Here is a 57,671-nt window from a genome sequence, read left to right as displayed (position 1 = left end):
TAGATTGAGTTGCCATATTCTGAGCATTACGAAGGAGAAGTTCATTAGTTTTGTCATCAAGTGCTTTTAAACTTTTAGCTTGTAATTCTTGACGTTTAAGCATAACGGCTTGCGTTAAGCATTGTTTAAAGATTGGAAGTGTAATGATGAAAGCCGAATTGATCTTACGGGTAAGGTTAAAGTTACTGTATTGAATACCTTGGATCATAGGAATAGTTTGAAGGGCGATATTTTCAGCTACACGTAAGTCATAAACACGTTGTTCAAGCATTTCGCCAATACGCCTTAAGCTTTCTACATTGGCAAGATCTAACTGGCTACCACTAGCGAGAGCCTTTTGTTCAAACTCAGGAATAAGCTTTGTATTAATTTCTTCAATACCCATTTCACCAGCAACAATATATTTTTCTAAGTCTTGATAATAAGTAATGTTAGTATCATACATTTTTTTCAAAGTATCGTTAGATTTAGCAATATCAAATTCATATTTTTTTAGAACAGTATAAACCTTATCTACTTCACTACCCATTGTATCGTATCTTTCAAAAAGTGATTCTACAGAGTTTTTAGCTTTATTAAAGATTTTGCCAAAAAAGGAAGGTTCTTTTACATCTTCTAAATCTTTAATGTCAGACTTATCCATAATTTTAGTAAGCTGATTAATCATTTCACTTGCTTCTTCGGCTTTAACAGCTTTCATGGTTGAGAGTAGGTTATCGGATACTTTAGAAATCCCAACAGTAGCATTTTGACCAAACATTAAGACTGTAGTGGGATCATCCACACGAATTTCACCAGTAAGGGCTTCGACTTCAGGAAGCTTACGAAGTTTTTCTTTGTAATTTTGGATAAATGTTGCAACTTCTTCTTGTTTAACAGGTTGTAGGGTAGTAGGAGCAGTAGGTTCTAGTGTGATACCATTTAAAACGGAGCTTTCTAGATCAACAGTGGGTGTAGGTTGTTCTTGAGTTTGGTTTGGATTAAAATGAATTGCCATAATGTATAACTCCTTTATCTAAAAAATTTATTGAAGAACGATTTGGATTTTACAGGTTGAGGTTTTCTAAGTTGTAAGTCATAAGCTAGTTCAGGTAAACGTAAAGTTCTGATATATTGATCAGAAAGTAAGAGCTCGATGTTATTTGCAGCATTAGGACAGAGTAAGATAATATCGAATCCAATGGTATGGAGTAAGGCAAGTAACATACCGACTTCTGTTGTAAACGTTGCACGATTATTAATATAGAGGATCAACTTTGGAATATCTTGAGGGAAGTCGTAGCTATCAATAAGATTTAAAAGCTGATTTTCTAGCGTAAGAATAAGGGCGATAAGGTTGCTACGCTCTTTATCTGTGACTTTGAAATTAAAGATTTCGCCTGCATTAGGTGCTAATAAAGCATCTAATTTGTCTAAAATAAATGTCTGTACCTCTGATCTAAAAGTGAGAAGGTGCTTATAAAGCACATGGGCTTTTAGCGCCTCACGATTAATGGTCTTATCAGGATTTAAACAATAGATCAAAGAGTAAATATCTCTAGAAGAGACTTTATTAAGGCTAGCAAAATGGGTTTGCGTATAGAGAACATAATGTTTGCTATTACATAACTTCTGGACAAAAGTAAAATAGGCTTCTAAATCTAAATGGACGCCAGCAATTTTTGTAAAGAAAACAGGTGGATAAACAACTTGACCACTTGTTTTAAAACCAGGTCGTAATTTAGAAGGTTCATCCCAATAAGTTTCTAAATCCTCTAAAACAGCATCCAATAAGAGGGGCTTGGTTGTCCCTTTTGCAAATTGCCAAGGTTTAAAAAGCCCACTATCTGTATACATAAAAGCTTCTAATTGGTCAGTAGCGTGACGAGCTGAAGTAGTAATATGGTCAATAACGCTTCCTGCATGAGCTAAGTCATCAAAGTCTTCAAAGGGCGCAGGTTCACCTAAAATCAGTGTTTGGCTTAGACCAAGGCTATCAATAAGTCCGAACGTAACATCATGAGTTGGGTTTAGGTAAAAAGTATCAAAGCCTACTAGAGCTAAGAGAAGGATAAAATAACATTCTTGACGTTTGATAGGACCGTAGAAAATAGCTTTAGGGACTTCAGATTTTGAAAAGTCTATAGGCTCAAGATAGGTGTGAATCCAATAAAATAACTTGGCAATAAATAAGTTTTGAAGTTCGTCATTTGGAAAGTGTTCGGTATGAATGGCATGAGGAATAATCATATCTAAAGCTTGAATAATGGCTGTATTAAAGTCATCAAACCGCGTAAATTCTAAATGAGAAGAGGTAAAATTGCCAATAGGAAGTGTCTTGATTTCTTGAATGAGTACATCTATATCATTTGGCTTATTAAGAGCCGTTTTAAAAAGCAATATTTGCTGAGTCGTGTCAGTAGAGAGTTGATTCAAACGTGCTAAAAAATCACGATAATCTTGAATAAATCCAGTTCCCATAATATGACCGAAGTAGTTGCCAGTGCGATCAGCTTTTGGGAGAAGAAAGTCTGTCAATAAAGCTTGAGACGGAATAATCAAAAATAGGTCCTCCTTTTAGTATGATGAGTATCATTATAGCATTTTTTAGATAGGAATTGAATATAATTTCTTTCTATTTAAACGAGTATGGATTTATCCAAAAAATTAACTTAAAAATTAATCATGGAAAAGTAGTTTTCACCATATATTTGATAATAAGCACGAACATACTCTCAAAGGAGTGATATGAATATGGTAGATTTTTCTGAAATGATTAAAGCTGATAGACGGGCGAAGCAAGATTATAAGTTTGAGGGGACTTTCCTTGATTACTTACATATATTACAAGAAAACCCCGAAGCATATAAGTTAGCTCATAAGCGTATTTATGACCTGATTGTAGACCAAGGTATGACATTGGTACACACAGAGGAAAATCCAAGGCTTAGAAGGATCTATGGAAAAGATACATTAAAACAGTATCATTTCTTTAAAGAAAACTTTTTTGGTATTGATAAGACTTTGATGAAGATTGTAAGATACTTACACTCTGCAGCCATGCAAGGTGAAGAAGCCAAACAAGTACTTTATTTAGTTGGTCCTGTTGGTGCTGGTAAATCTTCTTTAATTGATGCGATTAAACGTTTACTTGAAACAAGTGAACCTATTTATGCTCTTGAAGGATGCCCAATGCGTGAAGAACCTCTTCACTTAATTCCAAAACATAGTCGTGCTGCATTTGAGGATGCATTAGGTGTCAAAATAGAAGGTGACTTATGTCCAGTATGTCGTTATCGATTAATCCATGAATTTAAAGGAAAATATGAAGACTTCCCTGTTGTAAAGACGGACTTTTCTGTTCGATCTAGAAAAGGAATTGGTGTCGTACCTCCTGTTGATCCAAACAATCAAGATACTTCTGTACTTGTAGGATCAGTAGATATTTCAAAAATGGACCTTTATCCTGAAGATGATCCACGTGTACTCTCTTTAAATGGTGCTTTCAACGTAGGGAACCGTGGTATTGTAGAATTTATTGAGGTCTTCAAAAATGACGTAGAGTATTTGCATACCATGATCACAGCAACACAAGAAAAGAATGTACCTTCACCAGGAAAAGGTTCTATGATTTACTTTGATGGGGTTATTTTAGCTCACTCAAATGAAGCTGAATGGAATAAATTTAGGTCAGATCATACCAATGAAGCGATTTTAGACCGTATTGTAAAAGTGGAAGTACCTTATTGCCTAGAATTAAATGAAGAAGTTAAAATCTATCAAAAGATGCTAGGTAACTCATACTTTGATGCGCACATTGCACCACATACACTAGAAATTGCTTCTATGTTTGCAATTCTTACAAGGCTTACACCATCTAATAAGGTAGACCCTATGACTAAGCTTAAAATTTATAATGGTGAAGAAATTATAGAAAAAGGGACAACAAAACGTATTGATATTAGTGAACTTAAAGAAGAAGCAGAAAGAGAAGGGATGACTGGTATTTCTACACGTTTTATTTCTAAAGCGTTAGATACAGCCCTTTCAGAATCAGAATCTAATTGTATTAATCCAATTAGTTTGATGGAAGTTTTATTACGTGAAATCAAAGAAATGTCTATTTCTGATGAACTTAAAAAACGTTATTTAGGCTTCTTACAAGATACAATTAAAAAAGAATATCATAAGATTCTTGAAAAAGAAGTTACAAAAGCCTTTATCCATGGTTATAAAGATCAAGCACAAGATTTATTTAATAACTATCTTGACCATGCTGAAGCTTATGTTAATAGAACAAAACTTAAAGATGATAGTACAGGGGAAGAACTTTCACCAGATGAAGTGTTCATGCGTTCTATTGAAGAACAAATTGGTGTGACTCAAAGTGGTGCTAAAGGTTTTAGACAAGATGTTACAGCTTATATGTTCTCAGTTATCCGTAATGGTACAACTGTAGACTATACTTCTTATGAACCACTTAAAGAAGCGATTGAAAAGAAATTAACATCTTCTGTACGCGAACTTTCTCGTATTATTACAAAGAGCAAGGTGCGTGACAAAGATCAAAATGAAAAATATGATGCGATGGTAGAAGAAATGAAACACAATGGTTACTGCGATCACTGCTGTAATGTTATCTTGAAGTACGCTGCTAATAATTTATGGAAAGACTAGGTGATTGCTATGGCAATTTTTAAAGAGTTTGAAGCCAATAGCAGAGATCGTAGTATTGAAGACCGTCGTAGGCATAAAGAGTTAGTAGAAAAAAGTATTAAAGAAAATATTGGCAGCATTATTGCAGAGGAAAGTATAGTAGGTCAGACCAAAAATAAGAAGATTAAGATTCCCATTAAAGGGCTTAAAGAATACTACTTTAGATATGGCAAAAATCAACAAGGTGTTGGTTCGGGGACAGGGAATGAACAAAAGGGTAAACGTGTTCCTAAAGGGGATGGAGATGAGTCTAATGAAGCAGGTAATGGAGAAGGCGAAGATATCTATGAAACAGAAATTACTGTAGATGAGGCTATTCATTATTTATTTGAAGACTTAGACTTACCTTATTTGGAACAGAAAAAGTTCAAAGAAGTAGAATCAGAAGATAGTCAGAAAAAGTGGGGGGTTCAGCAGAAAGGCATCCCTCCACGCCTTTCTAAAAAGCATACGGTTATGTCTAAGATTAAAAGGGAGAAATGCTTAAAACGTGCAGCAGCTGAGTTAAACTTAGATGTAGAGGATATGCGTGTGCCTTTCCATGAAGATGACTTGAAATATTTTAGACGAAAAGTGAAAATGCAAAGAGATTCAAATGCGGTTGTTATTTGTATCATGGATACATCAGGCTCTATGGGCCATACCAAAAAGTATTTAGCAAGAAGTTTCTACTTCTTACTTTATCAATTCTTAAAAGTTAAGTATATCAATGTAGAGATTGTTTTTGTTGCTCATACAACCGTTGCAAAGGAAGTAACTGAGGATGATTTCTTCCATAGAGGTGAAAGTGGTGGTACCTATATTAGTAGTGGTTACGAAAAGGCGCTACAAGTTATAGAAGAGCGTTATCCACCTGATGCGTGGAATATCTATGCATTCCACTGTAGTGATGGTGATAACTGGGGAGAAGATAATGATCGTGCTGTAGAGCTTGCAAATAAATTATGTGATACATGTAATTTATTTGGATACGGCGAAATTAAAATCAGCACCTATACAAGTACAATTATGAATAAGTATGTAGAAGAGGTAAAAAGTCCAAACTTCTCAGCTGTTAAAATCTTTAAAAAAGAAGATGTATGGAAAGCCTTTGTTGATATGTTGAAGATAGAGCAAAGGTCAGGAGGAGGGGAGGATGTATCATGAACTATTCCTTCAAGGAATTAACAGAGTATAATGAACGTATTGAGGAAATTGCTAAAGGTATCGGTTTAGATTATTATGAACAAGAGTTTGAAATTATTAGTTTTGAAGATATGATTTGTTATGAAGCCTATGTAGGTATGCCTTCTCATTACCCTCATTGGAGTTTTGGTAAGAATTATGAACGTATTAAAACGTTGTATAACTACAATTTGACAGGTCTTCCCTATGAAATGGTTATTAACTCGGATCCTTGTATTGCCTACTTGATGAAAGATAATAGCCTAGTTCTTCAAATTCTAACTATTGCTCATGTATACGGTCATAATGATTTCTTTAAAAATAATAGATTATTCAAATCTTATACTAAAGCGGATCTAACCGTAGATATGTTTAAAAATCATGCAGGACGTATAAGAGAATATATCCAAGATCCAAGTATTGGTTATAGCGAAGTAGAATCTATATTAGATGCAGCTCATGCCATTAAGCATCACTGTGGTAGCTTTATGAAAAATGGTGCTCAGTTTGAAGAAAAAATTGAATTTCCTTGTGATAATATCCTTGATTTCTTGTGGCGTGAAGGCGACCTAGCAGAGTGGCAAAAAGACATTTTGTTGATCGTAATGGAAGAAAGCCGTTACTTTATGCCTCAGATTGAGACAAAGATTATGAATGAGGGTTGGGCGAGTTTTTGGCATTATAACATTGTTAATCACTTAAACTTACCACCAGGTATGCAACTAGAATTCCTAAAACATCATAATAATGTGATCTGTACAGTGCCAGGTAGACTGAACCCCTATTTTATTGGATTTAAGATTTGGGAAGATTTATATGAACGCTATGACCATGACTTTAGTGAATTAGCGAGAATAAGAGAAGTTGAAAGAGATGCTTCTTTTATTCGTAACTATTTAACTTATGATATAGCAAATGCTTGTAATCTTTGTGTATTTGAAGAAGAAGAGCGCTATTATGTGGTATCAGAAGTTTCAAATGAAGAGGGTTGGAAAAATGTAAGAAACACCCTTGCTAATAGTGTAGGAATGGGTGGTATTCCAAACATAGAAGTTGAAGAAGTAATTCGTAAAGACAATACATTAGTTTTAAACCATTTATATGATGGTCGTGAACTTCAACTTTCTTATGCAACAGAGACCCTTAAATATATTCAAACCCTTTGGGGTGGGAAAGTGGTTCTTAAGACTTACTTAACAGGTAGTGAGCGTAAGATTATTTGTAATGAAGATAAGAAAGTATTAATTGAAAACATGTAAAGTAAGGGAGCTATTGCACAACTAACCTAATCGGCTAATTGTGCAACAGCTCCCTTTATAGATTCTTAGAACGTTTAATGTCATTTAAGAATTTGTAAGTTTCTTATAAGCTATTTTTGAGTTTCATCATGGCATATTCAAGGGCAGATTCTAAGTTGCTAGCAGACTTACCGCCCCCTTGAGCAGAGAAGTCTGTACCGCCGCCACGGCCATCGAGTAAAGTAATGCTATCTTTAAGAAGTGTATTCATACTTACTTTTTTAATATTAGAAGAACACATAAAGCATAGATGGGATGTTTTGTCACATTTAAGGCCGAGTAATGCAACCACATTTGGTATTTTAACAAGTTTGGCACCAGTAGATTGTAAGACTTTTGGATCTACATCTTCATAAATATGTTGAACAAGATGAAGATCTTTAAAAGTTTCAGCTTGTGTAATCATATCTTGTACTTCATAGTCTAAGATAACATCTTTTAGGTGCCTTGTTTCATTTTGAAGGCGGGTACATTCTTTCTTGAGGGTTTCAAGTTGTTCCATATGAAGTGCATCATTTTGTTGTAAGGTATGGATTGCACGTGTACCTGCTACAAAGGTAAGCCTTAAGCCACCTTTATGTTTCTCGGACTTTAGGAGTTTAAGTAATCCAACTTCTAAAGTAGAACGTGGATGGGTCCCACAACAAGCACTTATATCTAGATCTTCAATCTGAACAAGGCGTAGTGGTCCAGTGATCTTTGGAAGAGGTGTTTTGAATGGAAGCTTTTTAAGTTCTTGTTTAGTTGGGAAGAAAGTAGTAATAGATAGATTTTCGCTAATGACTTGATTGACATGTGCTTCTACTTGGGCAAGTTGGTCTTTAGTCATTACTTGATCAACATCTAATGTACATGTCTCACTTCCTAGATGGAAACTTAAAGTTTTAACTTGGAAATCTTGTAAAAGACAAGCAGATAAAAGGTGTTGGGCCATATGATGTTGCATATGGTCAAAGCGACGTTGCCAATCAATTTGACATTTAGCCTTATGAATTTTGATAGGCTTTTTAGAAGAAACATGATAAATACGATCATTATCTTCATAAACATAGGATACAGGACAATCTTCAATCATTCCTGTATCAGAAGGTTGTCCACCACCTTCAGGGTAAAAAGTAGTTTGATCGAGAACAATATGGTAAGCATTATCTTTTTCAACAATTTCAAGGATTTCGGCTGTAAAGTTCTTTTGATAAGGATTTTCATAATATAGTTTTGACATGGTTAGACTCCTTTAGTTCATTAAGCTTTAGCTTATCAGAAAGGAAGGAGGTTGTAAACGGTTTGACTCTATGTACGAATATAAGGAGATATGATACACTAACAATGGCAAAATAAGGATAGAATATATGAGAGGGATAAAATGAGAATTACTAGAGAAAAACAATTTTATAAGCTTTTACTAATGACAGCACTTCCAATAGGTGTACAAAATTTAATTATCTTTGGGATTAGTATGATGGATACACTGATGTTAGGGTCTCTTGGAGAAGTTGCACTATCTGCTACAGCCCTTGCTAATAACGTATTTTTTGTTTTCACATTATTGATGTTTGGTTTAGCAGGTGGTTCAAATGTAATGATTGCACAATATTGGGGGAAGAACGATGTAAAGTCCATACACAAAATATTAGCTATTATGTATCGTGTATGTCTAGTTTTTACATTTATTTTTGTAATCATATCCGTTGTATTTCCAGAACAAGTCATGAGTATTTTTACAACAGATCAAGCTGTTATTGAAGGTGGTGCACAATATTTACGTATTGTGGCAATTGGATATGGATTCTATGCAGTTACAAACTGTACGATTATGATTTTACGTTCTGTGCAAACTGTAAAAATAGCAATGGTTGTTTATGTGATTTCATTAGTTGTAAATACTTTCTTTAACTGGGTATTTATTTTTGGGAAGCTAGGTGCACCGGCTTTAGGTGTAAGAGGAGCAGCGATTGGTACTGTTATTGCAAGAATAACAGAGTTTGCGGTTATCTTAATATTTATGGCCTATTTTGAGAAGAAGCTTCAAGTTAAATGGAAAGATTTATTAAAGGTAGATAAGCAATTAGTTGGACATTACTTAAGAAACTGTATGCCTGTTGTATTTAATGAATTACTATGGTCTATAGGCGTAAGTATGAGTGGTGTTGTAGTAGGAAGATTAGGTACCAATGTAGTGGCAGCAAATAGTATCACTAATATTATCAACCAACTAGTTATTGTCTTTATACAAGGTGTAAGCAATGCAGGTGCTGCGATTATAGGAAATACAGTTGGACAAGGTGATAAGGATAAGGTTCGTGAATATGCTAATACGATTATTCTATTTAGTATTGTATTAGGACTTATATCAGGTGTTATTACTTACTTAGTAAGTCCATTTATTATTGCAATGTATAATGTCACAGAAGTGACAAAAGCTATAGCTATGGATATTGTTATTGTGACAGCCGTTACTGTATTTTTCAAATCTTTAGCTATGAACACAATGGTAGGTATCTTAAGAGGTGGAGGCGATGCAACATTTGTCTTTATTAATGATCTCATTTTTATGTGGCTTATAGCTATACCGTTTGGCTTTTTAGCAGCCTTTGTATGGGAGCTACCTATTATTATTGTCTTCTTTATATTAAGATGTGATGAGATGCTAAAAGTGATTGCAAGCTTATGGCGCATTCATAGTGGCAAATGGATTAAAGATGTAACAGTTGTACAAACCACTTAATCCTATGTATACGAATAGGGGTATATATGATAAACTAAGGAAAGAAAATTAAAAGACATGAGTGGAGGACTAAAATGGATTTTTGTTTATGTCCCATAGCAAGTGGGAGTAGTGGAAACTGTACATACTTACAAGCCGATGATGAAAGGCTTCTTATAGATATAGGTATTAGTGGTAAAAAAGTAACACAAGGACTAGAAGCAATCAATGTAGATCCAACAACGATTAAAGGGATTCTTATTACCCATGAGCATAGTGATCATATTAAGGGTGTTGGGATCATTAGCCGTAAATATGACTTACCTATTTATGCGACTGCTATAACTTGGGAGCGTATGTTGAGTGAGAATATGCTAGGCAAAGTTGCAGAGCATAACCAAATCATTATGGAAAAAGATGTACCGCTGATGTTTGGAGAACTTGTGGTAATGCCATATAGTATTTATCATGACTCTGTAGATCCAGTAGGTTATGTATTTACTTATAAAGGTAAAAAAATAGTTCTTGCAACTGATATGGGTAAAGTAGATAGACGTGTTGTAGAGCATTTCTATAATGCAGATGGTATTTTACTTGAATTCAATCATGATATTAATATGGTAGAGGTAGGGGGGTATCCGTATTATCTTAAGAAACGTATCTTAGGAGACCACGGACATCTTTGCAATGAGTTAGCAGCAAAGGTTTTGACTCATATTTATCATCCTAACTTACAATGGGCAATACTTGGTCACTTAAGTAATGAAAATAATATACCTGATTTAGCATACCTATGTGCGAAGAATGCCTTAGAGGCTAAAAATATTGAAATTGGCAAAGATATTCAAATCACAGTTGCTAAACGACATGATATGACACCTATTCATAGAGTCTAGCAAAGACTAGGAAAGAGGAGAGCCATTGAAAATAAAAACACATTATGTTATTGCATTAGAAGCTTATGAATTGATTAAACAATACATTCCAGTTACTTTTAATGAACGTGCCTTGAAAATTGGAGCGAGTATGCCTGATTTAGCACCTCATAGAAGATTTAAAGGGCATAATATAAAAATTGCAGCTAGAGAGTGGAAATCCTTTACAGACTTTGTGCATCGCAGACAAGCAACAGAGTTTGTAATGTCCTATGCTGCAGGAATGATGAGTCACTATATTAGTGATACATTTTGTTATGCTCATAACTTTAAGCATCTGACTCTAAGAGAACACAGGAAGTATGAAGTATATATGAATAAAGAAGCTAAAGTATTACGTAATGAAATGGATGTTCGAAACATCTTCAAGAGATGGCAAATACTCAAAGAAAAAGGTGTAGAAGGTTATATTAAACTAGAAAATGAGCTTTATAAGGAAGAAGTAGCAAGATGTAGAAACAGGCATGATCGTGTCCTTTTAGATCTGTATGAGGCAATATCCCATACAGCGGTATGGATGCTAGAAATTGTAAATGTTACTTATCCAAGTTATATAGAGCATCAGACTGTGATACAACATGTGTAGTACAAAAAAGATACCTTAAGAAGGTATCTTTTTTTCATGCTTAAAATAAAACTAGTCCATTATGTGCATACTCATAATCTTATAGGATAAACTAATGTAAAAAAGTTTATAAAAGGAAGTGAGCATATGAGTTCTATCAAGCAAGCAACCTTTGCAGGGGGATGCTTTTGGTGTATGGTAAAACCTTTTGATGAATATCCTGGTGTAATAAAAATAGAAGTAGGCTATACAGGAGGACATGTAGAAGACCCAAGTTATGAAGAAGTATGTGCACATCATACAGGTCATCAAGAAGCTGTACAGATAACTTATGATGAGGCCATTTTACCCTATAGAGAGTTGGTGGAAATTTTCTTTAGGAGTATTGATCCAACAGATCCTGATGGGCAATTTAATGATAGAGGTGAAACGTACCATACGGCTATTTTTTATCATGATGAAGCACAAAAGGCTATAGCAGAGACTTATAAACATGAATTAGAAGTATCAGGTTTATTTGAAAAACCTATTGTGGTGCCTATTGTAGCAGCGATGGCATTTTACAAAGCTGAAGATTATCATCAAGATTATTATAAGAAAAATCGATTTTATTATGATAGGTACTATAAGGGTTCTGGGAGAAAAAACTTTTTAGATACTTATTGGCATCGTAATCCTTATAAAGAACAAGAGCTTAAGGAGAAGCTTACACCTCTTCAATATCAAGTGACTCAAGAAAATGGTACAGAGGCACCTTATGGTAATGCGTTTTATGAACATGATGAAGAGGGAATTTATGTAGATATTGTAAGTGGGAAGCCACTTTTTTCTTCTAAGGATAAATTCCATTCAGGATGTGGATGGCCAGCATTTACGAAACCTATTGCACCCATAAGTGTATATGAAAAAGAAGATTTATCCCATGGTATGCATAGAATAGAAATAAGAAGTAGTTATGCCGACAGCCATCTAGGTCATGTTTTTCAAGATGGTCCAAGAGAAACAGGTGGGCTTAGATACTGTATTAATTCTGCTGCATTAAGATTTATATCACGTGATAAAATGAAAGAAGAGGGATATGGAGCTTATTTAAATTTATTTAATTAATACGATAATAATAGGTGAGTGGTATGTCGAAAGGTGTAATCAGTACCCATGTCTATATGATGCCCTTTGCATGGGAACTCAAAAATAGACATGGGCGTGGAACGTTAAAACAACATAAACAAATGGATCATCCATCACTTAGCGGGTTAGAGTCTTGGAAAATACGTACATTTTATATAGAAGATGAATCGACTTATAATGAATATGTATATTTCTATAAGCCTGCCATTCAGATGCTTTATCAAATAGGTAATCAAAAGTTAGTGCGTATTTATGAGAAGATGGGACTAGATGAGAAAAGTACTTTAACGCTGACTGTAGAGCAAAAGGAATATGTTCTGAAGTTAAAGAATATTGAGCTACGTCTTTATAAAAGTGGAATAGGTATTTTAACTCTACATTGTGAAAATCATGAGGTAAAGGCACCAGAAGGTATTATGGCTATAAATAGTATGAGTAAAAGTGTTTACCCTTATTTGCTTCCTCTTCAAGCGGCTCATAAAGATCTATTTCCGGAAAAAATTGTTGTTAGGTTAAACGATAGAGAAAAAATTATTGAGACCTTTTCAGAAGATTATAAAGAGAAGCCTCTATGTATGACTTCCATGATGCGTCAACTATTTGGAGATAACTTCGTTTTTGAATACAAGTTTTTAAAACAAGATAAGATTTTTGTTGAGCCATTACTTGGAAATCGTATGTTTGTATTATGTGTCTATAATAACGCTGAGTTTCTAAAACAAATTAAAAATCAAGAAATCTCCAAGCGCTTTTTAAATAGCTTTATATTATTTAGTAGACGAGAGAAGTTAAGAGAAGGAGAGAGTTATTTAGATTTACCTAAAGTAGTCTATGGAATGAGTAGATTTTCGCTAGTATGCATTACATCAAGTGCAAAAGAAACAAAGCTTTATAATCATATAGTCTTATTAGCTTTAGCACAAAAGGCTTCCTTGCTTCATTTTGGAAATCAAATAGCACGTATTGCAGAATTACCGAAAGTACAATTAGTGCAAGCGATAGAAGACTTATATGAAGTTTATATACAATTTATTAGTCAGATGCATTTTAATGAAGTGACAGTAGATGTACAAGGTAGCTATATTTATAATGAACTCTTAAGGCAGCTAATGATAGAAAAAGAAATTAAAGAATTAGATTTTGAAATGCAGGAGATGCATGAGTATGCGGCCCTTATTGATCAGGCCCAATCAAAAGGTAAGATGGATTTTTTAACTATTATAGGTACAGCTCTAGTTATTCCTACTTTTGTAACAGGATTCTTTGGAATGAATATTTTAGAAGAGAAGTTTATGGACTGGTGGAGGCATAAAGAAATTATTTTATGGTTTAATAGCTATGCTCTTTTACCGGTTACAGTGGTCTTGCTGGTTTATAGTATGTGGAATAGAAAAAGCAGAAAGTCTAGAGTAATCCAGAACATTCTGCTTGTCATAAGTTTAATTAGTATTTATATCCTCATCAAATGGGGATGTGGACTAGATTAAAGCGTTTTCATTTCTGCAATAAGACCTTCAAACACTTTAAGTGCAGATTCGATTGGTGCTGGAGAACTCATATCTACACCAGCCATTTTTAGTAAATCAATAGGATCTTGGCTAGAACCACCACTTAAGAAGGCTTTGTAGCGTTTAACTGCTTCAGGGCCTTCTTTTAATATACCTTCAGAAAGGGCAATGGCAGCTGAATAGCCAGTAGCGTATTGATATACATAGAATGGTGTATAGAAGTGAGGAATACGTGCCCATTCCATTGCAATAAGGTCATCTACGCAAATAGCATCACCGTGATATTTTTTAACTAAGTTGTAGTAAGTATCACAGAGTACTTGACTAGTAAGGGTTGCACCCTCTGAGTGAAGTGTGTAAACTGATTTTTCGAATTCAGCAAACATAGTTTGACGGAAGAGTGTGCCTCTGAATTGTTCCATAAAGTAGTTTACTAAGTATTTATGGAAGTCAGGATCTGTTGTTGTTTTAAGTAAATATTGCATAAGAAGTGCTTCGTTTACAGTAGAGGCAACTTCTGCTACAAAGATACAGTAGTTAGCATATGGGTAAGGCTGAGTATGTGATGAAAGGTAACTATGCATTGCATGTCCCATTTCATGTGCTAATGTAAAGAGGTTGTCTACATTGTTAGAGTAGTTCATAAGCACATATGGATGTGGTGCTGCGAAACAACCCCATGAGTAAGCCCCACTACGTTTGCCTTCATTTTCATATTTATCTACCCAACGGCTATCAAATGCTTCTTTAACTTGTGCCACATAGTCTTCACCTAAAGGTTTTAAAGCTTCAAGAATAATGCTACATGCTTCATCAAAAGAGATTTCCTTTTTGAAGTCATTTACAAGAGGTACGAAGATATCATACATGTGTAAAGTATCAACACCCATAATATCTTTTCTAAGAGCTACATAATCATGCATAAGGTTAAGATGGTGATCTACTGTAGTAATCAGATTATCATAAACTTCAGTAGGAATATTGTTTGCGTTTAATGCACAGGCAATAGGTGTTCTAAAGTTGCGAATACGTGAAACTAAACTATAACCTGTTACACTTGCAGCAAAGTTTGTAGCAAGGGTATTTTTAAAGTTACTATATGAAGTATACATGCCTGTAAAAGCAGATTCACGTACACTACGGTTATGGCTTTCAAGGAGGCTGATATAGTTACCATGAGTGATACGAACATCTTCTCCGTCTTCATTTTGAATAGTAGGAAGTTTTAAGTCAGCATTGTTAAACATAGCAAAAGTATTGCTTGGTGCAGTTGTTATTTCTCCAAATTGAGAAAGTAAATCTTCTGTTTTAGCATCTAAGATATGTTCTTTTTGACGTAAAACTTCATGGAGTACACGTTTGTAAAGTGTAAGCTCAGGATTTTCTTGAAGGAAAGCTTCTAGCTGTGCTTCGGTTAAAGTACTGATTTCTGGGCTAATAAAAGATGTAGCTGTTTCTAGATCAACCATAAGCTTTTCACTTTGGCTTGCAAGGTCTTGATAGAAACTGTTGCCACCATCTTGGTGAAGACGCATATGACAGTATACATATATTTTTTCTACGATCATAGAAACATCGTCAGATTTTTTAAGAACTTCGAATAAAGTATTTGCATTAGAAGTTACTTGATTTTGATAGGATTTAAAAATGCCTAAGGATTGTTTACTTGAGGCAATGGCAGCTTGTACATCTTGATCAGATTCAAAAATATCTTCTAAGCGCCAAGTATTTTCTACTGCCACTTGGTCACGAGTTGAAATTGTTTTTGTGGACATAATATAACCCTTTCTGTCTGTTTTTTGAATTTTACTTTTTTAGTATACTACTTTTTTAGGAAAAACATAACAGATAATAGAAATAATATACAAGTTTTGGTATACTAGAATAAAATATTAAACTTGTAGGGAGGTTAGCTATGCGTATATTTATAACTGCAGATATTGAAGGGGTAACAGGGATTTCAAATTGGCAACAAGCAGATGACACTGCGCCATATGAAGCAAGAGAGCGTATGACAGGAGAAGTGGTAGCAGCTTGTAAGGGGGCAATGGCAGCAGGGGCAGTAGAGTTTGTTATTAAGGATGCACATGGAAATGGGTATAATCTTATACAAGAGCAATTACCTAAAAATGCAAAGCTTATGACTGGCTGGAGCAACCACCCTTATAATATGGTGGAAGGATTAGACGACACCTTTGACGGTATTATTTTTATAGGCTATCATAGTCATGGATTAGCTAATACATCACCACTTGCTCACACACTTTATCCAAGTAAGGTAAGAGGAATGTATTTAAATGATAAGCCAGCCAGTGAATTTACACTTTATGCTTATGTAGCTTATTTACTTAGTGTACCGATTATTACGGTAACAGGAGATGGGGGACTTGTGCGTAGTGTAGCAGAGTTTGACTCAACTATAAAGAGTGTTGCGGTACAAGAAGGCTTTGGTGGAGGTATGGTGAGTATTCATCCAGAACTTGCAAAAGAGCGTATACAAAAGACTGTTAAGCAAAGTTTATCAGAGCTTAAAACAGTAGGTTGGACAAGCAATTTGTCTATACCAGATGTATTTAATTTAAAAGTTGTTTTTAATAAGCATGAAGATGCTTACAAATATTCTTTCTATCCAAATGCTAGACAGATTGATGAGTTTACTGTTTCATATACGACAGATAACTATATGGAACTTCTAAGCTTTATTCTTTTTATCTAAAGGGGAATAGTTTTTGGTAATAGAAACAAACACTATACGAATAGATTATAAATGACAAAAAGAATGGACGAAGGATATGAAATCAATTATTTTAATTACAGTATGTGCTTTTATTTTGGATCTTCTATTAGGAGATCCTTATCATTTTCCACATCCAGTTCGTGCAATAGGTACACTGATTACAAAAGGTGAAAAATGGATTCGATCATGGATACCACAGACGAAAAAAGGTGAACGCATCGGCGGAACGATACTTGTAATCGCCGTGGTAGGTATCACCTTTTTTGTAAGTTTGACAGTAATTACTCTAGCTTATTGGATACATCCTGTTGTAGGATTTATTTTGCAAGTGATTATGGGTTACCAAGTGCTTGCAACAAAAAGTCTAAAAGATGAAAGCATGAAAGTTTATATAGCACTTAAAAAACATGATTTAGAAGGTGCTAGATATGCAGTAAGCATGATTGTTGGAAGAGATACAGCAAGTTTAGATGAACAAGGTGTAGCAAAAGCAGCCATCGAGACCGTAGCAGAAAATACATCGGATGGTATTATAGGACCACTTTTTTATTTAGTAATAGGTGGGGTACCTCTTGCGTATCTATACAAAGCAATCAATACATTAGACTCGATGATTGGATACAAAAATGATAAATACCAATATTTTGGTACTTTTGGAGCCAAGTTAGATGACGTAGCCAATTATATTCCAGCAAGAATAAGTGCTTACTTAATGATTTTAGCAAGTGGATTATGTGGTATGAGTATAAAGGGGGCCTATAAAATCTATAAGCGCGACCGTTATAATCATAAGAGTCCCAATAGTGCTCATACAGAAGCAGCATGTGCAGGGGCATTAGAAATCCAACTAGCAGGAGATGCTTATTATTTTGGTAAGAAATGTGAAAAACCAACTATAGGCGACTCTATTCGCCCAGTAGAAACAGAAGATATTAAAAGAACAAATCAATTAATGTATGCAACGTGTATACTAGGTTTATTAGTATTTATAGCAATAAGAGCTATAGTCATGAGATAGAAGGAGTAACTATGCATTTAATACACGGTGGCGATGTATTTTCTCTCGCCGAAAAACTTGGATGTGACGACAAAAAAATTATCGACTTTTCAGTAAACATTAATCCTTTGGGATTAGCGCCAAGTGTTCGTACTGCCCTGGCACAGAATCTTGATTTAGCAGTTCAATATCCAGATCCATTATGTAGGAAGTTAACTGAGGCAATAAGCGACCATTATGGTTTGCTAAAGGAAAGTATTCTCTGTGGAAATGGAGCTGCGGATTTAATCTTCCGCTTAGTGTATGTCTGTAAGCCAAAGCGTGCACTTATTTTAGCACCTACCTTTGCAGAATATGCCTTAGCAATGGAACAAGTAGGGTGTGAAGTTGTAGCATACAATTTAAAAGAAAATAATAACTTTAATATACAAGAAGATTTTCTAGAAATGCTTACGCCAGATTTGGATATGATGTGGCTATGTAATCCTAATAATCCTACAGGACAATTAACTTCTAGAACTTTTTTAATTAAGGTATTAGAAAAATGTGAAACGTTTAACATTAAACTCATTGTGGATGAATGCTTTATGGATTTTGTAGAAACACCTGAAAAATATAGTTTACTTGCTGAACTTGGAAACTATAAATGTCTTGTCATTTTAAAGGCTTTTACAAAATTTTATGCCATGGCTGGTCTTAGGTTAGGTTATGGATGCTTCTCAGATTTAGAACTGAAAAAGGCAGTACAACAAGCTGCTCAACCGTGGTCTGTTTCAGGGATTGCCCAACTAGCAGGTATAGTGGCACTAAATGATGATGAATATGCTAAAGAAACAAAAGCACTTATTCGTAGAGAGTATGATTATATACAAGAACATCTCACACGATTAGGTTTTTATTGTTATCCTTCAGCAGCAGATTATATATTATTTAAATCACCTATTAAAGGGTTAAAAGAAATGCTTATGGAAAAAGGTATTTTAATACGTCATTGTGGAAACTATGCAGGACTTACAGACTTACACTATCGCATAGGTATAAAATCACATGAACAAAATCAACTTCTTATTGAGGCGTTAGAGCAACTTAAATATTAGGAGTGGTACAAATGAAAATATATTGGGTTCGTCATGGTAAGACAGAAGAAAATGAAAAGAATAGTTATTATGGAAAAATAGATGTAAGGCTTACACAAGAAGGTGTAAAAGAAGTAAAAGCCATTCAAACAAGTTTTAATGAATGTATCAATGTCTATTCAAGTCCCGCAGCTAGAGCTATTGAAACAGCAGGGTTGCTTTTTGCTAATGTCTATTTTAAAGTAGATGCAAGGCTATTAGAAAGAAATATGGGTATTTTTGAAGGACTTACTTATAGACAGATTGGCAGAAGATATCTGGCTGAGCGGGATGCATGGGACAATGACTGGAAAAACTATGTGATTCCAGAAGGTGAAAGTGCCATGATGCAATATGAAAGGGTTGTAAGTTTTATTAAAGAGCTAGAAGAAGCTGGTGAAGATGCAGTTGTTGTATGTCATGCAGGAACGATTCGTATGGCCCTTTGTTATATGTTTGGTGAAAACTTAGATATGTTTTGGAAGTTTAAGGTACATACAGGAATGGTTGTTACAACAAACTATGAACATGATTTTTGGTACTTAGATTTATCAAGAGATAGTTATTAATACATTTTTGGATATAAAAGAAAGAGTTGAAGCAGATGAAGAAGTTAAAACAATGGGTACTAGCTATGCAATTTTTAACACGTATTCCTATTACCAAAGCAGCAATGCCGGCAGAACCGAGTGATTTTAAAGGAGCCATGTGCTTTTTTACTTTTATAGGGCTCATTGTGGGTATTTTTACTTGGATACTATTTGGAGTAGGAAGTTTAGTAGATCCCTTACTGGGTGCACTTTTAGCTACAATAGGTGGTATTTGGATAACAGGTGGTATTCATTTAGATGGTGTAAGTGATGTATTTGATGGATTTGGAGCCAATCGAGATGCAGCAAGAACGCTAGAAATTATGAAAGATAGTAGAGTGGGTACATTTGGTGTATTAGCACTACTTATTGATTTTATGTATCATCTTATTGGATTTTACCTTTTAAGAGAAGATCCTTATTTAATGATATGGGTACCTGTAAGTGCAAAAATGGCAGTTTGTTTAATCTGTTCTATAGGACGTAATGTCTCAAAGGGAATGGGTTCTTTATGGATTCAAAACATTAGTAAAATAGGACTGGGATTTAATCTTCTAGTTTTTTGTGGTGTAGGCATAAGTCTTGTATCAGGAATGGAAATGATATTAGGTCTTTTAATCGTTGGTGTAACAGTGTTTATTTTAAATCATAAATTTAGTAAGAAGTTAAATGGTTTGAATGGAGACTGTTTAGGTGCAACACATCAACTAGCGGAATGGGTTATATTAACCTATTTGATGATTATAAGTAAGGGGATGATTGGATGAGACAAGAGGAACTTAAACAATTTATAGCAGATATTGAACCTTTAAACCTTGAAGTGGCAAAACAAATGGAAACTTATCTGGATGGGCTGACTAAACCTGTAGGCTCTTTAGGGAAATTAGAGCAGTTAATGATTCAGTTAGCAGGTGTGCAGGGCACAATGGATATAAAAACAAAACCGTGTGCAACAGTGATTATGTGCAGTGATAACGGTGTATGCGACCAAGGCGTAAGTAGTTGTCCCCAAGAAGTGACAGCCACTGTAACCTATAACTTTACAAGAGGTATAACAGGTGTGAATAAGCTTAGCCAGTTTGCAGGTTCAGATATACATATCGTTGATATAGGTGTTAAAGCAGACTTTAAGCATCCTTTGATTCATAATCGTAAAATAGCTTATGGAACTCAAGATATGAGTATTCAGTCTGCAATGACTTATGAACAAGCGATGGAAGCGATTGAAGTAGGTATTGAAGAGACAAATAAATTAATAGAGAATGGCTATGAGATTTTTGGAACAGGTGAAATGGGTATTGGTAATACAACAACATCTGCAGCTATTACAGCCGCTCTTTTAAAGTTAGATGTAGAAGAAGTGACAGGTAAAGGTTCAGGGGCTAAGGATCAAGTATTTAATAGTAAAATCAATGCAATTAAAAAGGCATTTCAAGTGAATCAACCAGATCCTAATGATCCCATTGATGTTTTAGCCAAAGTAGGTGGATATGATCTAGCAGGCCTTGTTGGAGTCTATCTAGCAGCAGCTCATGGAAAGAAAGTAGTGGTAATTGATGGTTTTATTGCAGCAGCGGCAGCATTAGTTGCTTATAAACTATGTCCAACAGTTAAAGATTACATGGTAGCATCTCACCTCTCAAAAGAAGTGGGTATGCAGAAATTATTAATGGAGATTGGACTTGAGCCACATTTAAACTTAGAGATGCGTCTAGGAGAAGGAAGCGGATGTCCAATTTTATTTAATCTTATAGAAATGGCTAAATATACATTATTAGGTATGGGTACTTTTGAAGATGCAGGTGTAGATAAAAGTAATTACATGCATATATGGAAATAAAGTAATAGCTAGAGGGAGACAGCATGAATAGACAAGATGAGCACAATCAAGAAGTGCATTACAAATTAAAAAAGGCTGTAGGTATTGAAGGTGTATTATGTTTAGTAATCACTTTTGGAGGCCTCTTTTTACTAGGTCAAAAAATGGGTGTAGCAAATATGTTCAATACACTCCTCAATACATCTTATGACCTTTTAATGGGAACAGTATTTTATATTATGGCGATTGCAGTTATAGCAGGTGCGTTCTCAGGTGTTTTAACTGAATTTGGTGGGTTGGCAATTATTAATAAGTTACTTTCAAGACTTATGAAACCACTATATGATTTGCCAGGTGCAAGTATTATGAGTGTATTAACCACTTATTTTTCGGATAATCCAGCAATACTCACATTATGTGATGACAAACGTTTTAGACAATATTTTAAAAAGTATCAGCTACCAGCTCTTACGAATTTAGGAACAGCCTTTGGGATGGGACTTATGATTACTGTATTTATGATCGGTGTTAAAGGTGTTGGTGAGCATTTAGGCATAGCTGTTGTGATTGGGAATATAGGTGCAATTATAGGAAGTATTATAAGTACAAAGCTTATGATGTACTATACCAAAAAGCATTATGGTACCGAGAGTTGGTGTGAAGAAGTAATTGATGAAAGTATAGATCTTATTAATTACCGTGAAGTGAGAACAGGAAGCTTAGGTGAACGTTTTATGAATGCACTTTTAGAAGGTGGACATTCAGGAGTAGGGATGGGTATGGCTATTATTCCAGGCGTACTTATTATCTGTACTTTTGTCCTTGTTCTTACTAATGGACCATCATTAGATGGAACTTATACAGGTGCAGCTTATGAGGGGATTGGTCTACTTCCTATACTAGGAGAAAAATTAAACTTTATTTTACAACCTCTATTTGGTTTTTCTTCACCACAGGCCATTGCTGTTCCAATTACTTCATTAGGTGCAGCGGGTGCAGCCATTGGACTTGTGCCAAACTTAGTAAGCGAAGGGCTTGCACATGCCAATGATATTGCTGTATTTACGGCAATGTGTATGTGTTGGAGTGGTTACTTAAGTACACATACAGCTATGATGGATAGCTTAAAGTGTCGTAGCCTTACAGGCAAAGCCATTTTTTCTCATACAATAGGTGGTCTGTGTGCAGGGATTGCAGCTAACTGGATTTTTAAATTAGTATTAATCATATTATAAATACTACATAGATGACAACCTCAGTTTTATCATTAAGGCTGAGGTCTTTTCAAATAGATGGGAGGCAAATAAGATGAATGTTTCAGTATTAGGATGTGGAAGATGGGGAAGCTTTTTAGCATGGTATACCAATCGTGTAGGACATGATGTGATGCTATGGGGAAGACCAGGCTCTAAAAACTTAGAATCTCTAAGATTAGAACGTAAAAATGAGTACTTAGAATTGCCAGAAACTATTAAGTTTACAGATTCTCTAGAAGAAGCGGTAGAAAGCGCTGAGATTATTATAATCTCTATCAGTGCGCAGCAACTTAGATCATTTTTACAAACAGTATCCGCCTTGCCTCATATAGATGAAAAAATCTTTTTACTCTGTATGAAAGGATTAGAAGCAGGAACAGGTAAGCGATTGACTCAGGTGTTTAAAGAAGAGATGGGCGCAGGATGTCATGTTGGTGTATGGTTAGGACCAGGCCATGTACAAGACTTTAGAAAAGGAATTCCAAACTGTATGGTCATAGGTAGTGATGAAATAGAAGTAACAAAGAAAACAGTTGAAGCATTTAATAGTGAGCTTATTCGTTTCTATTATGGACAAGATTTAATAGGAAACGAGATTGGAGCAGCTACAAAGAATGTTATGGGAATTGCAGCAGGAATGTTAGACGGTGCAGGCTATAGCAGCTTAAAAGGTGCTCTCATGGCAAGAGGTACAAGAGAACTTTCACGTATTATCCGTGCTATGGGAGGTAATGACTTAACCATTTATGGATTAAGTCACTTAGGTGATTATGAAGCCACACTGTTCTCGCCACATAGTAATAACCGCCGATTTGGAGAAGACTATGTAAAAGGTATTCCCTTTACAAAACTAGCAGAAGGGGTAGCAACTATTGAAGCCCTACATCATTTATCAGAAGTTTATGACGTAGAACTGCCTATTTGTAGTGCACTTTATGCTATTTTGTTTGAACACAAAGAAACGTCTAAAGTATTGGTGGACTTATTCTTAAGACCTGTTAAATTCGAATTCTAAACAAAAAAGAAGCTGCTGCATAAAAATGCAACAGCTTCTTTTTAAATCATCCTTTGACACCGCCGCCGGTTACACCAGCAATAATCTTCTCGGAGAGGAAGATATAAAGGATGAAAGTTGGTAAGAATACGATAATAACGGCAGCAAACATACCTGCCCAGTCACCTGTATATTTCATAGAGCTAATCATTGAGTAGAGACCTACAGCAACAGGTCTAAGTGAATCTGAATTTGCGAAGATAAGAGAAATAAAGTATTCATTCCAAATATTAATAAAGTTGAAGATTGTTACAGTAATAATACCTGGTTGAGCCATTGGAAGCATGATCTTCCAGAAGGTTTTCATAGGTGAGCATCCATCAATAGCAGCTGCTTCTTCAAAGGAATGTGAAATATTACTAAAGAAGGTGAGTAAGAAAATGGTTGTATAAGGGACGTTAATACCTATATATAAGAAAATGAGAACGGCTCGATTGGCAAGGGGATTATTAAGGATATCCATTCTAGCAATAAGTGTAAAGAGTGGAAGGATAATCATAATAGCAGGTACGCCCATTGCAGATACTAAACTGGTTTGGATAAACTTATTGGCAATAAAATCAAATCTAGAAAGAACATAAGCTGCAGGTGCACAGATAATAACTAGTGCGGTACAAGAAATAAGGGCATATTGAAGTGAGTTCAAGAAGAATACAGAAACGTTAGAAGTGGTCCAAGCTTTTATATAGTTTTCAAAGTGAAGTCCAGTAGGAAACTCAAGTGCCTTGCCGGCGAAAATATCTTTTGTTGTAGAAAAGCTAGCAGCGAGAACCCAGCCTAGAAGAACGAAGGTAAAGATAACCCATATGGTTAAAATCAGGTAACCTGGTGCAAGTCTTAATTCTTTTTTCCAATTTACTTTGTCTTTGTATTGTTTAGCAGTAGCCATAGAATCTCCCCCTTTAGAATTCAAAATCATCTTTTTTAATTAATTTGTTGGTAATCAGGAAGATCGCAACAACACATACGCAAAGGACAACACCAACTGTTGCACCAAGACCAGCGTTACGTTCTGTAACTGTATTACCTGCACCAAACACTTGCATGTACATATAAACCATTGGGGTGATCGTTTGGGTATCGGCTGTAACTGTAGAGAAAAGTTGAGACCATACAAAGAAAGCAACACTTGTTACGGACCACATGGTAATATTGGTTTTAATAACACCACGAAGTAAAGGGAAAGTGATATGGAAGAATTGATTCACTTTATTTGCACCATCAATAGTTGCAGCCTCATAGTAATCTTGCCCAATACGTTCAATACCACTGGTGAAAATAAGCATATGATAGCCTACCATACCAAAACAATAGGCAATAAGAAGGGCTACAAATTTATATTCGCTAGAAGTCCATTGGATAGCAGCTAAACTATCAAGTCCTAGTGAAGTAAAGACTGATTTTAATAAACCAAATTTAGGGCTATAGACATATTGGAGCCACATAGTAGCAAGAGCAACAGCACTTACAACATTAGGAAGGTAAATAACAGCACGGAAGAAGCTTTTAAAGCGAATACCGCTTGTAAGAATAACTGCAAAGAGTAAGGCAATAGACATAACGATAATGCCACCAAAAAGCCAGATACGGAATAGGTTCCACATAGAAGTTCTAAAAAGTCCGGTATTTAGAAGTTCAATATAATTACTTGCGCCTACAAAGTGCCATTCACTCATGGCATCCGTAACACCCTCGATTTTGAAAAAGCTCATAAGGATGGTCCTACAGATTGGGTATAAGTAAATGAGTACAAATAGAATTACAACAGGTGCTAAAAAGGCAATGATCATCGGTTTATTTTTTTTCACATAAAATCCCCCTATACGATAAAATGCATAAGGGGTGAGGTATCTTGGTCATACCTCACCCCTTGTAAGAAATTATTTACTTGCTTTTTCCATATTATCTACAAATTGCTCTGCTGTAATTTGACCACCACATAATTTTAAGAAGTTTTCTTTAATGATAGGCGTCATATTGTTATTAGCTTCTACACCAGCAGCCCATGTATAACGTGTTGTTAAGCTATCAAGAACAGGCTTTACATCAGCAAGTAAGTCTGGCCATTTGGTATTTGTAGTATCAGCAGGGATACCTGTTGAATTGGCAGAAAGCTCAGCGTCAAATTGGCCTTTAGTGATATAAGTAATAAGGTCAAAGGCTTCTTGTGGTACTTTAGAATCTTTATTTACAGCAAATACTTGTGCACCAAAGTTAGCAGCTTCTACACCTGTTACACCATTTGGAACAGCAGGATAGCTAAAGCATCCCCATCTAAAGTCTGGTCCTGTAGTACCAAGAACTTCATTTGGTAACCAAGAACCGTTTAAGTACATAGCAGCTTCACCTAAAGCAAGTTCTGTATTTTGACCAGCTGGCCATACGTTAGAAGCTACATATTCTGAGAAATAGCCTTTAGAAGCGAGTGCTTCATAAGCTTTAGCAGCTTCAAGAACAGCTGGCTCTTCAGCCCAAAGGCCTTCATTAACAATTTGAGTAACACGTTCTTCACCAACAGTACGTGCTAAATGGTAACCAATCATACAAGTAATGTAAGCATCATCACAAGTAATAGGTGTAATACCAGCAACTTTAAGTTTTTCGCAAGTTGCTAAAAATTCATCCCAAGTTTTAGGTACATCTGTGATACCAGCTTGGTCAAATAAATCTTTATTATAGAAGAATGCAAATACGTTAGGTTGATAAGGGATAGATTTTAATGTACCACCGCCTACCTCACGGCAAGCTGACATTAAACCAGAAACGGCAGTAGCATCATAGTCAGATGCAGCTGCATAAGATTCTAAGTCTAATAAATATTTACCCCAAGTAGAGTTTACACGATCGATATCTTCATCGAATAAGTCAATCGTTGTACCAGCATCTAAAGCAGCTTGAAGACCTTCACGAATACCTGTACGTCCTTTGAATTGAACTTCTACGGTATTGCCTGTGTCTTTTTGATATTGGTCAATAGCTGCTTGGATAGATTGGCCTTGAGCTTCAGTAGCTTCCCACATAGACCAATAAACGATTTTTTTACCACCATCAGTAGATTCTTCTTTTTTAGGCTCTTCTTTTGTTGTTGTACTTGTATCAGATGGAGCAGGTGTGTCAGTAGTGTTTGATGTTGATGTAGGTGCACAGCCAGTAAATAGTGAAGCAGCAAGAGACATACACATTAATGAACTAATCCATTTCTTTTTCATCAAAAATCCCCCCGATATAAAGTTTAATATTATAATTGTATATAAAGCTAAAAAAATACTTTATAATAAATTTATTTTAATGCATATCTACTAAAAATACTTGCAGAATATTTACACATTTTTATAAAATATTTACTTAAATTTTTAAAAAGTCAAACTATTACAAGAGGGCTAAAAACTTATTATAAGGAAAGAAGTAAAGGTGGTATAATAGAAAAGGTGAAGACATTTAAGGAGGAGAAAGATGAAGACAGTTAAATTAGTCATTTTTGATTTAGATGGAACACTTGTCAATACATTAGAAGACTTAGGTGTAAGTACTAATTATGCCCTTAAGCAATATGGATACATAGAGCATCCTTTAGAAAATTATAGATATTTTGTAGGAAATGGTGTCTATAAACTTATGGAACGTGTACTTCCAGAAGAAGTGAGAAGTGAAAAAGAAATACAGCGTTTAAAAGAAAGCTTTATTCAGTATTATGATACCCATTTAACGGATTATACAAAACCTTATGATGGTATTATAGAACTTTTACATAACCTTAAAGATAAGGGTATTAAGTTAGCTGTGGCAACGAATAAACCTCATGCACAAGCATTACGTGTAGTAGAAGCTTGTTTTGAACAGGGATTAATTGATAGAGTGGAAGGACAACAAGATGGAAAACCACATAAACCTGATCCAACGGTTATTAATGAGCTGATGGCTGCATATAATGTGAAGAATGAGGAAGTGCTCTATGTAGGAGACTCAGACGTAGATATGCAAACGGCAGTAAATGCCAAGTTACGTGGAATAGGTGTAGCCTGGGGATTTAGAGGAGAAGAGGAACTTTTACAAAGCGGTGCTTATGCAGTCATTCATGAACCGTTCCAATTACTTCAACATATTACGACAAAATAGATTGACACATTTAAGGGGATATGGTAGTATAGGTAACAGTAAATGAACAAAATTAAATAAATAGCCTTTAAGCTTGATCCTGTGAGATCAAAAAGGAGAAGAGAAAATGAAAAAGATTATGATGCAGCTTGGTTTAGGCCAGCTAGATTTAGTATGGAGAAATTCTAAAGAATTTAATAATAGATTAAAAGAAATAGATTAGATATTGCCTTATTTAACGAGATTTTATAAGGTACTATGTAATCTCGTTTCTGCTTCACTTTTTTGCAGCTTAAAGGCAATGAAAAGACTTAGGTCTTTTTATTGCCTTTTTATTTTTTTAAAACCAAAGGAGGATACACCATGTTAAAAAGTAAAGATTTACTGGGGATTCGTGATTTAGAAGTAAGTGAGATCATGAGTATCTTAGAACTTGCACATGAAATGAAGAAAAAAATTACAGACAGTACTTTAAGAGAAGATACATTAAAAGGTCGTAGTATGATTACTTTATTCTACGAAAACAGTACAAGAACAAAAGTATCCTTTAATATGGCTGGACTTTACCAAGGTGCGATGGTAACGGATTTAGGTGTTGCAACAAGTAGTGTACAAAAAGGGGAAACCTTAGTAGATACAGGTATTACACTAGATCAAATGGGCATTGACTTTATGGTTATGCGCCATGGGTTAAGTGGAGCGAGCCACTTACTTGCAAAAAATGTTAAAGCTTCTGTTATTAATGCAGGAGACGGCGCAAATGAACATCCGACACAAGCACTTTTAGATCTCTATACAATGCTTGATAAAAAAGGTAGCTTTAAAGATTTAAATGTAACCATCGTAGGTGATATTGCACATAGTCGTGTAGCAAGATCAAATGTATTCGGTCTTAAAAAGCTGGGTGCAAATGTAACACTTGCAGGATGCGGCACATTAGCATCAGGTACAATGGAAGCACTAGGTGCAACAGTAACTCATGATATTAAAAATGCAATCAAAGGTGCAGATGTAGTCATGGGACTTCGTATCCAGATGGAAAGACAAAAAGGTGGATTATTCCCTAACCTTCGCGAATATAGCCAGCTTTATGGTTTAGATGAAGAAATGTTTAGTTATGCAGATAAAGAAGCAATCTTAATGCATCCAGCACCAGTAAATCGTGGTATTGAACTGATGCCAGAGCTATTAGATAGTAACGTAAGTGTTATTGATGAACAAGTACAAAATGGTGTAGCAGTACGTATGGCAATCCTTGCTTTATTAAACGAAAGGAGAGGAAGATAAGATGAAACTGGTTATTAAAGGTGGGTTAGTTGTTAACCCAAGTACAAAACTAGAAGAAGTAACAGACATCCTTGTAGAAGATGGTGTGATTGTAAGCATAGGTGAAACCCCAAGTGACTTACTTGAGAATGCAGATGTCAAAGTAATTGAAGCAGAAGGTAAGTTAGTAGTACCAGGTCTTATCGACCTACATGTACACTTAAGAGAACCAGGCTTTGAACATAAAGAAACAATTGAAACAGGCTGTCTTGCAGCAGCACGTGGTGGTGTAACAACAATGTGTTGTATGCCAAATACGAACCCAGTTATTGATAATGAATGTGTTGTAGAATACATCAATACAATGGCAAGACGTGCAAATGGTGTAAAAGTTCTTCCAGTAGGTGCCATTACAAAAGGCTTAGAAGGTGAAACACTAGCAAACATTGGAAAGATGAAAGAACATGGAATCTGTGCGATTAGTGAAGATGGTAAGACAGTAGCAGATGCGGGTCTTATGAAAAAAGGAATGAGCTATGCAAAACCATTTAACCTTCCAATCTTCTCACATACAGAAGATCGTGCACTATCAGGTGGAGCAATGAATGCAGGTGTAAATGCACAACTGTTTGGAATCAAAGGCATTGGCCGTGATGCAGAAGAAGTGATCGTAGCACGTGACATTATCTTAGCACGTACAACAGGCGCACAGCTTCATTTATCACATATGAGTACAAAAGGAAGCTTAGATCTTATTGAAATGGGTAAAAAAGTATGGGGCATGACAAATTTAACAGCAGAAACTGCACCTCATTACTTCATCTTAGATGATAGTATCTTAGGAGACTATGATAGTAATAAGAAAATGAGCCCTCCACTACGTACAAGTGAAGATGTAGCAGCTATGAAACAAGCACTTAAATCAGGAATTATCGATGTTATTGCTACAGATCATGCACCACATCATTATGATGAGAAAAATGTTGAGATTGAAAAAGCACCTTTCGGTATTGTAGGGCTTGAAACAAGTTTTGCATTAAGTTACACACATCTTGTAAAAGCAGGTATTCTTACTATCTCAGAACTTATAGAAAAAATGAGTTACAATCCAGCACGTATCATCAATAGCCCATCAGGTCGCTTAGAAGTTGGTGCACCAGCAGATATTACAGTAATTGACTTAGAGACACCATATATCATAGATTCAAATAACTTCCTTTCAAAAGGTAAAAACACACCATTTAACGGAATGGAAGTATACGGTGATGTAGAAGTGACAATAGTAGATGGTAGAATAGTTTACGAAAAATAAACAAGATTATAATAAATATTAAGATAAATGAATAAAAATTCACAAAAGATGAAAAATGTAGTATAATAGGAAGAAAGATTTCACACATATAAAAGGAGATAAGCCATGATTGATAGATTACTTACCAAAATCAAAACAGTAGAAAACCCAACTGTAGTAGGATTAGACCCAACATATAGCATGATCCCAAATTTTATTAAACAAGAGATGTTAGAACGCTTTGGAAAAACACCTAAAGCAGTAGCAGAAATGTTTATCAAATTTAACAAAATGATTATTGATGAAGTCTATGACCTTATTCCATCTGTAAAACCTCAAATTGCAATGTATGAGCAATACGGTTTAGAAGGCCTTCGTGCATATATGGAAACATGTGAATATGCAAAAAGTAAAGGTTTAATCGTAATCGGGGATATTAAAAGAGGGGATATTGCTTCAACTGCAGCTGCATACGCTGGCCACATTGCTGGTGTAGAGGTAGAGGATGAACACTTTGATTTATGGCAAGAAGATGCAGTAACACTTAATCCTTACATGGGATTTGATGGTATTGAACCTTTTATAGATGCATGTAACAAAAATGACAAAGGCTTATTTATCCTAGTTAAAACAAGTAATCCAAGTAGTAGTGAGATTCAAGATTTATTAGTAGATGGTACACCAATTTATGATAGAACTGCTGACCTTGTAAGCAAATGGGGAGAGCTCACTATGGGAGATAGGGGTTATAGCCGTATCGGTGCTGTAGTAGGTGCAACACATAAAGAACAAGGAACAGAACTTAGAGCACGTATGCCACATACCTTCTTCTTAGTACCAGGTTATGGTGCACAAGGTGGAACATCTGAGGATCTTAAAGGATTCTTCGATAAAGATGGACTAGGCATTATCGTTAACTCTTCAAGAGGCATTATCGCAGCATACCAAAAAGATAAAACGTTTGATGAGAAAGACTTTGCAAAAGCTTCTAGACAAGCTGTTATTGCAATGAGAAATGATTTACAAGGAGTGATGGGTTAAGATGAAAGCACAATTAATACTAGAAAATGGAATGGTATTCGAAGGTAAAGCATTCGGATATCTTAAAGAGACAATCGGTGAGGTTGTATTCAATACTGGGATGACAGGATATCAAGAAATTCTTACAGACCCATCTTATTATGGACAAATGGTTGTTATGACCTACCCACTTATTGGGAACTACGGTGTCAACCTTGAGGATATGGAATCAAATAAAGCACATGTGCGTGCTTTTATCGTAAGAGAAAAATGTGATTACCCAAATAACTTTAGATGTGAACTTACATTAGACGGTTATTTAAAAGCGCAAAAAATCATTGGTCTTGAAGGCATTGATACAAGAGCCCTTACAAAAGTACTTAGAAAGCACGGTACAATGCGTGCAATCATTGCTGTACGTGAACTTACACCAAGCCAAGTAAAACTTAAAATAGATAGCTTCAACAACCAACATGCGGTTCCAGAAGTAACAACGAAAGAAGTTTACACTATCCCAGGCGAAGGCATCCACGTAGCAATGATCGACTGTGGTATGAAACAAAATATTGTACGTTCATTTAATGAAAGAGGTTGTAAACTTACAGTATTCCCATACGATGCAACAGCAGAGGAAGTTTTAGCAGCAAATCCAGATGGGGTATTCTTATCAAATGGACCAGCCGATCCAAAAGATGTACCAACAGTTGTTAACATGATTAAAGAGTTAGTAGGGAAAAAACCAATTACAGCAATCTGCCTTGGTCACCAACTTTTATCTTTAGCACTTGGTGGGGATACATCAAAACTTAAATTCGGTCACCATGGTTGTAACCACCCAGTTAAAGACTACGTATCAAACCGTGTTTATATTACATCACAAAACCATAACTACTATGTAAGCACACTTCCAGAAGGTGCAAAAGTTACACATACAAACTTAAATGACAATACAGTAGAAGGTATGTATTTTGAAGATCTTGACATCTACAGTGTTCAATTCCACCCTGAAGCATGTCCAGGACCAACAGACACAGCACATATCTTTGACGAATTTATTAAGGTAATGCAAGGAGGAAAACTATAATGCCAAGAGACTTAAGTATCAAGAAAGTATTAGTAATCGGATCAGGCCCAATCGTAATCGGCCAAGCAGCGGAGTTTGACTATTCAGGAACACAAGCGTGTCAAGCTATCCGTGAAGAAGGTATTGAAGTTGTCCTTGTTAACTCTAACCCAGCAACTATTATGACAGATAGAGAAATTGCAGATAAAATCTACATTGAGCCACTTAACGCGGAAATGTTAGAAAAAATCATCGCTAAAGAAAGACCAGATAGCGTACTTGCAGGTGTAGGTGGACAGACAGGTCTTAACCTTGCAGTAGAGCTTCATGATAAAGGGATTTTAGATAAATATAATGTACGTGTGATCGGTACACAAATCTCAGCGATTAAAGAAGGTGAAGATCGTGAGCTCTTCAGAGATTTAATGGCACGTATCAACCAACCAGTTATTGAAAGTGAAATCGTTGAAACAGTAGAAGATGCTGTAACATTTGCTAGAAAGATTGGTTACCCAGTAGTAGTAAGACCAGCATATACACTTGGTGGTACAGGTGGTGGTATCGCAGAAACTGAAAGCGAACTTCGCGAAATTGCTGCAAGTGGGATTCACTTATCACGTGTAAATCAAGTACTTATTGAAAAATGTATCAAAGGTTGGAAAGAAATTGAGTACGAGGTAATGCGTGACCAATATGGTACAGTTATTACAGTATGTAACATGGAAAATATAGACCCAGTTGGTATCCATACAGGAGACAGTATCGTAGTTGCTCCTTCTCAAACACTTTCAGATAGAGAATACCAAATGCTTCGTCGTGCATCACTTGATATTATCTCTGCATGTGATATCCGTGGGGGCTGTAACGTACAAATCGCTCTTCACCCAGATAGCTTTGAATATGCAATCATTGAGATTAACCCTCGTGTAAGCCGTTCATCAGCACTTGCTTCTAAAGCAACAGGTTATCCAATTGCTCGTGTATCTGCAAAGATTGCTCTTGGATACGGATTAGATGAAATCAAAAATGCTGTAACAGGTAAAACATATGCATGTTTCGAACCAACACTTGACTACTGTGTTGTTAAGATTCCAAAATGGCCATTCGATAAATTCTACACAGCAAAACGTACACTTGGTACAAAAATGATGGCTACAGGTGAAATCATGGCAATCGGAAATAACTTTGAAAGTGCTTTCCTTAAAGGTCTTCGTTCACTTGAAATCGGTCAATTCAGCTTTGAACATAAGAAGCTTGAAGCTTGTACATTAGATGAGCTTAAAGAACGCGTCATTACAGCAGATGATGAAAGAATCTTTGCACTTGCTGCAATGCTTCGTATGCACTATAGAGAAGAACAAGTATGTAAAATTACAGGTATGGACATCTTCTTCGTAAAACGTTTCAAATGGATTGTTGAACAAGAAGAAATCCTTAAAGAAATGGAATACGAAGATCTTACACCAAAATACCTTCGTAAACTTAAACGTCGTGGATTTGCAGATAAAGCCATTGCAGAATTCATTGGTGTAGCAGAAGATGACATCCGTGAGTTACGTATCAAATGGAACATCATGCCAGTTTACAAAATGGTAGATACATGTGGTGGGGAATTCGAAGCAGAGTCTCCATACTACTACTCAACATATGATGAAATCGATGAAGTTGTAGTATCAGATCGTGAAAAAGTAATGGTTATGGGATCAGGTCCAATCCGTATCGGTCAAGGGATTGAGTTTGACTACTGTTCAGTACATGCTGTACAAGCGCTTAAACGTCGCGGTATTGAAACAATCATCGTAAACAATAACCCAGAAACAGTAAGTACAGACTTTAACACTTCAGATAAGCTTTACTTCGAACCACTTACAGACGAAGATACTTACCACATCATTATGAAAGAACAACCAAAAGGTGTAATCCTTCAATTTGGTGGTCAAACAGCAATCAAACTTGCTAAGTTCTGTGACAAAATGGGTATCCCAGTACTTGGAACACAACCAAAACAAGTAGATGCAGCAGAAGACCGTGAGAAGTTTGATGAAATCTTAGAAAAACTTCAAATCAAACGTCCAAAAGGAAAAGCGATTTGGTCAGTAGAAGAAGGTTTAACAGTAGCACGTGAACTTGAGTACCCAGTACTTGTACGTCCTTCATATGTACTTGGTGGTCAAGGTATGGAAATCACATACGAAGAAGAACAACTTTCAAGATATCTTGTAAATGCATTCGATCGTGATCCAGAAAACCCAGTACTTATTGATAGATACTTAATGGGACGCGAAATTGAAGTTGATGCCATCTGTGATGGTGAAAACATCTTAATCCCAGGTATTATGGAGCATTTAGAAAGAGCAGGTATCCACTCTGGAGATAGTACAACACTTTACCCAAGTGTAAATATCTGTGATGAAATCAAAGAAAAAATTATTACATGTACACGTATGCTTGCAAAAGAACTTGAAGTACTTGGTATGATCAACATTCAGTACATTGAGTACAAAAATGACTTATACATCATCGAAGTTAACCCACGTTCAAGCCGTACAGTACCTTATATCTCAAAAGTTACAGGTGTACCAATTATCGACCTTGCAACACGTTGTATGTTAGGTGATAAATTAGAAGACTTAGGTTATGGCACAGACCTTTACCCAGAACCAGAAAACTTCTATGCAGTAAAAGTACCAGTATTCTCAACAGAAAAACTTCCAAGAGTAGAAGTAAGCCTTGGACCAGAAATGAAATCAACAGGTGAAGTACTCGGTGTAGGTAGTACAATTGAAGAAGCACTTTATAAAGGATTCATTGCTGCAGGCAAAAAACTACCAAACAAACAAGGAACAATCTTTGCAACTATTCAAAAATATGACCAAGATGAATTTATTGAGATTGCTAAACGCTTCGATAAACTTGGTTACAAGTTCATTGCAACAGAAGGTACAGCTAAAAAACTTCGTGAAAATGGTATGGATGTAAGAGAAGTAGGCAAACTTTCAGAAGGTAGCAACGAAATTATAGACCTCATTCGTAGTGGTGAAGTAGACTTACTTGTTAACACACCTACAAAAGGTAATGATTCAACACGTGACGGATTCAAAATCAGACGTCATGCCATCGAGTCTTCACTTCAAATTGTAACTTCACTTGATACATTAGCAGCTATGGCAGACATTGCATCAAGAGACTTAACCATTGCACAAACTGGTATCTTCAACATGGGAGACAAACAAGATGAGTAAAAAAGTTGTATTAGGCCAAGTTCTATCTAATGAACAAATAGAAAAAGACGTTTATAAAATGGTCATCAAACAACCAGAGGCTGCTAAAAGCGCAGCTCCTGGTCAGTTTGTAAATCTTTACACAAAATCAGAAAGCATGCTTCTTCCAAGACCAATTAGTATTTGTGAAATTGGAGAAGAAACACTTACACTTGTATATGGTGTAGTAGGTAAAGGAACATTAGAGTTTTCAAGTTACAATGTAGGGGATGACATTAAGCTTACAACAGCACTTGGAAATGGCTTTACACCAGCTGAGGCTCACACACATGTTTTAGTAGGCGGTGGGATTGGTGTACCACCACTTGTAGAACTTGCAAAACATTTAGAAGGTGAGAAAATCGCTGTGATTGGCTTTAGAGAAGCACCTTTCTTACAAGATCGCTTAGAAGAACTGGGTGTAAAAGTTTATATCGCAACAGATAGTGGTGCACATGGCTTTAAAGGAAATGTAGTAGAGCTTATGGAATCAGAAGGTATCTTAGGTGATTACTATTATAGCTGTGGGCCAAAACCAATGCTTCGTGCACTTGCGGGCTTCTGCGGTGCAAAAGGCAAACCTGTACAAGTTTCTCTTGAAGAACGTATGGGATGTGGCTATGGTGCTTGTGTAGGTTGCGTATGTAAAACAAAAGCAGCCAACGAAGTAGGCTATGAACAAAAGAAAGTTTGTAAAGACGGCCCTGTCTTTTTAGGAAGCGAGGTAGCGTGGTAATGAGTAAATTAGATTTAAGTGTTAATCTTGGTGGAGGTCTTATATTAGATAACCCAATTACAACAGCATCAGGTACATTTTCACCACGTGAAAGCGGTGAGTTCTACAACTTAAGTGAACTTGGTGCAATGATTACAAAAGGGATTGCCAATGTACCATGGGAGGGTAACCCAACACCTCGTATTGCAGAAACTTATGGTGGTATGATCAATGCTGTAGGACTTCAAAATCCAGGAGTAGATTACTTTATCGAGCACGAACTTCCATATGCAAAACAATTTGGTACTAAAGTGATTGCAAACGTAGCAGGTCGTAGTATTGAAGATTACTGTGAAGTTGTAGAAAAGCTTAGTGAAACAGATGTAGACGCATTAGAAGTGAATATCTCTTGTCCAAACGTTAAAAAAGGCGGTATTGGATTTGGTGTACAATGTGGATTAGCAGGAAGTGTTGTAAGAGAAGTGAAACGTGTTTCTAAAAAACCTCTTATTATCAAACTTTCTCCAAACGTAACAGATATTACAGAAATTGCAAAAGCAGTAGAAGCAGAAGGTGCAGATGCAATTTCTCTTATTAATACATTACTTGGGATGAAAATCGATGTACATCGTATGCGTCCAGTTGTAGCCAACAAAATGGGCGGATTCTCAGGCCCAGCCATTAAACCTGTTGCAGTACGTATGGTTTACCAAGTAAGACGTGCTGTCAATGTACCAATCATTGGTCTTGGTGGGATTATGACAGGTGAAGATGTAGCAGAATTCATCTTAGCAGGTGCAGATGCCGTTTCTATTGGAACAGCAGCACTTATTAACCCAACAGCACCAGTAGACATTAAAAACGAATTCATTGCTTATATGAATCAATACGGATTTAAAAACTTAGCAGAACTTAGAGCTGCTTTACAAGAATAAATCAATTTGTAAAAGTGGACGTCCATAAGGGCGTCCTTTTTTCTCATATGTGAGCAATAAAATACTCCATTTAGAAATAGCGTATAACAAGTGTCTAATTGAAAACAATAATACTATACGCTTTTTTTAACTTGTGCTATAATCTAAAATGTTAAAATAAGCATTGCATCTTTTATGAAGAAGAGCGATAGCAGGAGGTTAATATGAAAAGTTTAAAAAATACGAAGTTCTTAACATTACTTGGGGTATTGTTAGCCATTGAAATTTTGCTAGCATTTACACCATTAGGATTTGTACCCTTAGGATTTACTAAGGCAACAACCGTACATATCCCAGTTATTATTGGTGCTATATTCTTAGGACCAGTAGGAGGCGCTATTTTAGGTCTAGCTTTTGGGATTATGTCAGTTATTATTAATACAATGACTCCAGCACTTACTTCATTTGTCTTTTCACCATTTATTACAATAGCAGGTTCCGAAGGCAATATATGGAGTTTAGTAATTGCACTTGTACCACGTACCCTTATTGGGATTACAGCTTTCTATAGTTATAAGTGGGTAAGTAAAATGAATAAAGGTAATGTTTTAGCTTATATAGTAGCAGGCGTTGTAGGCTCATTAACCAATACAATACTAGTAATGGGTGGCATTTATCTATTCTTTGGTCAACAATACGCTGCTGCTAAAGAAGTAGCTTTTGAAGCCTTATTTGGTGTGATTATGGGGATTGTAGGAATGAATGGGATTCCTGAGGCCATAGTTGCAGCCATTATTGTAGCTACTGTATGTAAAGTACTAAAGAGTATCTTTAGAGAAAAACTATACTAGAGGTAAATCAATCATGAAAAAACATGTTTTAATAGGCGTTACAGGTGGTATAGCTGTTTATAAAGTATTAGATGTAGCAAGTAAGCTTAGAAAATTAGGGTATGAAATGAATACGATTATGACAGAAAATGCTTGTGAATTTGTCAATCCACTTTCTTTTGAGACTCTTACAAATAACTATGTGGTAACGGATACTTTTGCGAGACCACATAAATGGGAAGTTGAGCATATTGCATTAGCAAAACGCACAGACTTAATGCTTATTGCACCAGCTACAGCTAATATTATAGGAAAGATTGCAAATGGTATAGCAGATGATATGCTTTCAACAACAGTGATGGCAGCAAGATGTCCTGTAGTGATTGCACCAGCTATGAATACCGCAATGTATGAGAATCCAATAGTCCAAGAAAATATAGCCTACCTTAAATCTAAAGGCTATTTATTTATAGAACCAGAGGCAGGATGGCTTGCATGTGGCGATGTAGGCAGTGGAAAACTACCTACACCAGATACCATTGTAGACTATGTAACAAAAACACTTGAAAAAGAAAAAGACCTTTTAGGTAAGCATATACTCATCACAGCAGGACCAACCGTTGAGGCCATTGATCCAATGCGCTATATTACAAACCATTCATCTGGTAAGATGGGATATAGTATAGCAGAAGATGCAGTCAAAAGAGGGGCTGAAGTTATTCTTGTCTCAGGACCTACTCATCTTGAATGTCCAGCTGGTGTTAAGCGTGTCGATGTAAAAAGTGCGAGACAGATGTATGACGCTGTACATGAACATTTTGAATGGGCAGATGCAGTTATTAAGACAGCAGCAGTAGCAGACTATAGACCAGAACAAGAAAGTAATCATAAAATCAAAAAAAATGGCAATACATTAATGTTGAATCTTGTACCAAACCCAGATATTTTAAAAAGCTTAGGTGAAAAGAAAACACATCAAGTATTGGTTGGGTTTGCAGCGGAAACAGAAAATATTATTGACTATGCTAAAGCCAAAATAGAGAAGAAGCATTTAGACTTTATTGTAGCTAATAATATTGCACAAGCTGGTGCAGGCTTCAAAGGAGATACGAATATTGCAACCATTATTAAAGCAAATGGTGAAATGATTACATGTCCACAAATGACAAAAAGCGAATTAGGTGACATTATACTGGATCAAGTTAAAAACTATTTTAACTAAAGGGACGGAATATAAGGAAGAGGGAAAGCAATGTTATTAACAATAGATATAGGTAATACAAATATTGTGATGGGTGTTATGAAAGGTATGGAGTTAGTCGTAAGTTTTAGAATGACAACCCAAATACCGCGTACCTCTGATGAGTATGGTATTACAATGGTGGAGATGTTAAGAAATAAGGGAATAGATATAGAGGAGATTGAAGCAGCTATTATTTCTTCAGTGGTACCGAACATTATGTATTCTTTAACCAATAGCATTAAGAAATATATTAAGAAAACACCACTTATAGTAGGACCAGGATTAAAAACAGGTATTCCTATTCGAACAGATAACCCAAAAGCTGTAGGGGCAGATCGTATTGTTAACTGTGTAGCAGCTTATGAACTCTATGGTGCACCTTGTATGGCTATTGACTTTGGCACATCTACAACTTATGATATTGTGAATGAAAAAGGTGAGTTTATTGGTGGACTAATCACTCCCGGTATTAGAATTAGTGCAGATGCTATGTGGCAACGTGCTGCACAGCTACCAGATATGGAGATTAGAAGACCAAAGAGTATATTAGATTGTAAAAATACAATCTCTAGTATGCAAGCAGGCCTTGTTTATGGTTATATTGGTCAAGTGGAATATATCGTAAAGAAAGTTAAAGAAGAAATGGGTTGCCCTGATATGAAGATTATTGCAACGGGTGGCCTTGCAAAAATTATTAAAGATGGTACAGATGTTATAGACGAATATGATGGTCTATTAACACTTAAAGGGCTGTACTTAATTTATGAAAAAAATAAATAGTAGAGTAAAATAAAAAGAGGTGCCTCACTAGTCAGTAACTAGTGAGGCACCTCTTTTAGTCTAATAAAAGATTAATGAAGTTCTATTTAATACTTTTTTTAATTGCTTCAAAGCTCTCTTTACTGATGACATGCTCAATTTTACATGCATCTTCTAATGCAATATGTTCTTCCACACCCAGGTGTTGAAGCCAATAGGATAAGACTTCATGTCTTTCATAAATCATCTCAGCAATGGCAGTACCGGATTCGGTTAAAGAAATATAACCTGCATCGGTTACTGTAATATGTTGATTTTCACGAAGATTTTTCATAGCAGTACTCACGCTAGATTTTTTGAAGCCTAATTCATTAGCTATATCAACGGCACGAACAACAGGAAGCTTTTTGCTTAACATGAAAATAGTTTCTAAGTAATTTTCTGCTGATTCATTTATACCCATAAGTAACCTCTTTTATATTTATTTAATGTATCATTTATTATTTGTTAAAGCTAGTATATCATGACTACAAAGATGTTTCAAATTTCTACTATTATGGCGATATTCAAGGGGCGTACAATGATAAGTTTGCTTAAACATTTTAATAAAATTACTTGTATAGGGATACCCTACCTGCTTAGCAATTTCAGAAATACTTTCATCTGTTGTACAGAGTAAATTGGCAGTCAAAGACATACGTGTAGAGGTAATAAATTGGCCAATAGGTAAATGATAATAGTAGCTAAATCCAGCTTTTAATTTTTGAGTATTAAGGAGAACAAGTTCGCTTAAGTGCTCAATAGTTGGCGGCGATTGAATATTTTCCGTAAGAATCGCATGTGCCTTTTGAATGGACCTAATATCTTCACTACTTAAATGTAGATATTTATTAGTTCCAATTTTTACTTTGCCATAATGAAGCTGCTTAGTAAAAGCGTTATCAGGAGATTGATTTACGGTATCTATGAGAATAGCAATACACTGTAAAAGATAACTTTCTAATAAAATGAGGCTCAGGGCATTCTGATTGGCTAATGCATGCATTTTTTTTAAGAGCGACATGATATCAAGAGGGAGATAACGGTAAGTGAAGTTTTCGTTAAACTTATCAAAACTAAAAGACGTATGAAGCTGCTTTTCTAGAACCTCTGTAAAGTAAGTCTCGTGTATGGTAAATTCTGCCCCATGGAAATGTTGTCCTTTTGTCCATATCTGTTGTCCTTTAATGCCTTTTTCCATAACAAAAAAGGAGGAAGGCGTAAAGGAAGAAACAGGTTGATTTTCTAATTTGAAGTTGGTAGCACCTTGGTATACACTCCCAAAACGTATCAGATGCTCTGGATTATCAAAAATAAGCTTGAAGGCATGGGGAATGGTATAATCGGCAATGCCAAAAGAATAATAACCTGGACGTTCATAAAATAGAAAATAGCCATTTTCAGGATGGTTTGGATCTTTATAAAGGATGCAGTGATCATGTTTATGAGGAACAAAAGAAAGTTTCTTTAATAGAGTCTCACGAAAGACTTTTGATGACTGAACAATTGGATGCATAGTATTTTCTCCGTGTTTAAAAATATAAAAGAAGTATAAAAGATTTTTTATAAGAAAACAAGCTATAAAATAAGCTTATAAGATGACAAAATAATGAAAAAAGGTGAAAAGCTTGTGTAAAAAGTGGAAGGCTATGTATAATTCATTTCAGTAGTTAGTAAAGACTAACTAAAGGAAGTTGTATAGAACTTATGAGAAAGATAAGGAGAAGAAAATGAAAAAATCTATTTTATTATTAATGAGTTTATTTATATTAGCCCTTGCTCTTGTAGGATGTGCAAGTGGTAATACAAGTAATGAACAAGATACCAATCAAGCACCAGAAGAAAAAGCAACACGCGTTGTAACAGATATAAAGGGTAAAGTAGAAATTCCAGTACAACCAGAACGTATTGTAGATATTAGTGGTGCCAGTGATATTTTATCACTTTTAGGCTATGAAGTGATTGGTACAGCAAATAGTGATGGCTATGATTATACAAAATTCCCAAGCTACTTAGAAAATGTTCTTGGACATGCTAAAATCTTAGGATACAGTATGTTAGCTGAAATGGATGTAGAAGCTATTATTGCACTTAATCCAGACCTTATTGTAATTTCAACTGTACAAGAAAAAATGTATGATCAATTATCAAAGGTTGCACCAGTTGTGATGGTGGAAATGAAACAAATGGATTGGAAAGAAGATTTTATGCATGTGGCTCAAATATTTGGTGAAGAAGAAAAAGCAACTGCATGGATTAATGATTACTTAGCAAAAGCTGAAGCAGTCGGTCAAACAATTAGAACAACATATGGTGAAGAAAGCAGTTACTTATCTTTCTTAGCAAGTGGTGGCAGTTTATTTATCTTTGATGGTGCAGGGCTGGGAACAATCTTATATGATGATATGGGATTAGCGAAACCAGTAGGTATGCCACAACAAGAAAATATTAGTTTACCAGTTGTAACTTTTGAAGGATTAGCACAAATCGATTCAGATTATATCTTTGCCATTGCAACAGAAGAAGACTTGGTAGCGTTAACTGCAAGTAGTATCTGGAACGGAACAGAAGCTGTGAAAAACGGAAATGTTGTAACATTACCAGCAAGTCCATATTTCAATCAAGGTTATAGCCCAATTGGAAGATTAGCGTTCGTAGAAGAAGTAGAAGCATTACTTCAAAGCATGCATGAATAAGAAAACAGCTTTTCTTGTTAGTGGATGTAGCATCGTTGCAGTAATAGGGCTAGTTATTGCAATTTGTGCAGGCGCAAAGAATATTCCTTTACAAACAGTATGGGATAGTATCTTTCACTATGAAGATATTTTAGATATGCAATTAGTCCGAGATGTTCGTATACCAAGAGTGATTAGTACCGCCTTTGTAGGCGGTATTCTTGGGATTACGGGGGCAATGATGCAAGGAGTAACAAGAAACCCAGTAGCTGAACCTTCACTTATGGGTATTACTCAAGGGGCTACTTTTGCTATCGCTTTAGTAGGCGCCAGTTCATCGCTCTATGGTTTACTTGGGAATACAGTAGCGGCTTTTCTTGGCGCATTAGTTAGTGGACTTCTAGTCCTTGGCTTTAGTATGAAAAATGCTAGGAATATGAATATCTCAAGACTATTATTAGCAGGTACTGCTCTTAGTACTTTCTTTATTTCAATGGCAACGGTGATTGCATTACTTACAAATAAATCACAAAATCTAGCTTTTTGGATTTCAGGTGGATTTCGTGCAACAACTTGGGAGAGTGTAAAGTTAGTAGTAGGTGTTGGTGGGATTACAACTTTAATGGCCTTATTCCTAGCACCTAAGATCAACATTGTCAATTTAGGCGAAGATGTATGTATAGGACTTGGCGAAAATCCAGTTAAAATTCGTATGTATACCTTACTACTCATCATTCCAATGTGTGCCGTTTGTGTAGCAGTAGCAGGAAATATTGCTTTTGTAGGTTTAATCGTGCCACATATTGTAAGAAAAATTACAGGACAAGATTACCGTGTTATTATGCCAGTTTCCTTTTTATGTGGTGCAACTTTAGTTATTTGGGCAGACGTACTAGCAAGGCTTGTCAATCAACCTTATGAAACACCAATCGGACTATTTACTTCATTGGTGGGTGTGCCACTCTTTATATGGATGGTGAGAAAGGAGAGTTAACCATGAAAAAACGTTTAATAATCGTAAGTATCATCACAAGTCTTCTTTTGGTAGCTGTCTTTTTCTTAGCGGTGAGCTGGGGAAGCAATACGATAGCGTTTCCAGATATCGTAAAAACATTAATGGGAGACGGAACACCCCTTCAAGAAGTAACTATTTTTGATATTCGCTTACCACGTATTATAGTTGCCATGATCGTTGCTTGTTGTCTTTCAACAGCAGGATGTATTTTGCAAAGTGTGACGAGAAATGAGCTTGCAGAACCTGGGATGATAGGGATTAATGCAGGGGCAGCCTTAGCTGTAGTCTTTCTCATTTCTTATGGGCAGACAAGTTACTATGACAAAATGGGAGACATGGCATTATTTATGATGCCTATTGTAGCTATTATAGGTGCTTTACTTAGTGGTGGTTTGATTTACCGCTTAAGCTATAAAAAAGGTGTATCACCAACAAGGCTTATTCTAACAGGGATCGGTGTGAATGTTGGGATCAATGCAGTGATTTCTTTATATCAACTGAATATGTCTAAAGGAGATTACAACCAAGTACTCACTTGGATTAGTGGGAGCTTATGGGGGAGTAGTTGGAAGTTCTTCTTCCTCATTACACCACTTGTATTGATATTCTTAGGGTTAGTGATTTGGAAGGCGAAAATTTTAGATGTACTTGACTTAGGAGATGAAATTGCCATTGGCCTGGGGGTAAAAGTAGAGAAGGAAAGAAAAACATTATTTTTCTATGCCATTGCACTGGCTGCACTTGCAACATCTGTTGCAGGAAACATTGCCTTTTTAGGGTTACTTGGGCCACATATTGCAAGACGATTAGGTGGTCCAGTGCATAGGAGACAAATACCACTAGCAGCTCTAGTAAGTTGTATTATTATTATTTTAGCAGATTCAATTTCAAGAAATGTATTTTCACCAATAGAGATACCTGTTGGTATTACCATCTCTATTATTGGTGTACCTTATTTCATTTATTTAATGATGAAAGAATAAAAAGTTGGAGGGACAGATGGAAGCAATAAAAGTAACAGACCTAGATGTAGCCTATGAACAAAAGTATATTATAAAAAATATGAATATAGAGATTCCTAAAGGTAAAATAACCATGATTATTGGCTCTAATGGATGTGGTAAATCTACATTACTCAAGACCATTGCACGTATTATTACCCCTAAAAAAGGAGAAATCTACTTAAATGGTGCCAGTATTAAAGCACAAGCACCTAAAGAAATTGCACAGAAAATGGCTGTATTACCTCAAAGCCCCGTTGTCCCTTCAGGTCTTTTAGTGAAAGAACTTGTTTCTTATGGAAGATTTCCTTATCAGAGTGCTTTAGGTGGGCTAAAACAAGAAGATATAGAGAAAGTGAACTGGGCCATGGAGGTGACTGGCATGAGTGAGTTTGCCGAACGTCCTGTAGATAGTTTATCAGGTGGTCAAAGACAACGTGCTTGGATTGCTATGGCATTAGCACAAGAAACAGAAATTCTCGTGTTAGATGAACCAACAACTTATCTTGATATGGCACATCAGTTAGAAATACTCTTGCTATTACAGAAATTAAATAAAGAGCAAAACCGTACCATTGTAATGGTCTTACATGAGTTAAACAATGCCACTAAATTTGCAGATTATCTGATTGGAATGAAAAAAGGAGAAGTGGTTTTTCGAGGTAAACCCTTAGATGTCATTACAGAAGAGAACCTCTTTACACTTTATGGCATTCAAGCAAAATTACAGCTAGACGAAACGAAACAGTATCCAATATGTGTAGATTTTAATATTGGTAAAACACATTAAAAGAAGGGAGGCGCATATGACCAATAAATTGTATCATAAGAATTTTAATATCCTTGTACTAGGACAAATTATCTCTTTGTTTGGAAGTTCCATTCAGCGATTTGCCCTATCTTTATATTTACTTGATTTAACAGGTTCAGCAAGTTTATTTGCATCGATCCTTGCTGTTTCTATGATCCCTATTGTTCTTATTTCGCCTATTGCAGGGATTTTAGCAGATAGAGGGAATAAGAAAAAGCTCATGGTCTTTTTAGATGTAGCTAGTAGTATCTTGTTACTGGGGTATTTGATCATTGTTTTACAAGGCAATGACCAAGTAGGTATTGTAGCTGTTGTTATGGTACTTTTATCCACAATATCCACTATTTATCAGCCTGTTGTCAATACGTGTATTCCCATTCTTGTTGCAGAAAGCCATTTAGTAAAGGCCAATGCAATTATTCAGCAAGTAGCATCCCTTAGTAATTTCTTAGGACCTATTTTAGCGGGTATGCTTTATGGGTGGTTAGGCATAAAGGGTGTAATTGTAATCAATATGTTAAGTTTCCTATGCTCTGCACTTATGGAAGTATTCTTAGACCTTCCTCAAACAAAAAGAGCAAAGCAAGATTCCTTCTTACAAGTGTTTGTAGGAGATATGAAAGAAAGTTATATCTATTTAAAAGATAAAAATCCTATTATTTTTCGTATGTTACTTTTTTCAGGATTTTATAATCTCTTTTTAGTTCCTGTATTTAGTGTAGCAGCACCTTATCTCATCAAAGTAACTTTTGGTCTATCTTCAGAAGTATATGGTATGGCAGAAGGAATGATTGCTTTAGGGATGATTCTGGGTGGGGTAATCATTACATGGAAACCACTATATTTCCATATTAAACGTGTACATAGATTACTGTATTTAACGTCAATTTCTATGTTTGTGATGGGGATATCTATAAGTCTATTCCAATCAGGTAGAGGATCTAATGTAACTAGTGTGATGCTATTTATACTCTTTGGCATGGTCATTATGGGCGTATTAGGTATTGCCAATGTACTGAGTGCTGCTTACCTTTATCAAGAGGCAGAAAGCACATTACTAGGTAAGGTTTTAGCCTTTGGTTCGGCCTTTGCAACCCTTTGTATTCCTTTAGGACAAATTCTATTTGGTGGGCTTATTGAAAACTTTGCAGTACACATTGATTGGATTATTTATGGTGCAGCAGTATTAGTATTTGGTGTAACCTTACTTGTACGTTGGAATGTATTGCAAATTGAAGGTGACTAAAACGTATAATTAAATTGAAAGTGGCAAGAATCATAAGAAGAAATATGAGGAGGTCACAAAGATGAAAAAATCTATCATGTTAATTGTAACTCTTATACTATGTATGAGTATGCTAGCTGGCTGCGGTGGTGGCACAGCACCAGAAGTAGTACCAACTATAACCTCAGGTGAGATTGTTTCACAAATGGTTGAACAAGGTTTTGTACGTATGCCTATGGAAATAGATGAAGTAGGTGCACAAGAAAGATATCGTATTGATTTAGGTCTTGTAGAAGATTATGCCATTGCAGAAACAGGTATTAGCCCAGGACCAGGCCTTATTGTTGTTGCAAAAGCAAAACCTGACCAAGTTCAAAATGTAGTTGCTAACATGGAAAAGTTATTAGAAGACAAAGTTGGTAATGCTTTCTACCCAGATGAGGTTGAAGCAGCACAACAAGCAGAAGTCATTGTTAATGGACCTTATGTAGGTTTACTCATCTTAAATGGTGAAGTTAAAGATGACGGCATTAAGATGTTTAATGATTTAACAAAGTAGTAGAGGAATAAATGAAAAGAGCAGATTTACTTAGGTAAAGTAAAATCTGCTCTTTTTCATTTATGTTATAAAGTTAATTATTTAAAAAGTTTTTTCTTGTAGTATCCATCTGCTTGATAAATAGCACCAAGTGGATTATGACAAAGGACACGGTCTTTTACAGCAAATACTGTGCATGGTGCTTCTGAGTGTTTGATGAAAAGTGTATCATGACCTACGCAAAGACCAAATAAAATATTAAGGTCTGTTTCAGCTTCATTTAAGAGAAGTGCTTGCCCAATAGGATTACACATAATATCATTTTTTACGTAAGTTTCTTTTTCAGGTTGTTCAATACCTAAGAAACCTTTAAGAATGGCACCGTTTTTACATACTACAGATACAACTTCTAAATCATGGTGTTCTAAAATTTTAACAAAGGTTTTTGCTTCTTCGTGTAAACCTGTACAGAATGCAAGACCAATACGTTTAAAACCACATTTTTTAGCAAATTGGATTGTTTCTTCAACGCGAGTCCAATTTGTATTACCTTCTGATTCAACTAATGCAGATTGTAATGCAATAGTTAAATCATCTCCAGTATGTAAAGATTTTGCTTTTTCTTGAAGATCTTCATTACGGCTTGGGCATAATTTTTTAGGCATTTTTTCTGGATTTTTTTCTAAGCATCCTCTTGTAGGACATTTTGCGCAAATACTCATAAGATCAGTTCCCTTCTATTGTCAAGTAAAATATATGAAATTTATTTAGATAATACCTAAGTAGTGAATACCATTATAAATGCTGATTAGGATAATTCCAATAACCATGCATATGTAAATTTTGTCTACACCTTTAAGTGAGAGTTTTTTTGAAATAATAGGACCAACTGTTCCACCAAGAATACCACCAAGAATCATCATAAAGAATACTGGCCATTCAAATTCAGGAACACCTTTAAATAAGGTTTGGATGACGCTCATACCTTGTGAGAAGAATATAATATAAATAGAGTTAAGAGCGGCTGTTTTAGAGTCCATACCGAAGAATAGGTAAAGAACAGCTAAGTTAATTGGCCCACCACCGATACCTAAGAATGCAGAAAGTGTACCAAGTGCAAATCCAATAATAAGAGATACAACAGAACTTTCTACTTTAATAGGACGAATCTTAGCCTTTTTAAGTGTAAAGATTAATACACCTATAGTTACTAAGGCTAAAACAAAAGATTGAACAGAACCAGCCATATTAGGATTACCACTTAAGGTTTTGACTGTATCGAAAATTTGTTTTCCAAGTAGTCCACCTAGAGCAGCTCCAACGGCTAAATAGGTTCCTTTCTTTTTATCAATTTTAACTTCTGAATTTCGATTACGATAAAGCGTCATCGTTGTCATTGCTAGGACAGTACAGCCAGATAAGAAGCTAATTGTTGAAACATTTAATGTTCCAATAGCATCCATAACAGGCTTGATGATTACGCCTCCTCCAATACCACTAATTGCACCTAAAACAGATGCACCTAAACAGATAAGAAAATAAATAATGTACACCGTAATACACCTCGCTGTAAGTATTTTGAGAAAAATTCTACACTATTATGTTAATCCTCTTGTGTATCATTGTCAAATTAAAATTGTTAAAAAAATAATTATTAGATAATTTATATAGAAGGAGTGAGTTGGAAATAAAAAAGTGTAAACAAATTAGTTGCCAAAATATGCATAAATAGTTTAGATGGTGGCACACTAACGGTTATAGAAAAACTATTTATTCAAATTATTTTAGGAGGTTACAAAAATGAAGAAGTTTATGACTATGCTCATGTTAGTTGGAATGAGCATAACTGTTATGCTTACAGGTTGTAATAAAGATGAGGCAAAACAAGAGGCAGCTCAAAATGGACAAGTTGTAGAGATTGAAGGACAACAAGACCAATATGGTTGGTTCCCACATATGCGTCTCACTTTCTCTGGTGATACATTAACAGAAATCTATTTTGACTATGTAGATGATAGTGGTGCTAAAAAGTCTGATGATGATGAGTATAACTCTGGCATGAAAGAAAAAACTGGGGTAAGTGGCAAAGAAGCAATGGAAGCTCTTCGTCAAAATTTAATCGCAGTTCAAAATCCAATGGCTGTAGATGTTGTAACAGGTGCAACTCAAACATCAGAGGAATTTATTGCCATGGCAGATCAAGGCTTCAAACAATACTTTAATGGTGAAGTAAGTGCTAATAACTATGGCAATGGTGATCCAACAACAACTACAGATGATCAAGGTACTACAGGAGAAGCCAACACTAATCAAAAAAGTGACAATAATGGTACCGAAACAACAGGTGAAAATGCGCCTACCTATGATAATGGTGGAGATGGTAGCCCAAATAATGCAGAAAACAGTGGAAATGCAGAAGGCAGTACAGGTGCCGAAGCTAGTGGTGGAACAGGAACAGGCAAATAATATAAAAATAAAAGGTGCTCATCTATGTGAGCACCTTTTATTATTTAAGTGTCATATTAAATTGTACAGGATATAGAACTTGTCCCTTAATATCAATTTCTTCAGGGCATAGTTTAGCAACAAGAAAAGCTTCTTCTGGAAAACCAGCAGGTGGTGTAATCTCGAAGTTTGCTGCACTTTCAAATCCAAAACGTGTATAGAATTTAGGGTCACCTAAGACAATAACAAGTTTGTGACCTAAATATTTCGCTTTTTTTAGGCCTTCTTCTACAAGTTGAGTACCTAATTTTTTTCCTTGGTAATCTGCTTTAATACCTACAGGGGCTAATGCTAAAGCAGGAAATGTTTTATTGCCGTCTTTAATTACAACACGTGTAAAGAGTAGATGGCCTAAGAGGTCATTATCTTCTTCGATAACTAATGAAAGCTCAGAGTGATAATAGTTCGTTTTACGGAGTCTATCTACCAGTTGTGCCTCGATGTCTCTTTTGAAAGCAGATTGATGAATGGTATGAACCATTTCATATTCAGCTTTCTTCTCAGGTCTAATAATCGCCATATAAGTCCCTCCTTCTAGATAGTTCTATTTTATCAAATAATATGTGGATAAGCTATAGAATATGCGTAGAAAATAGATTTAGCGCTATTGTGTAAAGTAGAAAATATAAGTTACAATGGATATTATTTAGAAAAAAACAAACAATTATTGATTTTTGAGCAAATAGTTATTATAATTTATTTATTACATTATCACTTTAGAGTAGTGAAGCGGGGGGCGTAAATGAAAAATTATGTATTACATATACCAGAAGGTGTGAGAGATTATTTATGGGAAGAGTCTTATTTGAAGCAACAAATAGAAGATAAAACGAGAAAGTTATTTACAAGTTATAGCTATAACTTGATTGAGACACCTACTTTTGAATACTTAGATGTATTTACCTTAGGAGATGAGTCTTACCAAAATCCAAAACTCTACAAATGGATGAATAAACAAGGAGAAATTGTTGCCCTGAGAAGTGATATGACGCGTTCTATTGCCCGTGTTGTAGCCACTCAAAATAGTAATAGACCTATGCCACAACGTTATCAATATGTAAGCAATAGTTTTAGATATCCAGAGCGATATCAAGGTAAGGTACATGAATTTACGCAAGCAGGGATTGAACTTATTGGTGCATCTAGTATAGAAGCAGATGTAGAAGTAATTAATCTTGCCATAGAAGCCATGGAAGCAGTAGGTATAGAGGATTTCACCATTCATTTAGGCAGTGCAAAGTTTTTAGAATGTCTCCTAAAGGATATAGGTGCAACGAAAGCACAACAAGCCAATATCTATGAAGCCATTGATAAAAAAGATGCTGTAAAAGTACAAAATATTTTAAGAGATACACAAGCCACAGAAGCTTTAATTGATGTCATTAGTAAGCTGATGCAACAAGTAGGTGGTATAGAACTTTTAGAAAAAGTGAAAGCTCAGCCTTTCTCTCAAGCAACCTTACATACATTAGAAGAACTTGAAAACATTTATAAAGCCTTAGTAGAAGATAATAAAGCTGAATATATTTTGTTTGACTTTAGTATATTGTCCTATGCAAGTTACTACACAGGAATGATGTTTCAAGGTTATACAGAAGGCATTGGTGAAGCTGTCATAGAAGGTGGGCGTTATGATAAACTTCTGGCTTATTTTGGGGTAGATGTACCAGCAGTAGGATTTGGACTTAATATTTATGCAGTCTTGCAGAAAGTAAAAAGCAATAAGCAACCTACATTGCCTGCAAAGACATTGATGATTTGTGAACCTGAAACAAGAAAGATTATGAAGCAAATAGCAACTCAGTTTAGGCAAGAGGGGCTAGTTGTAGAACAAAGTGTAGCAAAGGGGTTAGAAGAGGCCTTAGACTATGCCATTGCAGCTGAAATAGGAGGCGTACTTCATTTTAAAAATGAAAAAGAAGTAGATGTATATGACTTAGCAGGTAGAACGGTGCAGACAGTAGCACTCACATCACTTCAAGAAGAGGGGGAGTAGTATGCATACCATTACTTTTGCATTAGCTAAAGGGCGATTAGCTAAGACGACCATGGAGATATTGAAAGAATTAGGCATTACTTGTAAAGAGATGGAAGATAAAAGTCGTAAATTATTATTTACCAGTGATGATGCCAGGTATCAATTTTTCCTTTCTAAGGCACAAGATGTACCCACCTATGTAGACTATGGTGCTGCAGATATTGGAATTGTAGGAAAAGATACGATCGTAGAAGAAAATCGAAATGTTTATGAGGTATTAGACCTTCAGTTTGGTTGCTGCAAAATGACTGTTGCAGGTGAGCCTCATAAAAAGGCTTTATTAGAGTCTGGTCAGACTATACGTGTTGCAACCAAGTATCCACTTATAGCTAAGGAATATTTTGAAAGCCAAAACAGAAGTGTAGAGATTATTAAGCTGAATGGCTCAGTAGAATTAGGGCCTATTGTAGGCTTATCTGATGTAATCGTTGATATTGTAGAAAGTGGTGCCACTTTAAAAGAAAATGGTCTGGTCGTCTTACAAGAGATTATGCCGCTATCTGCCAGGGTGATTGTCAATACCGCTAGCATGAAAGTGAAGCATGAAGAAGTGGATCATCTTTTAAAACAGCTTAGAAAGGTTTTAGAACAATCAAATGATTGATAAATAGATAGGAATAGGGGGGAATCAAATGATTCGTATGATTGAAAAACCAGCGGAAAAGAAAATGTTTTTTAATATATTAGAAGAGCGAGGTAATCTTGATACAAGTAAGTTTGCTTTAGGTGTTAAAGAAATTGTAGAGAATGTAAGGCATACAGGAGATGCAGCGCTTTTTAATTATACCCATCAATGGGATAATGCCAATGTAACTGCAGAGAACGTACAAATTAGCAATGAAGAGATGAAAAAGGCTTATGAAGAACTTCCAGACAATCTAAAAAAAGCCATGGTACTCTCTTATGAACGTATTCGTGCCTTCCATGAAAAACAAAAACAAAATACTTGGATGGATGTGAAACCTAATGGAGAAATTTTAGGGCAACGTGTCATCCCACTTTCTAGTGTTGGGGTATATGTGCCAGGAGGTAAAGCAGCTTATCCTTCTTCTGTACTCATGAATATTGTACCTGCAAAGGTAGCTGGTGTAGAAAAAATAGTCATGGTAACGCCTATTTCTAAAGCTGTTTGTAAAGATGGAAAAGTGCCACAAAATGTACTGGCAGCAGCATACTTAGCAGGTGTGGATGAACTTTATACAATAGGTGGGGCACAGGCAGTGGCAGCCTTAGCCTTTGGAACAGAGACCATACCTAAAGTGGATAAGATTGTAGGACCAGGCAATATCTATGTAGCACTTGCAAAAAGGGAAGTGTATGGGTATGTAAGTATTGACTCTATAGCAGGGCCGAGTGAAATATTGATCATTGCTGATGAAAGTGCCAATCCAACCTATGTGGCAGCCGATTTATTATCTCAAGCAGAACATGATGAACTAGCTTCTAGTGTATTGATTACACCATCTCGTGCTTTAGCGTTAAAAGTACAAGAAGAAGTAGGGCGCCTTTATAATCAATTACCACGCCAAGAGATTTTAAAGAAATCCCTTAAAAATTATAGTGTTATTTTAATAGAAGAAAACTTAGAGAAAGCCTGTGAAACGGCCAATGATATAGCGCCAGAGCATTTAGAGTTAGCAGTCGCTACACCTTTTGAATGGCTAGGCAAAATTAAAAATGCTGGTGCAGTCTTTTTAGGACACTATACACCTGAGCCTTTAGGCGATTATATGGCAGGCCCTAATCATGTGTTACCAACAAGTGGTACGGCAAGATTCTTCTCACCATTAGGTGTAGAAGACTACGTAAAAAGAAGCAGTGTATTATCTTTTACACCAGAATCATTTTATGCTTTGGCAGATCAAGTCATTGATTTTGCAGAAAGTGAAAGCTTATATGCCCATGCCCTATCTGTTAAAGTACGTAAAGAGAATCAATAAGGGGGAGATGAGATGGAGCAGCTATTTAGAAAAAGTGTGAGAGAGATGGTGCCTTACCATGCACCGTATATTATAGAAGGCATTAAGCTAGATGCTAATGAAAATACCTATCCTGTTTTAGAAGCGTTAAGAGCGCATATGAGTGAGTGGGCACAAACCATGCCTATTAATTATTATCCAGATACAGATAGTACCAAGTTACGTGAAGCAATAGGCAAGCTCTATGACGTAGAAGCCGATTGGGTCTTATGTGGAGTAGGGTCAGACCAAGTCATAGATTGTTTAATGCGTAGTACTTTAGAAGTTGGGGAATGTATTGTAGTACCTACGCCTTCTTTTAGCATGTATAAGTTGAGTGCAAACGTTAATCATGGAGAAGTGATAGAAGTGCCCTTAAATGAGGATTTTTCTTATAATGTGGAGACATTGGAAGAAGCAATCCTTGCACATAAACCGAAGCTTACCTTTATTTGTAATCCAAACAATCCAACAGGTTCTAAGATGGCATTAGAGGCTATTAAAAGGTTAGCAAAGCTTGAAATAGGCTTCCTAGTCATTGATGAAGCCTATATGGAATTTACAGAAGAGAGTGGCATTCAGTTGTTAAAAGATTACCCTCAAGTGATTGTATTACGCACCTTTTCAAAAGCTTATGGATTAGCAGGGAGCCGTGTAGGCTATGCCCTTGCAGCGCCAGAAGTGATTCAGATGATCGGTAAGGTAAAGCCACCTTATAACTTAAATTGCTTTTCTGAAGAGATTGCAACTTGGGTAGCAAACCACCATGGACACATTATGCCGTTAATAAAAAGTATTGTAGAAAGTCGGGAGGACTTTAAAAGTTATTTAGAAAGCTTAGGATGTACAGTTTATCCTTCTGCTACCAATTTCTTATGGGTAGATTCTAAATGGCCACTGGACGACTATTTACGTGAAGCCTCTATCTATGTGAAGCGTTTTCAATATAACGGAAAACGTTATTACCGTATTTCAATAGGTACTAAAGAACAAATGGAGCAGGTGAAGCGAGATTTAAAGTCAAAAGTTAAAGGGGAGATGTAAATGCGCAAAAGTACAATAGAACGAAAAACAGCAGAGACCCAAGTTTATATTGCTCTCGATCTAGATGGAGAGGGAAAAGTAGATATTGAAACAGGTATAGGTTTCTTTGACCATATGCTGACACATATAGGTAAACATAGCTTTATGAACTTAGAAGTTAAAGTAAAGGGTGACCTTTATATAGATGGGCATCATACTATTGAAGATACAGGGATCGTACTGGGGCAAGCCATAAAAGCTGCATTAGGTGACAAGACTGGGATTGAACGCTATGGGGACCGTATTGTACCTATGGATGAAGCCTTGATCTTATGTGCTCTAGACTTATCAGGAAGACCTTATTTAGATATAGATACACCGTTTACAAGTGAGCGTGTAGGAAGCTTTGAAACCCAAATGGTGGAAGAATTCTTCCGTGCAGTAGCTGTGCGGGCAGGAATGAATTTGCACATCCAGATCTTAAGAGGCAAGAATGACCATCATATCATAGAGGGTATGTGTAAGGCATTTGCAAAAGCATTGGCACAGGCTGTTGGCTATAATCCTCGCATTCAAGGTGTACTTTCTACAAAAGGCATGTTGGAGGTGTAAGATGATCGCAATTATTGATTATGGAATGGGAAATTTAAAAAATGTCCATAAAGCACTTCAAAGTATAGAGGTTGAGTCTATCATTACAGCGGATCCTAAAGTCATTGGTCAAAGTGAGAAGGTGATTTTGCCAGGTGTGGGTGCTTTTAAAGATGCTATTCATACCATTAATGCTTCAGGACTAAGAGAAGTGATTGATGAAAGTGCCTATTCAGGCAAACCCTTCTTAGGGATTTGCTTAGGTATGCAACTTTTATTTGAAAACAGCTATGAAAATGGAAGCTATAAAGGATTAGGCTACATACCAGGAGATATTGTGAAGTTAGAAGTACCTTTGAAAGTACCCCATATGGGATGGAATACATTGGAGATTGTGAAGCAAGAACCTATATTTGAAGGCGTGCCCAATAACAGTTATGCCTATTTTGTACATTCCTATCATATGGAGGGCGCAGAGGGAATGATCAGTGCCTACACTACCTATGGCAAGCGGTTTGGGGTGGCTGTACAAAAAGATAATATTTATGGGGCACAATTTCACCCAGAAAAGAGTAGTACGGTAGGCTTACAGATGTTGAAGAATTTTGCAAGCTTATAGTTTGAGTATGAGATGATCAAGCATGAAACCAAGTAAGGGAGGGAAAAAATGAGACTCTATCCAGCGATTGATTTAAAGGATGGCAAGTGTGTAAGGCTTGTACAAGGTGATTACAATGCAGTGACAGTATTTGAAGATACACCTAGTGAAATGGCAAAAAGGTGGGAAAAAGAAGGTGGAAGTTACATACATTTAGTAGATTTAGATGGGGCAAAAGAAGGTAGAAGTATCAATGAAGCGGCCATCAAAAGTATTATTGAAGCAGTAGATATCCCAGTAGAACTAGGGGGCGGAATTCGTACCCTTTCTCAAATAGAAGAAAAGTTAGCCTTAGGTGTAGATCGTATTATATTAGGCAGTGCAGCAGTAAGGGATAAGGCTTTGGTCAAAGAAGCCATTAACCGTTTTGGAAGTGACAAAATCGTTGTAGGTGTAGATGCCAAAGAGGGCCGTGTCGCCATAGAAGGTTGGCTTGAAGTGACGGATATTAGTGCAGTAGATTTTTGCTTAGCGCTTAAAAAGTTAGGGGTAAAGACGATTATCTATACAGATATTGCAAAAGACGGTATGATGCAAGGCCCAAATGTAGAGGAGACCAAACGACTGGTTGAAGCAACTGGACTTAGGATTGTAGCTTCTGGTGGGGTTGCGACATTGGCAGATTTACAGGCAGTAGAAGAAGCTGGTGTAGAAGGGGCTATTATAGGTAAAGCACTTTATCTTGGGGCAATCGACCTTAAGGAAGCTGTTGGTTTATTTGAAAAGCAACAGCCAGAAGGAGGAAAGTACAATGCTCAGTAAGCGTATTATACCTTGCCTAGACGTAACAGGTGGTCGTGTTGTAAAAGGAGTTAATTTTGTCAATTTGATTGATGCTGGTGATCCCGTACAAGTAGCCAAAGCTTATAGCGAAGAAGGCGCAGATGAAATCGTCTTTTTGGATATTACAGCTTCTTCAGATGAGAGAAATATTATGCTAGATGTAGTGGAAAAAACAGCAAGTGAAGTCTTTATTCCTCTTACAGTTGGAGGTGGCATTAGAAACTTAGAAGATATTCGTAATCTTTTAAATGCAGGTGCAGATAAGATTTCAATCAATTCACAGGCAGTGAAAGACCCTATCCTTGTTTCAAAAGGGGCTGAACGCTTTGGAAGCCAGTGCATTGTTGTAGCTATTGATGCAAAGTGCAAATTAGATGGAACAGGCTTTGAAGTCTATATACATGGTGGAAGAACCCATACAGGTCTAGATGCCATTGTGTGGGCAAAACAGATGGAAGACTACGGGGCAGGAGAAATTCTACTTACAAGTATGGACTGTGATGGTACAAAGGCAGGATATGACTTAGAACTTACAAGACGTATTAGTGAAAGTGTAGGTATACCTGTTATTGCTTCTGGAGGCGCAGGGAATAAAGAACATTTCTATGATGCTTTTACCATAGGAAGAGCAGATGCAGCATTGGCAGCCTCTTTATTCCATTTTAAAGAATTACCCATTAAAGAGTTAAAAACCTACTTAGCAGAACGCAATTTACCTATTCGTTTATAAGCATAAAGAAGAGAATAGAGCTAAGACAAAAAGGAGCAAGAGAAGTAATCAATAAAAATT

Annotated in this window: 54 protein-coding genes (1 of these 54 running past the window's edge); 42 read left to right on the top strand and 12 right to left on the bottom strand. The window is 35.9% G+C overall.

Annotated elements, in window-relative coordinates; all coding sequences use genetic code 11:
* Window positions 1–997, bottom strand: partial view of a toxic anion resistance protein gene (locus PBV87_RS03880; protein WP_271011208.1) — the 5' portion only. Its footprint begins 191 nt before the window's first position; 997 of the gene's 1,188 nt are visible here — the first part of the coding sequence; its start codon is at window positions 995–997; its stop codon lies off the left edge, out of view.
* Between the two features lie 14 nt (window positions 998–1,011).
* Window positions 1,012–2,541, bottom strand: coding sequence for a YceG family protein (locus PBV87_RS03875; protein ID WP_271011207.1), 1,530 nt, complete (start codon window positions 2,539–2,541; stop codon window positions 1,012–1,014).
* A gap of 192 nt (window positions 2,542–2,733) precedes the next feature.
* Between PBV87_RS03875 and PBV87_RS03870 the strand changes: the two genes are divergently transcribed.
* Genes PBV87_RS03870 through PBV87_RS03860 form a run of 3 tightly spaced genes read left to right on the top strand, consistent with a single transcriptional unit; the run spans window position 2,734 to window position 7,118 of the window.
* Window positions 2,734–4,656, top strand: coding sequence for a PrkA family serine protein kinase (locus PBV87_RS03870; RefSeq protein WP_330373735.1), 1,923 nt, complete (start codon window positions 2,734–2,736; stop codon window positions 4,654–4,656).
* A gap of 9 nt (window positions 4,657–4,665) precedes the next feature.
* A complete protein-coding gene (yhbH, locus tag PBV87_RS03865; RefSeq protein WP_053984192.1) occupies window positions 4,666–5,841 on the top strand; it encodes a sporulation protein YhbH in 1,176 nt (391 codons plus the stop codon).
* A complete protein-coding gene (locus PBV87_RS03860) occupies window positions 5,838–7,118 on the top strand; it encodes a SpoVR family protein (protein ID WP_301335040.1) in 1,281 nt (426 codons plus the stop codon). The genes yhbH and PBV87_RS03860 overlap by 4 nt, the downstream gene beginning before the upstream one ends.
* Before the next feature lie 103 nt (window positions 7,119–7,221).
* Here the strand turns inward: PBV87_RS03860 and PBV87_RS03855 are convergent, their stop codons facing one another.
* Window positions 7,222–8,379 (bottom strand): alanyl-tRNA editing protein, encoded by a 1,158-nt coding sequence (locus tag PBV87_RS03855; protein ID WP_271011206.1) that lies wholly within the window; start codon window positions 8,377–8,379, stop codon window positions 7,222–7,224.
* A gap of 141 nt (window positions 8,380–8,520) precedes the next feature.
* Between PBV87_RS03855 and PBV87_RS03850 the strand changes: the two genes are divergently transcribed.
* From PBV87_RS03850 to PBV87_RS03830, 5 genes are all read left to right on the top strand, one after another.
* Complete coding sequence (locus PBV87_RS03850; RefSeq protein ID WP_053984189.1) at window positions 8,521–9,882, top strand: MATE family efflux transporter; 1,362 nt, start codon at window positions 8,521–8,523, stop codon at window positions 9,880–9,882.
* 74 nt (window positions 9,883–9,956) lie between these two features.
* The gene (locus PBV87_RS03845) at window positions 9,957–10,757 is read left to right on the top strand and encodes an MBL fold metallo-hydrolase (RefSeq protein WP_053984188.1); all 801 of its coding nucleotides are present in this window, start codon (window positions 9,957–9,959) and stop codon (window positions 10,755–10,757) included.
* Window positions 10,758–10,782: 25 nt separating this feature from the next.
* The gene (locus PBV87_RS03840) at window positions 10,783–11,382 is read left to right on the top strand and encodes a zinc dependent phospholipase C family protein (protein ID WP_271011205.1); all 600 of its coding nucleotides are present in this window, start codon (window positions 10,783–10,785) and stop codon (window positions 11,380–11,382) included.
* 126 nt (window positions 11,383–11,508) lie between these two features.
* The gene (msrB, locus tag PBV87_RS03835) at window positions 11,509–12,468 is read left to right on the top strand and encodes a peptide-methionine (R)-S-oxide reductase MsrB (protein WP_271011204.1); all 960 of its coding nucleotides are present in this window, start codon (window positions 11,509–11,511) and stop codon (window positions 12,466–12,468) included.
* 23 nt (window positions 12,469–12,491) lie between these two features.
* On the top strand, window positions 12,492–13,976 hold the full coding sequence (locus tag PBV87_RS03830; RefSeq protein WP_271011203.1) for a magnesium transporter CorA family protein: 1,485 nt from the start codon (window positions 12,492–12,494) through the stop codon (window positions 13,974–13,976).
* On the opposite strand, the gene pepF is transcribed toward PBV87_RS03830, so the two are convergent.
* The gene (pepF, locus tag PBV87_RS03825; RefSeq protein ID WP_271011202.1) at window positions 13,973–15,772 is read right to left on the bottom strand and encodes an oligoendopeptidase F; all 1,800 of its coding nucleotides are present in this window, start codon (window positions 15,770–15,772) and stop codon (window positions 13,973–13,975) included. The genes PBV87_RS03830 and pepF overlap by 4 nt on opposite strands.
* Window positions 15,773–15,912: 140 nt before the next feature.
* Here pepF and PBV87_RS03820 point away from each other — a divergent pair, with 140 nt between their 5' ends.
* The 8 genes from PBV87_RS03820 to PBV87_RS03785 all read left to right on the top strand — a co-directional run bounded on the left by PBV87_RS03820 (window position 15,913) and on the right by PBV87_RS03785 (window position 23,526).
* Window positions 15,913–16,713: a M55 family metallopeptidase gene (locus PBV87_RS03820; RefSeq protein WP_053984183.1), complete on the top strand. Its 801-nt coding sequence runs from the start codon at window positions 15,913–15,915 to the stop codon at window positions 16,711–16,713.
* Between the two features lie 76 nt (window positions 16,714–16,789).
* Window positions 16,790–17,752, top strand: coding sequence for an adenosylcobinamide-phosphate synthase CbiB (cbiB, locus tag PBV87_RS03815; protein WP_271011201.1), 963 nt, complete (start codon window positions 16,790–16,792; stop codon window positions 17,750–17,752).
* Between the two features lie 11 nt (window positions 17,753–17,763).
* A complete protein-coding gene (cobD, locus tag PBV87_RS03810) occupies window positions 17,764–18,828 on the top strand; it encodes a threonine-phosphate decarboxylase CobD (protein ID WP_271011200.1) in 1,065 nt (354 codons plus the stop codon).
* An 11-nt stretch (window positions 18,829–18,839) separates the two neighbouring features.
* Window positions 18,840–19,415, top strand: coding sequence for a histidine phosphatase family protein (locus tag PBV87_RS03805; RefSeq protein ID WP_271011199.1), 576 nt, complete (start codon window positions 18,840–18,842; stop codon window positions 19,413–19,415).
* A gap of 35 nt (window positions 19,416–19,450) precedes the next feature.
* The gene (gene cobS / locus PBV87_RS03800; protein WP_271011198.1) at window positions 19,451–20,203 is read left to right on the top strand and encodes an adenosylcobinamide-GDP ribazoletransferase; all 753 of its coding nucleotides are present in this window, start codon (window positions 19,451–19,453) and stop codon (window positions 20,201–20,203) included.
* Window positions 20,200–21,276 carry a nicotinate-nucleotide--dimethylbenzimidazole phosphoribosyltransferase gene (gene cobT, locus PBV87_RS03795; RefSeq protein WP_271011197.1) on the top strand — a complete coding sequence of 359 codons (1,077 nt, stop codon included), beginning with the start codon at window positions 20,200–20,202 and terminating at the stop codon, window positions 21,274–21,276. Before cobS ends, cobT begins: the two co-directional genes overlap by 4 nt.
* Window positions 21,277–21,299: 23 nt before the next feature.
* Window positions 21,300–22,490, top strand: a complete 1,191-nt coding sequence (locus PBV87_RS03790) for a CD0519/CD1768 family membrane protein (RefSeq protein ID WP_053984177.1) — start codon at window positions 21,300–21,302, stop codon at window positions 22,488–22,490.
* Window positions 22,491–22,563: 73 nt separating this feature from the next.
* Window positions 22,564–23,526 (top strand): NAD(P)H-dependent glycerol-3-phosphate dehydrogenase, encoded by a 963-nt coding sequence (locus PBV87_RS03785; protein ID WP_271011196.1) that lies wholly within the window; start codon window positions 22,564–22,566, stop codon window positions 23,524–23,526.
* A gap of 46 nt (window positions 23,527–23,572) precedes the next feature.
* Here PBV87_RS03785 and PBV87_RS03780 read toward each other — a convergent pair whose 3' ends face one another.
* From PBV87_RS03780 to PBV87_RS03770, 3 genes are all read right to left on the bottom strand, one after another.
* Window positions 23,573–24,454 carry a carbohydrate ABC transporter permease gene (locus PBV87_RS03780; RefSeq protein ID WP_053984175.1) on the bottom strand — a complete coding sequence of 294 codons (882 nt, stop codon included), beginning with the start codon at window positions 24,452–24,454 and terminating at the stop codon, window positions 23,573–23,575.
* A 13-nt stretch (window positions 24,455–24,467) separates the two neighbouring features.
* Window positions 24,468–25,373, bottom strand: a complete 906-nt coding sequence (locus PBV87_RS03775) for a carbohydrate ABC transporter permease (RefSeq protein WP_053984174.1) — start codon at window positions 25,371–25,373, stop codon at window positions 24,468–24,470.
* Between the two features lie 72 nt (window positions 25,374–25,445).
* Window positions 25,446–26,774 (bottom strand): ABC transporter substrate-binding protein, encoded by a 1,329-nt coding sequence (locus PBV87_RS03770; protein ID WP_053984173.1) that lies wholly within the window; start codon window positions 26,772–26,774, stop codon window positions 25,446–25,448.
* A gap of 244 nt (window positions 26,775–27,018) precedes the next feature.
* Between PBV87_RS03770 and PBV87_RS03765 the strand changes: the two genes are divergently transcribed.
* The 11 genes from PBV87_RS03765 to PBV87_RS03715 all read left to right on the top strand — a co-directional run bounded on the left by PBV87_RS03765 (window position 27,019) and on the right by PBV87_RS03715 (window position 40,042).
* Window positions 27,019–27,681, top strand: coding sequence for an HAD family hydrolase (locus PBV87_RS03765; protein WP_053984172.1), 663 nt, complete (start codon window positions 27,019–27,021; stop codon window positions 27,679–27,681).
* Window positions 27,682–28,023: 342 nt separating this feature from the next.
* Entirely contained in the window at window positions 28,024–28,947 is a 924-nt protein-coding gene (locus PBV87_RS03760) for an aspartate carbamoyltransferase catalytic subunit (RefSeq protein ID WP_053984171.1), read from the top strand.
* 1 nt (window position 28,948) lies between these two features.
* Window positions 28,949–30,238, top strand: coding sequence for a dihydroorotase (locus PBV87_RS03755; RefSeq protein WP_053984170.1), 1,290 nt, complete (start codon window positions 28,949–28,951; stop codon window positions 30,236–30,238).
* Between the two features lie 105 nt (window positions 30,239–30,343).
* A complete protein-coding gene (gene pyrF, locus PBV87_RS03750; protein WP_271011195.1) occupies window positions 30,344–31,258 on the top strand; it encodes an orotidine-5'-phosphate decarboxylase in 915 nt (304 codons plus the stop codon).
* A gap of 1 nt (window position 31,259) precedes the next feature.
* Complete coding sequence (locus PBV87_RS03745) at window positions 31,260–32,321, top strand: carbamoyl phosphate synthase small subunit (RefSeq protein ID WP_271011194.1); 1,062 nt, start codon at window positions 31,260–31,262, stop codon at window positions 32,319–32,321.
* Window positions 32,321–35,542 carry a carbamoyl-phosphate synthase large subunit gene (gene carB, locus PBV87_RS03740; protein ID WP_053984167.1) on the top strand — a complete coding sequence of 1,074 codons (3,222 nt, stop codon included), beginning with the start codon at window positions 32,321–32,323 and terminating at the stop codon, window positions 35,540–35,542. Before PBV87_RS03745 ends, carB begins: the two co-directional genes overlap by 1 nt.
* Window positions 35,535–36,296, top strand: coding sequence for a dihydroorotate dehydrogenase electron transfer subunit (locus tag PBV87_RS03735; protein WP_053984166.1), 762 nt, complete (start codon window positions 35,535–35,537; stop codon window positions 36,294–36,296). Before carB ends, PBV87_RS03735 begins: the two co-directional genes overlap by 8 nt.
* The gene (locus tag PBV87_RS03730) at window positions 36,296–37,210 is read left to right on the top strand and encodes a dihydroorotate dehydrogenase (protein ID WP_271011193.1); all 915 of its coding nucleotides are present in this window, start codon (window positions 36,296–36,298) and stop codon (window positions 37,208–37,210) included. The genes PBV87_RS03735 and PBV87_RS03730 overlap by 1 nt, the downstream gene beginning before the upstream one ends.
* A gap of 203 nt (window positions 37,211–37,413) precedes the next feature.
* Window positions 37,414–38,040, top strand: a complete 627-nt coding sequence (locus PBV87_RS03725) for an ECF transporter S component (protein ID WP_053984164.1) — start codon at window positions 37,414–37,416, stop codon at window positions 38,038–38,040.
* A gap of 13 nt (window positions 38,041–38,053) precedes the next feature.
* Window positions 38,054–39,241, top strand: a complete 1,188-nt coding sequence (gene coaBC / locus PBV87_RS03720; RefSeq protein WP_053984163.1) for a bifunctional phosphopantothenoylcysteine decarboxylase/phosphopantothenate--cysteine ligase CoaBC — start codon at window positions 38,054–38,056, stop codon at window positions 39,239–39,241.
* A gap of 30 nt (window positions 39,242–39,271) precedes the next feature.
* Window positions 39,272–40,042, top strand: coding sequence for a type III pantothenate kinase (locus tag PBV87_RS03715; protein WP_053984162.1), 771 nt, complete (start codon window positions 39,272–39,274; stop codon window positions 40,040–40,042).
* Between the two features lie 82 nt (window positions 40,043–40,124).
* Here the strand turns inward: PBV87_RS03715 and PBV87_RS03710 are convergent, their stop codons facing one another.
* Together PBV87_RS03710 and PBV87_RS03705 are read right to left on the bottom strand one after the other, a co-directional pair.
* A complete protein-coding gene (locus tag PBV87_RS03710; protein ID WP_053984161.1) occupies window positions 40,125–40,484 on the bottom strand; it encodes a metal-dependent transcriptional regulator in 360 nt (119 codons plus the stop codon).
* Between the two features lie 30 nt (window positions 40,485–40,514).
* Window positions 40,515–41,576, bottom strand: coding sequence for a helix-turn-helix transcriptional regulator (locus tag PBV87_RS03705; RefSeq protein ID WP_271011192.1), 1,062 nt, complete (start codon window positions 41,574–41,576; stop codon window positions 40,515–40,517).
* 214 nt (window positions 41,577–41,790) lie between these two features.
* Between PBV87_RS03705 and PBV87_RS03700 the strand changes: the two genes are divergently transcribed.
* From PBV87_RS03700 to PBV87_RS03675, 6 genes are all read left to right on the top strand, one after another.
* Window positions 41,791–42,756 (top strand): ABC transporter substrate-binding protein, encoded by a 966-nt coding sequence (locus PBV87_RS03700; protein WP_271011191.1) that lies wholly within the window; start codon window positions 41,791–41,793, stop codon window positions 42,754–42,756.
* Window positions 42,749–43,729 (top strand): FecCD family ABC transporter permease, encoded by a 981-nt coding sequence (locus PBV87_RS03695; protein WP_271011190.1) that lies wholly within the window; start codon window positions 42,749–42,751, stop codon window positions 43,727–43,729. Before PBV87_RS03700 ends, PBV87_RS03695 begins: the two co-directional genes overlap by 8 nt.
* A gap of 2 nt (window positions 43,730–43,731) precedes the next feature.
* The gene (locus tag PBV87_RS03690; RefSeq protein WP_271011189.1) at window positions 43,732–44,733 is read left to right on the top strand and encodes a FecCD family ABC transporter permease; all 1,002 of its coding nucleotides are present in this window, start codon (window positions 43,732–43,734) and stop codon (window positions 44,731–44,733) included.
* 16 nt (window positions 44,734–44,749) lie between these two features.
* Window positions 44,750–45,541, top strand: coding sequence for an ABC transporter ATP-binding protein (locus PBV87_RS03685; protein ID WP_271011188.1), 792 nt, complete (start codon window positions 44,750–44,752; stop codon window positions 45,539–45,541).
* A gap of 16 nt (window positions 45,542–45,557) precedes the next feature.
* On the top strand, window positions 45,558–46,808 hold the full coding sequence (locus PBV87_RS03680) for an MFS transporter (RefSeq protein ID WP_271011187.1): 1,251 nt from the start codon (window positions 45,558–45,560) through the stop codon (window positions 46,806–46,808).
* A gap of 61 nt (window positions 46,809–46,869) precedes the next feature.
* Window positions 46,870–47,346 (top strand): DUF4358 domain-containing protein, encoded by a 477-nt coding sequence (locus tag PBV87_RS03675; RefSeq protein WP_053984154.1) that lies wholly within the window; start codon window positions 46,870–46,872, stop codon window positions 47,344–47,346.
* 77 nt (window positions 47,347–47,423) lie between these two features.
* Here the strand turns inward: PBV87_RS03675 and PBV87_RS03670 are convergent, their stop codons facing one another.
* Together PBV87_RS03670 and PBV87_RS03665 are read right to left on the bottom strand one after the other, a co-directional pair.
* On the bottom strand, window positions 47,424–48,047 hold the full coding sequence (locus PBV87_RS03670; RefSeq protein WP_271011186.1) for a DUF1847 domain-containing protein: 624 nt from the start codon (window positions 48,045–48,047) through the stop codon (window positions 47,424–47,426).
* Between the two features lie 45 nt (window positions 48,048–48,092).
* The gene (locus PBV87_RS03665; RefSeq protein ID WP_053984152.1) at window positions 48,093–48,878 is read right to left on the bottom strand and encodes a sulfite exporter TauE/SafE family protein; all 786 of its coding nucleotides are present in this window, start codon (window positions 48,876–48,878) and stop codon (window positions 48,093–48,095) included.
* Window positions 48,879–49,125: 247 nt separating this feature from the next.
* Here PBV87_RS03665 and PBV87_RS03660 point away from each other — a divergent pair, with 247 nt between their 5' ends.
* A complete protein-coding gene (locus PBV87_RS03660) occupies window positions 49,126–49,791 on the top strand; it encodes an FMN-binding protein (RefSeq protein ID WP_053984151.1) in 666 nt (221 codons plus the stop codon).
* Window positions 49,792–49,831: 40 nt separating this feature from the next.
* Here the strand turns inward: PBV87_RS03660 and PBV87_RS03655 are convergent, their stop codons facing one another.
* A complete protein-coding gene (locus PBV87_RS03655; protein ID WP_053984150.1) occupies window positions 49,832–50,350 on the bottom strand; it encodes a GNAT family N-acetyltransferase in 519 nt (172 codons plus the stop codon).
* A gap of 222 nt (window positions 50,351–50,572) precedes the next feature.
* On the opposite strand from PBV87_RS03655, the gene hisZ reads away from it, so the two are divergent.
* From hisZ to hisF, 8 genes are all read left to right on the top strand, one after another.
* Window positions 50,573–51,826 carry an ATP phosphoribosyltransferase regulatory subunit gene (hisZ, locus tag PBV87_RS03650; protein WP_271011185.1) on the top strand — a complete coding sequence of 418 codons (1,254 nt, stop codon included), beginning with the start codon at window positions 50,573–50,575 and terminating at the stop codon, window positions 51,824–51,826.
* 1 nt (window position 51,827) lies between these two features.
* A complete protein-coding gene (gene hisG, locus PBV87_RS03645) occupies window positions 51,828–52,472 on the top strand; it encodes an ATP phosphoribosyltransferase (RefSeq protein ID WP_271011184.1) in 645 nt (214 codons plus the stop codon).
* Between the two features lie 64 nt (window positions 52,473–52,536).
* Complete coding sequence (hisD, locus tag PBV87_RS03640) at window positions 52,537–53,808, top strand: histidinol dehydrogenase (RefSeq protein ID WP_271011405.1); 1,272 nt, start codon at window positions 52,537–52,539, stop codon at window positions 53,806–53,808.
* A gap of 12 nt (window positions 53,809–53,820) precedes the next feature.
* Window positions 53,821–54,870, top strand: coding sequence for a histidinol-phosphate transaminase (gene hisC / locus PBV87_RS03635; RefSeq protein WP_271011183.1), 1,050 nt, complete (start codon window positions 53,821–53,823; stop codon window positions 54,868–54,870).
* A complete protein-coding gene (gene hisB, locus PBV87_RS03630) occupies window positions 54,871–55,461 on the top strand; it encodes an imidazoleglycerol-phosphate dehydratase HisB (RefSeq protein WP_271011182.1) in 591 nt (196 codons plus the stop codon).
* Between the two features lies 1 nt (window position 55,462).
* Window positions 55,463–56,059 carry an imidazole glycerol phosphate synthase subunit HisH gene (hisH, locus tag PBV87_RS03625; protein WP_271011181.1) on the top strand — a complete coding sequence of 199 codons (597 nt, stop codon included), beginning with the start codon at window positions 55,463–55,465 and terminating at the stop codon, window positions 56,057–56,059.
* A 48-nt stretch (window positions 56,060–56,107) separates the two neighbouring features.
* Window positions 56,108–56,860, top strand: a complete 753-nt coding sequence (gene hisA, locus PBV87_RS03620; protein ID WP_271011180.1) for a 1-(5-phosphoribosyl)-5-[(5-phosphoribosylamino)methylideneamino]imidazole-4-carboxamide isomerase — start codon at window positions 56,108–56,110, stop codon at window positions 56,858–56,860.
* On the top strand, window positions 56,850–57,611 hold the full coding sequence (gene hisF / locus PBV87_RS03615) for an imidazole glycerol phosphate synthase subunit HisF (RefSeq protein ID WP_271011179.1): 762 nt from the start codon (window positions 56,850–56,852) through the stop codon (window positions 57,609–57,611). The genes hisA and hisF overlap by 11 nt, the downstream gene beginning before the upstream one ends.
* The last annotated feature ends 60 nt before the right edge of the window (window positions 57,612–57,671 follow it).

Source organism: Holtiella tumoricola (genome assembly GCF_027857615.1).
Taxonomy (GTDB): Bacteria; Bacillota; Clostridia; order Lachnospirales; family Cellulosilyticaceae; genus Holtiella; species Holtiella tumoricola.
This window is presented reverse-complemented; position numbering and strand designations above follow the sequence as displayed.

Coding starts and splice junctions, on each gene's coding strand:
- PBV87_RS03675 (WP_053984154.1), top strand. CDS start 46,870: ATGAAAAAATCTATCATGTTAATTGTAACTCTTATACTATGTATGAGT.
- PBV87_RS03785 (WP_271011196.1), top strand. CDS start 22,564: ATGAATGTTTCAGTATTAGGATGTGGAAGATGGGGAAGCTTTTTAGCA.
- carB (WP_053984167.1), top strand. CDS start 32,321: ATGCCAAGAGACTTAAGTATCAAGAAAGTATTAGTAATCGGATCAGGC.
- PBV87_RS03755 (WP_053984170.1), top strand. CDS start 28,949: ATGAAACTGGTTATTAAAGGTGGGTTAGTTGTTAACCCAAGTACAAAA.
- hisC (WP_271011183.1), top strand. CDS start 53,821: ATGGAGCAGCTATTTAGAAAAAGTGTGAGAGAGATGGTGCCTTACCAT.
- PBV87_RS03760 (WP_053984171.1), top strand. CDS start 28,024: ATGTTAAAAAGTAAAGATTTACTGGGGATTCGTGATTTAGAAGTAAGT.
- hisB (WP_271011182.1), top strand. CDS start 54,871: ATGCGCAAAAGTACAATAGAACGAAAAACAGCAGAGACCCAAGTTTAT.
- PBV87_RS03670 (WP_271011186.1), bottom strand. CDS start 48,047: ATGAGTATTTGCGCAAAATGTCCTACAAGAGGATGCTTAGAAAAAAAT.
- PBV87_RS03700 (WP_271011191.1), top strand. CDS start 41,791: ATGAAAAAATCTATTTTATTATTAATGAGTTTATTTATATTAGCCCTT.
- PBV87_RS03770 (WP_053984173.1), bottom strand. CDS start 26,774: ATGAAAAAGAAATGGATTAGTTCATTAATGTGTATGTCTCTTGCTGCT.
- PBV87_RS03790 (WP_053984177.1), top strand. CDS start 21,300: ATGAATAGACAAGATGAGCACAATCAAGAAGTGCATTACAAATTAAAA.
- PBV87_RS03855 (WP_271011206.1), bottom strand. CDS start 8,379: ATGTCAAAACTATATTATGAAAATCCTTATCAAAAGAACTTTACAGCC.
- PBV87_RS03845 (WP_053984188.1), top strand. CDS start 9,957: ATGGATTTTTGTTTATGTCCCATAGCAAGTGGGAGTAGTGGAAACTGT.
- PBV87_RS03780 (WP_053984175.1), bottom strand. CDS start 24,454: ATGGCTACTGCTAAACAATACAAAGACAAAGTAAATTGGAAAAAAGAA.
- cobT (WP_271011197.1), top strand. CDS start 20,200: ATGAGACAAGAGGAACTTAAACAATTTATAGCAGATATTGAACCTTTA.
- hisA (WP_271011180.1), top strand. CDS start 56,108: ATGAGACTCTATCCAGCGATTGATTTAAAGGATGGCAAGTGTGTAAGG.
- PBV87_RS03710 (WP_053984161.1), bottom strand. CDS start 40,484: ATGGGTATAAATGAATCAGCAGAAAATTACTTAGAAACTATTTTCATG.
- coaBC (WP_053984163.1), top strand. CDS start 38,054: ATGAAAAAACATGTTTTAATAGGCGTTACAGGTGGTATAGCTGTTTAT.
- hisH (WP_271011181.1), top strand. CDS start 55,463: ATGATCGCAATTATTGATTATGGAATGGGAAATTTAAAAAATGTCCAT.
- PBV87_RS03680 (WP_271011187.1), top strand. CDS start 45,558: ATGACCAATAAATTGTATCATAAGAATTTTAATATCCTTGTACTAGGA.
- pyrF (WP_271011195.1), top strand. CDS start 30,344: ATGATTGATAGATTACTTACCAAAATCAAAACAGTAGAAAACCCAACT.
- PBV87_RS03745 (WP_271011194.1), top strand. CDS start 31,260: ATGAAAGCACAATTAATACTAGAAAATGGAATGGTATTCGAAGGTAAA.
- PBV87_RS03655 (WP_053984150.1), bottom strand. CDS start 50,350: ATGGCGATTATTAGACCTGAGAAGAAAGCTGAATATGAAATGGTTCAT.
- hisF (WP_271011179.1), top strand. CDS start 56,850: ATGCTCAGTAAGCGTATTATACCTTGCCTAGACGTAACAGGTGGTCGT.
- PBV87_RS03765 (WP_053984172.1), top strand. CDS start 27,019: ATGAAGACAGTTAAATTAGTCATTTTTGATTTAGATGGAACACTTGTC.
- hisG (WP_271011184.1), top strand. CDS start 51,828: ATGCATACCATTACTTTTGCATTAGCTAAAGGGCGATTAGCTAAGACG.
- PBV87_RS03715 (WP_053984162.1), top strand. CDS start 39,272: ATGTTATTAACAATAGATATAGGTAATACAAATATTGTGATGGGTGTT.
- cobS (WP_271011198.1), top strand. CDS start 19,451: ATGAAGAAGTTAAAACAATGGGTACTAGCTATGCAATTTTTAACACGT.
- PBV87_RS03820 (WP_053984183.1), top strand. CDS start 15,913: ATGCGTATATTTATAACTGCAGATATTGAAGGGGTAACAGGGATTTCA.
- msrB (WP_271011204.1), top strand. CDS start 11,509: ATGAGTTCTATCAAGCAAGCAACCTTTGCAGGGGGATGCTTTTGGTGT.
- PBV87_RS03725 (WP_053984164.1), top strand. CDS start 37,414: ATGAAAAGTTTAAAAAATACGAAGTTCTTAACATTACTTGGGGTATTG.
- PBV87_RS03705 (WP_271011192.1), bottom strand. CDS start 41,576: ATGCATCCAATTGTTCAGTCATCAAAAGTCTTTCGTGAGACTCTATTA.
- pepF (WP_271011202.1), bottom strand. CDS start 15,772: ATGTCCACAAAAACAATTTCAACTCGTGACCAAGTGGCAGTAGAAAAT.
- PBV87_RS03690 (WP_271011189.1), top strand. CDS start 43,732: ATGAAAAAACGTTTAATAATCGTAAGTATCATCACAAGTCTTCTTTTG.
- PBV87_RS03850 (WP_053984189.1), top strand. CDS start 8,521: ATGAGAATTACTAGAGAAAAACAATTTTATAAGCTTTTACTAATGACA.
- PBV87_RS03695 (WP_271011190.1), top strand. CDS start 42,749: ATGAATAAGAAAACAGCTTTTCTTGTTAGTGGATGTAGCATCGTTGCA.
- PBV87_RS03805 (WP_271011199.1), top strand. CDS start 18,840: ATGAAAATATATTGGGTTCGTCATGGTAAGACAGAAGAAAATGAAAAG.
- cbiB (WP_271011201.1), top strand. CDS start 16,790: ATGAAATCAATTATTTTAATTACAGTATGTGCTTTTATTTTGGATCTT.
- PBV87_RS03685 (WP_271011188.1), top strand. CDS start 44,750: ATGGAAGCAATAAAAGTAACAGACCTAGATGTAGCCTATGAACAAAAG.
- yhbH (WP_053984192.1), top strand. CDS start 4,666: ATGGCAATTTTTAAAGAGTTTGAAGCCAATAGCAGAGATCGTAGTATT.
- hisD (WP_271011405.1), top strand. CDS start 52,537: ATGTTTTTTAATATATTAGAAGAGCGAGGTAATCTTGATACAAGTAAG.
- PBV87_RS03660 (WP_053984151.1), top strand. CDS start 49,126: ATGAAGAAGTTTATGACTATGCTCATGTTAGTTGGAATGAGCATAACT.
- PBV87_RS03735 (WP_053984166.1), top strand. CDS start 35,535: ATGAGTAAAAAAGTTGTATTAGGCCAAGTTCTATCTAATGAACAAATA.
- PBV87_RS03730 (WP_271011193.1), top strand. CDS start 36,296: ATGAGTAAATTAGATTTAAGTGTTAATCTTGGTGGAGGTCTTATATTA.
- PBV87_RS03860 (WP_301335040.1), top strand. CDS start 5,838: ATGAACTATTCCTTCAAGGAATTAACAGAGTATAATGAACGTATTGAG.
- PBV87_RS03830 (WP_271011203.1), top strand. CDS start 12,492: ATGTCGAAAGGTGTAATCAGTACCCATGTCTATATGATGCCCTTTGCA.
- cobD (WP_271011200.1), top strand. CDS start 17,764: ATGCATTTAATACACGGTGGCGATGTATTTTCTCTCGCCGAAAAACTT.
- hisZ (WP_271011185.1), top strand. CDS start 50,573: ATGAAAAATTATGTATTACATATACCAGAAGGTGTGAGAGATTATTTA.
- PBV87_RS03870 (WP_330373735.1), top strand. CDS start 2,734: ATGGTAGATTTTTCTGAAATGATTAAAGCTGATAGACGGGCGAAGCAA.